This window comes from Sphaerisporangium corydalis (genome assembly GCF_025506355.1).
In the GTDB taxonomy this organism is placed as follows: domain Bacteria; phylum Actinomycetota; class Actinomycetes; order Streptosporangiales; family Streptosporangiaceae; genus Sphaerisporangium; species Sphaerisporangium corydalis.
In genome coordinates this window covers 1-57671 of record NZ_JANZYP010000034.1, presented here as the reverse complement: position 1 = coordinate 57671, position 57671 = coordinate 1, and the positions used below count along the sequence as shown (strand labels likewise).

Here is a 57671-nt window from a genome sequence, read left to right as displayed (position 1 = left end):
TCTCGTCGTGGTCGTGTCCAAACCCATCTTCGAGGACACCATCGCGGGCCAGCTCACCTCGCTGGAAACGCGGGATCTGCGCAAATTGCACGTTCACGGCAGAGATGCATGGTTGTGGGCGCCCGGGTGCGCCCTACCGGACCAGACGACCGGCGAGCACGACGCGCACGCGGACGAAGACGGCGCCGCCTCGTCTGATGGGGGCGTCGGCGACGAGAAGCAGGGCATGGCCGGCGCGGCGCCGAAGACGGACACGCCGCGGCGACCTTCCGTGTCCACGTTCACCAAGGCTCGGATCAACATGCGGGGCGGCCAGATCGCCGGCGGGGACATTCACAATCACGGAGGGGACCGATGAGCGAGCCCGCACCACCTCCCGAGAAGAAGGAACCGAAGGAGCCGGAGCAGCAGAACCAGGACGGTGAGCAGCACGAACCCGAGGAGCGTAAGGCCAGCAACCTGGGCCGTGAGTTGGCCGCGCGCGCCGCCCAGCCGGGAACCGTGCAGGACCGGCTGGACACCGAAGCCGACGCCATCTCCAGTTTCGCCTCCGCTAAGGTCCGCGCAGAGAACGTGGCCGGCGGGGACATGCACATCTACTACCAGGCAGTGTCCGAGACCGAGGATGCGCCTCGGCTGATGCGGCTGCAACCGGCCGATCTTGCGGAGGCCGAAGAGCTGTTCGTGGCCCCGACCGGCTTCGCCGCGCTGCGGGAGGCCATGGCCACCGGCAGGGTTGTGTTCGTCAGGGCGGACGCCGATCGCGGGAAGTTCATGACGGCCAGGCGCTTATTGCTCGGCTGCCCGGCAGTCTTCCGGCTGGACCCTCAGACGAGACCGGCGGCGCTCACCGCCGACACCCTTATTAAGGGGGGCGGGTACATACTCGCGGACCTCCCCGGGGCCACTGCTCGCGAGCTCACCGCCTATGAGGTGGCCAAGCTCACGGCCGTCCTGGAGGAATGCGACGCCCGGCTCGTGGTGACCCTGGTCACCGGCCGGCGGCTCACCGATCCGGAGGTGGCCGCGCTGGTCATGGATCTGGGAGAGGTCACCGATCGCGTCGAGGTCATATACCGGCATCTGCGCAAAAGCCTCGACGGCGAGGCCATAGACCGGATCTTCGACAACGCCGAGCTGATGGCCTTGGTGCAGGAGGAGCTGTCCAGGGACGCCAGCCCCAGGCACGCCGCGATTCTCGCCCAGTTCGCTGCCGAGGCGTCGCAGGCCGGCGGGTCGCTCTTCGACGCTGTGCGGGAGCGGCTCGGGCTGCGAAGCGACTCCGATTTCCAGGACTGGGCCGAGGGCCTGCCCGACCTGCCCACGCAGAGTATGGCGCTGGCCGTGGCCGTGCTCGGCGGCGAGCCGTACGAGACCGTCGCGGCCGCCGCTTACCGGCTGCAACGAGGGCTGGAACCCGAGACGCCGCTGGAAAGCGCGGAACGTCCCCGGCTGGCCCCCCTGGCCGGTGGCAAGAGCCAGAGGTTGCGGAAGCTTCGCGCACATGTGACGCCCTCCACCGTGCAGACCTGGCACGGCGGCGCCCCGACACAGGCGGTGCGCTATCGGGACGAGGGCTTCCAGAGGAAGTACTTACTCTACTTTTGGAACGAGTACGACGAGGCCCGTCCCCGGTTGCTGAACTGGCTGCGACTGTGCGCGACACACGAGCTGGAATCGGTGCGTGTTCGTGCCGCCGTGGCGACCGGGGTGCTGGCCGTGCAGTCCTTCGACAATGTCAGGGCCACTGTCATCAGACCGTGGGCGGAGAGCGACGAGCCGGATCTGCGGGACGCCGCGGCGAGGGCCTTGCGCACCGCGGGGGAGACGGACCCAGATCTGCGCGCCCCGATCAGGAACCTGGTGCACGCCTGGTCTGCCGACGCGTCCCCTGCACTACAGGCGACCGCGGCTCGGTCATGGCGCATCGAGTACGCCGCCGCCGGCGCTGGTGCCGCTCTCAAGGCGCTGGAGAAGCTCAGCTCGTCGGAGGACCTGGACGTGACGATGGCCGTCTGCAACAGCATCACCGAGATGTGGGAGATCGAGGGCGAGCGGCTGGAGGCCCCCGCGACACTGCTCGCCTGGCTCGACGACCGCGGGCGCAAGCCGGCCGCCCGCCTGGCGTTCCTGCTCACCGCGGCCGATCTGGTGCGCAAAGTGGACGGAGTCATCTGGCCCGCCCTGCTCTATATAGCCACCTGCGACCCCGTGCGGCATCGGGAGATCGCCGCACTTTGGCGGGATGCGGTCACCGCCCCCCGGCTCCACCCGTACGCCAAGACCGTCCTCGCCGAGTGGGCGCACGCCGTAAATGATCGACCGCACGCCTGCCGGTCCCTCGCTCTGCTTTTGGCGACCGTCGCGGAGGAACCGCGCAGCGCCACGATCGTCGCTCACGAGGCCGCCAAATGGGCCAAGGGGACGCGCCGCGCGCCGACCGCGTCCGTTGAAGTGCTCCGCCTGATCTCACCAGAAAGCCGAAGGCCATGAATCAGCCGATGCCTCCCAACCCGCCCATGAACGCGCAACACCCACTGCCACCCGGCGGTCCCGTCCCACCGGGGCACTCCTCGAACGTCAACCAGCCCCTACCAAAGCGTCCGGACCCCCCGCTCAACCCGGTACAGAGGCAGCGTTTCCGGCAGGTCGTCGACGACAACTGGACGAAGTACGCGCCACCGCAGGTACCGCTGATCCTCGTCGAGCAGTCCGTGGCCACGGCCGGCCGTCTGCCCATCCAGCCGGGCCGGGCGCTTCTCTACTCCGACGACACCGGCGAGGTCTTCCACCTGCAGAAGCCGCCGAGGGTCTTCGCCATGCGTCGCTATCGCTGGCGTTATGAGGTCGATCTCTCCGACCACTACACCTCCTTCCACCTGGAGGTGCCCAGTAGGTCCAAGGCCGCCCGGTTCCGCCTGACGATCGACGTCGGATGGCGGGTGACACACCCGGCCCAGATCGTTCGGGCGCGCATCCGTGACGGCAACGCGATCGTCCAGTCCTGGGTCACCGAGGCCGTCCTGCCGATCTCGCGCAGCTACGAAATCGAACAGGACGGCGAACTGGAGCAGCATCTGACCGAGTCGCTCGGGCACGGCCGGGTACACGATTACCCGGGGGGCATCTCGATGTTCCGCTTCTCGGCACGCGCCGATCACGACAGGGGGGCGGCCGAAAGGATCGCCGCCGTGGTGGAGGCGAGGCACGAGGCCGACCTTGCCGAGGCCGGTCTGTCTCGGCTCAAGGGCCGGATCCACACCGAGGAAGACCTCATTCTGATGCTGCTCCAGCGCGCCCCGGACCAGGTCGGCGACGTCATCACCGACATCCGCAAGCGCAGGGAGATGAGCATGCAGAACCGGATCGACCTGTTCAACAAGATGGTGGACAACGATCTGATCCAGGAAGCCGAGATGGAGACGATCCGGCAATTGATCATCCAGCCGATCGCGGGCATCGTCGGCTCGACCCCCACCGGCACTTTCGGCATTCAACAACTTGCGCCGCCGGAGAAGCCTCAGGCAATCAGTCGGCATCGCGCCGATTCGGGGGACGACGAGGAAGACGTACTGCCGTCCCAGGTCACGGACGGGTCGGTGGACCACGTAACTGGCTGGAACCCCACCCCCTGGCAACGCGGTCAGGGCGAGGAGGACCTCTGATGCGGCGTCCGGCTACTAGCTCCGACCGGGCCGCGCCGGAGAGCGCGGCCGGCTTCCCTCGTCCCCTCGGTCACCCCCCTGAAGCCGCCCGTCTGCCATGGCGATTGCCGGACGAGCCGGCTCTGGCGGGCATCGCCGCCGACGCCGCCACCGTCGGCGAGCTCATTGTGCGGGCGGCGTCGCTCGTAGGACCCGGGCACAGGTGTGAAGAGCCCGCAGTCCCCCGTCAGGACGCTTACCGGCTCGGCCGGAACACCCTCAAAAGCCACCTCATCGTGGCCGTGGCCGACGGCATGTCCGACAGCAAGCGATCGCACCTGGGAGCCAACGTCGCCGTAACCGCCCTGGTCGGCCGCATCCGATCCGACTTGGACAGCGGGACGCCGCTGTGCGCACCGGAGGTGTTCCTGGACGCGGCCAGGCAGATGGCGGGCTCGGCTCGGCAGCACGGCGCGGAGGAGGACGACGTCCGGGCCGCGGCCTTGGTGGCGGTCATCCCCGTGCAACCGGATGCCCGCGGCGGGCGCACCGTCTGGCTCGCGGCACTGGCCGACGTCGGCGGCTGGCTGAGGACGGCCGAAGGGTGGCGTAGGCTCATCGGCGCGCGGAAGGACGGACTCGACGCCGGCAGGCTGGCGGAGTTCCTGCCTTTCCATCCCGACCGGGTCACGAGCATTACCACCGAACTGCCCCCGGGCGCGGTTCTGGCACTGGCGACCGATGGGCTGGGAGACGCCCTGGAGCCAGGCGACGCACTCGCCTCATGGTTCGCGCGGAGGTGGGAGGCACCGCCCCCCGTCGCCGACTTCTTGCGGGACGTCGGTTTCGAAGCGGCCGGACGACTCGACGATCGAACCGCCGTCGTCGTCTGGTGCCCGTGATGACTCCGCGTACCCGGTTGAAGACGTGGTCGGACAGCCCGTTCGAGGCCGTCACCCCGCTCGCCGAAGTTGCGGCGCGCGGTGTGGTGATCGCGGAGGAGAACGGCGAATCGCAGGTTCTCTACGAGAGCGCCGAGCATCCTGGCTGGCTGGTCAAGTTGTACCGACCCGGTCTGGCGACCGAACCCGTTCAGGTCTTGGACCGCCTGATCGCCCTACCGGCTGAGATGCCACCCGCCGACCTGGCCCTGGTCGACCGGAGCCTCTGCTGGCCCGTCAGCCGGGTGATGGATGGCGAGCGTGCCGCCGGAGTCGTGCTGGCCAAGGCCCCACCGGAGTTCCGTGTGGAAATGCGGATGATTTCCGGGGCCAGCGTGCATCGGCTGATGGACATCGACCAACTTGTCCAGACAGATCTGGACTTCTACGCCAAACGGGGATGGGCGACGCCGACGCCGCAGGAGCGACTCGCAGTGGCGCGGAACCTCGCGGCCGTCGGCGTACTGTTGGAACGCTATGACATCGTCTATGGCGACTGGTCGTACGCGAACGCGTTGTGGGCCCGGGGCACCGGCGAGATCTTCCTCATCGACATGGATTCATGTGGCCTGACCGATCGGCTCTGGGTCGAGTCGAAGTTCTGGAACGACCCGGCTGTCCCCTCGGGGAGCCGGCTGAGCGTTCACACCGACCGCTACAAGCTCGCCGTCCTCGTGCTTCGGTGCCTTACCGGGCTGCGCGGGCCCGAGCCGGCCGCCGCGCACGCGGCGCTCCCCGCGGACGTCCGAGGAGGTCCGCTGGGCGAGATACTTTGGACGGCGGTGACAACCGGCGACCCTAGCCGGCGTCCACCCATGTCGGAGCTGCACGCCCTGCTGGCATCGACTCCCGGCTTCGAACCGGCCCAACCGGCCCAACCGGCCACTGCCGCTGCGCCCTCCCTCGATACCCGGCCTCCCTCCGTCATCTCCGTGGCCGCGTCGCTCGGACCTGCGCCCTACGGCTCCTCTTCACCTTCCTCGCTCGGCCGGGCCTCGGTTCCCGAGAATCCGCACCCCTCGACGGGTGAGCCGGCTCGCGCCCGCCCGTCCGCTCGCCCGGACCAGGGGCGAGCGGGGATCGACGCCGAGCACGCACCGGCGGGAAGCCTGCTGCCACTGGTGATCGCGCTTTTCGTCGCGGCCCTGGCACTGCTCGCGGTGGCTGGACTCGCGACGTCCCTCTTCTCATGAAATGACGTGTTGGAGTCACCATGAACATGATGAATAGTTCGCCCGCGCCCCACGCGCAGGGTCTGCCCACCTATCTCGTGGTCGACGTGTCCAAATCGATGAGGCCTTACGAGGCGCTTTTGAACCGCACGCTGGAGGACATCATCAACACCCTCTACTCCAGCCCACGCATCTCAGAGTTCATCCACCTGTCCATTCTGACCTTCAGCAACCGTCCGCACCTGGTGTTGGCGATGACCGAGATCGCCGAACTCACCAGATTGCCGACGGTCGAGTGCCGGGGGTCTACGTATTTCGCACCACTGTTCGAGAGCCTGCGTGACCGCATCGAGTTCGACCTCCCCCGGCTCCTCGCCCGCAATGTGCGTCCCTTGCGGCCCGTGGTCTTCCTGCTGACCGACGGGGCGCCCGCCGACCCGGAAGAGCGGTGGGCGAGCGCCTTCGACGCCCTGACCAGCCGTGAATGGCGTCCGCATCCGCACGTCATCACGTACGGTTTTGGCGAGGCGGTGGAGTCTGTGCTCAAACGTATGGCGACCGCCGCCGCGTTCATCGCCGATCCGCATGCGGGAACCGACACGCAGGCCATCACGGCCGCGTTGGGCACCATGCTCAACTCGCTGGTGGCGACGGCGAGGGCTGAAGCCCTCCAGGTGCCCGAACGGGTCAAGGGCTTCCGGAGCATTCCACTGGACCATGTCGAGTTCTGATGGACATCGCCGACGTCCGCCGGCTGTGCCTGACCAGCGACGCTGACGGCTGGTACGGCCGGCATATTCCCGATCGCATTCACCTGCAGAGCGCATTGGCCGACACGTTCGAGACCGCATGCCTGCGCAGCGGCTTCACCATGAACTCCCCGTGGTCGGCCTTCGCCCACGGTGTCCGCATGGACCTGCGCGGCGGAGACGACCCAGCGGCCGACGTACCCGCGCTGATTCGCGAGTTGCGCATCGCCCTTATCGAAACGAACCCGCATCGGCCCGGTCTCCCCCGGCTACGTGTGCGACTCGCGCTCACCATGGGGCCGGCCCTGCCCCCTGGCATTCCGGGCCGCGCGCTCGCCGAGGGTTTGCGTCTTCTGTACAGCGAACAGGTCAGGGTGGCGCTGAGCCGTCTGCCGCAGTGCGACCTGACAGTGATCGTGTCGGACGCTTTCTACCATGACGTGGTCAACAGGGGCTTCCTCGGGCACCGTCCCGTGGACTATCACCGGATCAGGCTTGGCGCCGGCTTCCCGTCGTCGGCCTGGGTGTACGTCCCGGGCTGGACCACCAATGGCCCGCCAGCGCGCCCGCGCGCGCCCCTGGCCTCGGCCCCGCACGTCGAAACGCTGATGTCGTACGCCGGGCGGCTCCTGCGGGAGGGGGAGTACAGCGGAGCGGCCGAGAAGCTGGAGGAGGCGCTGCGTTTTTCGCACGATCTAGACGAGCCAGCCGTGGAGGAGGCGTTGTTGTCCCTCGGTGAGTGCCGGCGACTCCTCGGCGACGCGGAAGCGGCGGCTCAAACCTGGCTGTCCCTCCTGGCTTGCCGGCCGACGAGTTGGCCGGCGCTTCAGCGTCTGGGACGCCTCGAACTCCTGCGGGGACGTGCGGACCTGGCGAGGGTTTACCTGGCCGAGGGTCTGCGTGTCCTCAAGATGCGGCCGGAGCCGGGGGTGGACCGCTTCGCGTGTGCGCTCCTTCTCGACCTTGCCTCGGCCTTCCGGACGCTGAACGAACACGGCACGTCCGACGCCTGCCTCAACGCGGCGGCCGAGGCCGACCCGCCCAGCCCGCTTCCTTTCGTCTCACTGGCTTACCGGGCGGCCGAGCGAGGAGACACGAGGGCGGCGCGCAGGCTCCTGTTCACGGCCCTTTTACGGGTATCGGGCGACATTCAGGATTTTGTTCACACGCATTTCGCAAGTGCCGCATCACAGAAGGGGGGTGACGTCATAATTGAATTGCTGCTGGAGAACGACCTCGATCCGGTGGCGCCTCACCGGACGACAAATAGCGCCCCTGCCGTGGGCGTGATCCGAGGTGATCTTCATGCCCCCTGAGCCGTGGCCCAAGAACTGCTACCTAGGCGCTCTGCCGCATCCCTCCCGAGATGCTCTGCTGAGACTCGGCCGGGTACGAGCCTACGACCATGGCGAGTTTCTGATCCTTCAGGGTGACCCGGGGGGAGTGGTCTATCTTCTGCTCACCGGCCGCGTCAATGTGATCGCCACGGTGGAGAACGGCTCGGAATCCCTTCTCGCGATCCGCTACGCGGGGGACGTTGTCGGAGAGATGGCCATGGTCGGTGTGATGCCGCGCACGGCGAGCGTGGCCGCGCGGGTGATGACCGACGCCTTGGTCGTCTCGGACGATGTCTTCCTGCGGTTCATCGAAGGGCACCCGGAGGCCGCGAGGGCTCTCACCGCCACCTCCGCCGAACGGCTCAGGCAGGCCAACGTCTTCCGGGCGGACCTGGCGGGCTACGAAGTGGATCGGCGGCTCGCCCGCGCCCTGCTGTACCAGCTGCAACGGTGCCCGACGAGGAGCAACGGATGCTGGACCACTGATCTGCTGCAAGCCGAACTGGCGATGCTCATCGGAGCAAAGGAAGGTACCGTCCAGAAGGCCATAAGCGCCATGAAGGGGTTGATCGCGAGCCGGCGCGGACGGGTGGTGATCACGGATGTGGTCGGGCTTGCTCGTTTCGCGGAGATCGACCCACCCGAAGCCGTCCTTCTCGACGCGCCGGAATGCTAGCGAGCCGCCTGCCTTGCCGCGCCCAGTGCGCATGCCACCTGTGGATGGCCGGGGGCGGATCGCTCGGTCAGCCTGGGGCCGGGATGCTTCTCAGGAACGCCCCTGTCGTGTCCCGGCTCCCCGCACCAGTAGGGGTAACTCCTGCCAGGTGACCAGCACAATGACGTCATCTCGGGAACGAAACCACCTTGTATGTCCCACCCGACCGGCCGAAACGGGGATGTCGCATGCCGCTGCCACGAAGAGCGCTCTGCGGAGCCATCGATATCAAGGACTGGAGCGGACGCCCAGTGCCCGAACAGATACGCGCCCAACAGAGTCTCATCACGGTCGTGCACGCCGCGTGCCGCGAGGCCGACCTGCCCGAGGAAATCGTGCAGACTAGTGGTGACGGGGTGCTCATCATGCCGCCGAGCGACATCGACGAGACGGCGGTGCTCCCGAACTTGGTGCGGGGGTTGTCGACCGCGCTGCGCCAGGAGAACCGGCTGCTGGCCGAGCCGGCGCGTATCCGGCTGCGCCTCGCACTGACCAATGGCGTGGTCTCCACCGGCCCCACGGGATTCAGCGGCCCCGCCGTCATCGAGTGCTTCCGGCTGCTGGACAGCCCGCCGGTGAAGGAGGCGCTGGTCGATCACCCTGCGGCGGAACTCGCGGTGATCGTCTCCGATCACCTCTATAACGATGTCGTCAGGCATGGCTTCCGCGACATGCGTCCGGAGGACTTCTGGAACGTGCGGAGCTCCATGCCAGAGCGTAACTTCTCGGCCAACGCCTGGTTGTGGGTGTCCGACCGCACAGGCGGCGCCTCCCGCCGGCTCTCCGGGACCGCAGAGCGAAAGCGGGTCGAGGCGGCACGCCCACCCGAGGAGGTCGCGCAGGCCCGAGCGTTGGCGAACGAAGGCAAGCACCGGGAGGCTCTTCGCACGCTGGAAACGATGACCCCGAGCGGCGACGCCGACAGGCTCGCTCTACTGGACGTTATGGCGGACTGCCTGATAGCGCTAGGTGCCTATCAGGAGGCCGCGAACGTCCTGGACGAGATGCTCCGTATTCAGCATGACCCGGTGCCTTCCACCCTGTTGCGGCTCGGACGCGTGCACCTGCGGCTCGGCAGCGTCAAGATCGCGCGGCATACCTTCACTTATTTGGTCGGTTCCGTGCCGCTGGCCCCGGAGGGGTATCTGGAGCTGGGCCGCCTTGAGCGGCTGGCCGGCAACCCCGAGGCCGCTCGCCGTCACCTGGCCGAGGCCGCCCGTCTACTGAAGGCGGACGGCCTCGTAGGGACGCTGGTGGAGGAGTTGCTGGAGCTCTCGACGCCCAGCGCCTGACAGTCCCGTTCGCCATCGTCTATCCGCACCAGCTGGACATCGCCGGCGGCGACCTTTTCCAGGCCCCGCCGGTGAACGGCGACCGGATCCCAGAGCGCGATCCGGTCGCCTGATAGTTCCAGGTAGAGCAGGGGGCGCGGCCGCACGAGAAGCATCGACCCTCTGCTCGCGATCCGCGTTTTCAACGGAAAGGCGCAGGCCCGGGCCGGGAGAAGCACGCCGAATCCGTGTCCTGGACGCGCGGCCGCGTCCGCTCCGCGTCCGGCGGCCGTCGCGGCGCCGGACACCAGATAGATTCCGATCACCATGAGCGCCGCGGCGACGGGCAGCCGTATGTGCAGGTATCTGAGCCACCCGACACATCCGAGTAGGGTCAGTGCGACGCCGAAGGCTACTCCCACCGGAACAGCTGCAGCGCCCAACCGGTCCCACAATCCTAGGGCGATGTCCTCCCGTGACAGGCCGAGTGCGCCGAGGTAGCGGCCGTAGGCCAGGTCCCCGATCGCCGCAGTGAGGGGCACGAGGACCGGCAGGGCAGCAGGGAAGGCCCAAGACGCCTTCTCTGCCAGGGACAGATCACGGGCGAGATGCCGCAGGCCTATACCCATCAGGACGGCCAGGGCCACGGCCGGCCAGACGTACCACATGCCGGTCAGCGATCCGAGCCATACGCCGCCCCCCATGGCGGTCAGTGGTACCAGCCCCCACGCTGGCCTGCGTCGTAGGCGGATCATCGACGCAGCCGACAGCGGGGCGAGCACAGCGCCGACGACGATCGGCACAAGACCTCCGCCGAGCGATCCCAGGATGATTCCCAGCGACAGCGCGGAGACGGCGAGAGCGCGCGTCCAGCCGACGGCTTTGGGACGCTCGGCCCCCGGTACGGCGGGGAGGAGTGGCTGCCCGAACCTGGTACGCCACTTCAGGTCGCGGTCCTCTCCATGCGCGCTCACGAGTAACATCAACTGGCGCTGAGCGTCCTGCCCGTCCACCGCCTGGATGCAGGCACCGATGTCACGCGCCCCGCACGCGACCAAGAATCGCTCCAGTCTGGTCCGGCGCGAGACGCGCACCTCGTGGACGGGCAATCGGTCGCCCGACTGCATCGGCACATCCAGCAGTCGCACCCAGCGAAGCCTGGCTCGTAGGCCGTGCCTATGCAACTCGGTGATCAGCAAGCCGCGCGCCCTGCGGCTTGCCCCCCACATACCGCCGCGCACTTCCACGTCCGCTTGGTAGGTCTGGGGTGCGACCTTGTCCCAGCGCCATCCGCAAACACTCAAGACCTCCTCGGCCTCGCCCGGCCGATCAACCTCGAACTCGCACCTGACCTTACGGTCGAACCTGTTAGCCACCATGCCGGCGATCGTGGCATGCGCTTTCGGCCGGCTCCCCGGATCAGTGAGGGTACAGGCGCGCCCACGGTCGCCGGTCATGATGGCTCAACGAATCGGGCAATCGGCCGATCGTCCACCAGTTGCCGTACAGCGCCGAACGCGAATCCCGCGCCCTGCGGGCTGTACGGTCGATCTTCACATTAGTGATAATGACGACAAAAAGGGTGCCGCCACTCGGCTTGCACTGGATGCCATCGTAGGTAGCCACCGCTTCAGGTCCATGATCTCGGGGTTGACGACGGCGAAGATCAGTGTCATCGACGGGCCGGTTCGTCGGCTCAGCTCATGGCCTCATCACTGGCCGACGCCGATTTCACGGCACCTCGGCCGGGTTCCACCGGTTGCCGGGAACCGATGTGCGATACGGGCCGGGCGGAGCAGGTGCTGTGGATTCAGGGCCACTTCCGGTCAGCGGAAGTGGCCCTTTCGCCATGCCCGCGGTGGCGAGGCGCGGAGACACCGGCGGTACCGTCACACGCGGAGGGTCGTTTGCGGGCTCACGGCCCCGCGCCGACGCTCGCCGCCGTCGGGGCTCACGCGGTGCCGTACACCTCCATCTCGTAGAGGGAGTAGCCCCACTGGCCGGACTTCTCCAGTCCCTGCATTCGCACGTAACGGCCCGACGCGCTCACGGTGACCTTCTCTGTGCCGCCGGTCGAGGCGGATTGGGTGTAGATGTCCCGCCAGGTCGTGCCGTCCGCCGACACCTGGAGCTTGTAGCGCTTCGCGTAGGAGGCCTCCCAGCGCAGGTCGACCTCGTTGAGGTTGTAGGTGGCGCCCAGGTCCACCTGGAGCCAGTTGTCGGCGCTCTCGCTGGCGCTCCAGCGCGAGGCCGGGTCGCCGTCGAACGCCTTGGCGGCGGTCTGGTCGGCGTTGGACTCCGAGGAGGCGCGCGCGGTCTTGCCCAGGGCCAGGTTGGCCCGTGACGTGGCGCCCTTGAGCGTCAGGTTGAGCGTCACGGCCTTGCCCTGCTTGAGCGGCAGGACGCGGGCGATGTCGCCGAGCGGCGAGCTCTGGACCGTGATGTCGGGGCTGGTGATCGTCGCGATGCCCGCGCGCTGGATCAGCGTGAGGTTCTGGTCGATGTCGGAGGTGAGCGTCACCTTGACCGTGCGGGCGTCGGTGTCCCAGGTGAGGTTGTTGATGGTGAACCGGCTCTTGCCCCGCGTGCCGGAGATGGTGCCCTTCTTCAGGTCCCTCGGAAGCGCGGGAAGCAGTTCCAGCGTGCCGGGGTCGGTCGTGGCCAGCATCTCCATCATGATCGTCGGCACGGAGTTGACGACGTCGGTGGCGAAGGTGTTGTGGCCGTTGTAGTGCGACGTCGCCAGGCTCGTGTAGTAGTAGTCCTCCTTCGCGAACCGCAGCAACTTCGCGGTGACCGAGGCGGCGTCGTTCAGGTCGGCGGCGATCAGCGCGCCGTGCAGCAGGCCGTGGCCGGCGTTCTCGTAGCTGCCACCGTCCTTCTTCTGCAGGAACACCTTGGCCGCGTCGTACAGCTGCTTGTTCTTCTCCGGCGTGACCTGGCGGTAGGGCCAGACGGGCATCAGGCCGCTGGCGTGCCGGTGCTGGTACTGGTTCTTGTTCGCCAGGTCCGGCCACGCCCACTCGGCCAGCGCGCCGTCGTTGTTGACCAGGTACGGGGGCAGGTGGTCGAGCAGCTCCTGCCAGATCGAGATCTTGTCCGCGTCCTTGCCGAGCGTCTTGCTCGTCTCGATCAGCGTCGACAGCGCGAACCGGGCGCCGGAGATGTCGTAGACCGAGTTGACGGTGAGTGGCACGCCGCCGGGCGGCCGGTTCTCCGGGGAGATGGATCCGGCGAAGATGTACTTGCCGTTGGCGTCCTTCTTGACCAGGAAGTCCTGGTAGAAGTCCCCCATGTCGCGGATCAGCGGGTAGTACTGGTTCTGGAGGAACGTCTTGTCGCCGGTGATCTGGTAGTACTCCCAGAACGGGTACAGCAGCCAGGACTCCCCGCCGGTGACGTACTGGTACGGGTAGTCGAAGTTGATGTTGGAGATGAGGCCTTCCCCGTTGGGCGTGTTACCGCCCGTCAGCATGCCTCGCGTCCCGAGCAGTTTCTTGGCGTTGGTCCGGAAGTCGGTCTGCCACTGCTTGTTGAGCCAGAAGTAGCCCGCCATCGCCTCCGGCATGTTGCCGATGTTGCCACCGGAGATCTGCAGGTTGAGGTTGGCGTCCAGGTGGTAGTAGCCGTCCCAACCGACGTTGCTGTCGCCGGTCCAGTTGCCGAGCAGGTCGGGGGCCGCCGTCTCGTTGCTGGAGGCCAGCAGGTGGTAGCGGCCGGAGTAGAACATCCGCTCCATCAGCGCCGGGTTCGGGGTCGACGACGACTTCTGCTGGGCGAGCAGCTCCTCGTTGGACTTCGCGCGGTCGGCCGTGCTCGCCCCGAGGTCGAGGGAGACGCGGTTGAAGATCTCGCTGTGCTTGGCCACGTGCCGGTTGAGCAACGTCTGGTAGTCGCCGGGGAGCGCCGCCAGCCTCGTCTGGAGCAACTGCTTGTTCCAGTCCTGCTCGGCGGTGACGCCGCCCTGGTAGGTGCCGTTGTAGCGCTGGGTCAGCGACAGCAGCAGCACGTACGACGCGTTCGAGACCTGCACGTCGGTGCCGGACATGGTCTTGGTCCCGTCCGTCACGATCCGCGTGACGCCCTCGTACCCGGCGTTGTAGCTGCCGTTCGGGTACTTGGCCCGGAGGTTGAGGAAGGTGGTGTTGGAGTTGTTGGCGTAGGTGACGCCCTTGTTGAGCAGGTTCATGCCAGTGTCGATGGACAGGCCGAGCTTGACGTCGAGCCGCTGCCCGGACGGGGCCGGCAGGTACTGGACGGTGGCGCCGTCCGTCCGCGACACGAAGGAGTCGCGCCGCCAGGCGCCCTTGGAGTCGTTCCAGTTCACCCCGACGACGCCCGAGGAGTAGTCGGTGGACCGCACGTAGTTGGTGACCGTGCCGCTGGCGGGCATCGTGAGCGTCATCTTGAAGCCGGGGTGCTTGCTGCCCTCGCCGCCGCCCTGGTAGCCCTGCACGTCGGCCGCGAGCTGGTTCGCCTGCTGGTAGTTGCCGGCGATCAGCAGGTCCCTGATCCTGTTGATGTTGTCCTGGCTGACGGTGTTGAACGTGCGGTGCGGACGGCCCTCCGACCGCGCCATGAAGAAGTCCTTGTCGTCGAAGACGACCGTCTCGGCGCGCGGGTTGCCGAAGACGATGATGCCCTGCTTGCCGTTGCCGGCGAGCAGGCCGTTCGCCCAGTCGGTGTAGGTGCTCGGGTAGGTGGTGGAGGGCGCCTTGGTCCCGGGGGCGGCGGCGGCCGCCGCGAGCGCCGCCGTCTTCGTGGTGCCGAGTGCCGTCGCCGACGAGACGCCGGTCCGGGCGGTGCCGAGTGCCGTCACCGAGGCGGTACCGGCCTCGGCGGCGGCGGGTGTCGTCACCGCTGCGGTGGTGACCGGTTGCGGTTTGCCGTACACCTCGAACTCGTACAGGGAGTATCCCCACTGCGTGTTCGGTGTGACGCCCTGCATGCGGACGTACCGGGCGTTCCTCCCGATCGTCACGGATTCCACGCCGCCACCGCCGGTCGTGGTCGAGAAGACGTCGGACCACTGCTGGGCGTTGTCGGAGACCTGGACCTTGTACGCCTTCGCGTAGGCCGTCTCCCACGACAGGGCCACCCTGGACACGCTGTACCTGTTACCGAGGTCGACCTGGATCCAGGCGTTGGGGTCGTTGCTGTGGTCGCTGGACCAGCGCGACGAGGCGTTGCCGTCGATCGCCTTGTCGGCGGTCAGGGTGCCGTCCTGGTAGGAGGCGGTGGCCCTGGCCTGCGAGTTGAGCGACAGGTTGACCGGCACGTCCGCCGGCGGCGCGGGCGGTGTCGGCACCGTCTGGCCCGCCGGCGGCCACAGCGTGAACGAGTTGGCGCCGCCCTTCGCGGCGGCGAATGGGCCCGCCATGACGTTGCCGGTGTTGATCGGGCTACCGAAGAAGTCGGTGGTCACGTCGGCGGCGATGCTCTCGTTGGCACGCGGGATGATGCCGACCCTGGCCTTGGTGACGGGCGTCAGGCCCCTGATGCCGGAGGCGTCGAGGGTGAAGCCGAGCTTCATCTCCCTGTTGGTCGACGTGACCTGGACGTTGGACAGGACGCCGGTGGAGTTGCCCTCCTTGACGTGCGTCTTGTTGGTCGCGTTCTCGGGCAGCGTCGAGCCCTGGACCAGGTTGTTGTACCAGTTGAACTTCTGGACCGAGGTGGGCGCGGTCGTTTCGTTCATCGTGCCCGGCTGGAAGTAGTAGGCGTCCCTGCCGCCGCCGTCGATGTTGATCCGGCCGTTGTCGAGGAACAGGTTGTTGGCGAACACGATGCCGGTCGCGTCCAGCGTCCGGATGTCGCTGTTGCCGATGAAGATGTTGTTGTCCACGAGGATGGGCCCGTGGACGGCCTCCGCGTAGTAGCCCCACGGGCTGTTCATGACGATGTTGCCGGTGATGCGGACGTTCTGGTTCCCCCAGTCCGTCCAGATGCCGGCGGAGTTGCCGCCCTTGGAGTTCTTGATGTAGTTGCCCTTGATGAGCCCCTCGTTCATGTAGTGAACCTTGATCGGGGCCGTCTCCGCGCCGCTGAACTCGCCGCGGTAGTTCGTGTCCTCGATCATGTTGTACAGAATGTCGGAGTTCCAGGAGAACACGCCTGCGATGCCCGACTGGCCGGACTTCGCGATGTAGTTGTTGCGGACGATGTGCGAGCCGTACTTGGCGGTGTCGTGGAAGTTCGTCCGCGTCTGGCCGGGCCGGTTGCCGGCCCATTCGTCATTGCCGAGGCCGATGTCGATGCCGATCGTGCGCGCGTTGACGACGATGTTGTTCTGGATGATCCACTTCAGCCCGCCGTAGACGCTGATGGCGCCCGCCTGCCGCCTGGTGGGACTGCTCGGGAAGTCGGAGTAGGTGCCGGCCGCGTGCTTGACGGTGAACCCGTTGATGGTGATGTACCCGAGACCCCAGACGTCCGGCGCGAACACCTGGCGGCGCACGTTGATCTCCGCGAGCTTGGCGTTCGGGTCGGCGCCGGCGAAGTTGGCGTAGATGGTGGTGTTGCCGCCGGACACCTCCGTGTACCAGGTGTTGGCCGCCGACTGGACGTTGCTCAGCGACGCCTTCTCGTAGTAGGCCTGCTCGTCCAGGTAGACGTCGCCCGCGGTGTAGCCGGCGAAGACGCCGCCCTCTCCGCCCTGCGGCTGCCCGGTCGCGTACGGGTTGAAGTCGCCGAAGTACGTGCTCGGCAGCGTGACCTTCCAGACGTCGCCGCTGTGCCTGGCCCAGGTGTTGATCTCCTCGGAGCCCTTGACGACCACCTCGCCGTCACCGGCGTTGGTGTAGGTGATGCGATGGGTCTCGTCGGTGCCGCCGCGCGCGGGCTTGACCGTCTCGCGGTACAGACCGGCGTGCACGACCACCGTGTCACCGGGCTGCGCTTCCTGTGCCGCGCGGTTGATCGTCCGGTACGGCTGGGCCTGGGTGCCGGCGTTGGCGTCGTTGCCGGTCTTGGCCACATGGATGAGGCGAGCGGCCAGGGCGGCCCGCGCCTCCGCGATCGACGGCACCGCCATCGACGCGGCCAGGACGGCGCTCAGCATCGCGCCGAGCAGGATCCTGAGGGTTCTTCGGTGTCTCATTGTGCTCCTTCGTCGCAGAGCGGGTTGCCAGTCGAACCGGTGACCTCGCCGAAGGACCGGACCGATGTATCGAGCAGCGCGCCGGACAGGGCGGCGGCGCGATCCGTGGGGATCGCGCGGCCGTCCCGGCGCGTTATCCGAAAAACGTGGCTCTCGCCTGGCAGGAGCGTGACGAGGGCGTCGTCCACTGCGAGCGAGGGCGGTTCCAGGCCGAGCGGCGCGGCGAGCCGGTCGGCGGCCACGCACACGTCGCGGAGCAGGGTCACGGCGGTGACCGTCACGTGCAGCGCGCCGCCGACGACGGCGACGTCCACGGCCCGCTCGGGCGGCGGGGCCACCAGATCCCGCTCCGGGCGGTAGGTCCAGGTGGTCCGCACCCCGTCGGCCTCGACGACGAGCATCTCGGCGCGCGGGTCGGCGGGCCGGCCGACCGCGGGATCGACGGCCAGCCGGACGATCCCCCCGGCCGGGCATTCGGGCCGCACAAGCATGCGCGCGTGCTCCCGGCCGTCCAGCCCGACCCTGCGCAGGAGGACGCCGGGACGCCAGCCGGCGCCCGAGTCGTTCACGAGCACGAGCACGAGGCCGTCGCCGCCGGTGGGGTCGTGGGTCGGTCCTGGGCTGACCGGCTGGACCGTGACCAGCCGGGGGGCGAACGAGCGGCGCAGGGCGTGCCACAGGGGCTTCTCGATGCCCGCGCCGTCGACGGCCGACCAGCTGATCACCGGCCAGCAGTCGTTGAGCTGCCAGACGACGACCCCGCCGCAGCGCTCGCGGGAACGCAGCCACTCCACGCCGGCCGAAACGGCGCGGGCCTGGACCACCTGTGTCGCGAAGTGCCAGTCGGCGTCGTCGCGGGGGGTGGGCACGTGCGGTTGCAGGCCGCGGGTCAGCTTGTGCATGCCGTCGATCGCGCGCAGGTGGTGGCGGGTCAGCGGCGAGCCCGGCCCGGGGGTCTCACCCGGGACGACGCGCTGGAGCGTGGTCCACGCGGGGGGCCCGCACCAGCCCATCTCCGCGACGAACGCGGGGTCGTGGTCGCGGTAGTGGACGTAGTCGCGCTCGTTCCAGGCGTCCCACAGGTGGCTGAGGCCATGCGTGTCGGCCACCGGATCGCGGTCGTCGCCCGACCACGGCGAGTTGGGCACGTAGGGCCGCGTCGGGTCGAGGCGGGCCAGGACGCCCGGCAGCACGTCCAGGTAGTAGCGCTCGCCCCACCCGCGTGTGCCGATCTGGTCGGCCCACCCCCAGTGGTGCCGGCCGAGCACGGTCTCGTTGCCGCCGCACCACAGCACGAGGCTCGGATGGGACGACATCCGCGCGACGGCCTGCTCCGCCTCGGCGGTCACCAGCCCGACCATCTCGTCGTCCTCGCAGTACGCGGCGCACGCGAAGAGGAAGTCGTGCCAGACCAGGACGCCGCGCTCGTCGCAGGCGTCCAGGAACTCCTCGGTCGCGAAGTGGCCGCCGCCCCAGACGCGCAGGAGGTTGGCGTTGCCGGCCACGGCCTGGTCGATCCGCCGGGCCACGCGTTCGGGCGTGGCGCGGCTGGCGAAGGTGTCGTCGGGGATCCAGTTGTAGCCGCGCACCCGCACCGCACGCCCGTTGACGACGAGCGTCCAGCGCGTCCCGAGCGGGTCCGGGCTCTCGTCGACCGCGACGCTGCGCAGGCCCACGCGGACGGCGGCCGAGTCGAGCACCACCCCGGCGTGCGCGAGCTCCACCTGGAGGCGGTACAGCGGCTGCGCGCCGAGCCCGACCGGCCACCACAGGTCGGGGTCCTCGACCCGCAGGACGATGGCCACCTCATCACCCGCGACGGTGCCCGCGGCCGACCCGGCGGGCCGTCCGGCCGGGTCGGTCAGGCGGACGCGCACCTCCGCGCCCTCGGGCGCGTCCACGCGTACATGCGCGGTCACGTGGGCGGCGGTGTGGCCGGGGTCGAGCCGGACGAGCGGCCGGACGTGGCCGATCCGGCCGGCGTAGGTCTCCAGCCGGATGTCCCGCCAGATGCCAGCGGTGACGTAGTGGGGTCCCCAGTCCCAGCCGAAGTTGGCCGCGGCCTTGCGCACGTGCGGGTAGGGCTCGTCGTACGGGCTCGGCAGCGGCCCGTGCGCGCGTTCGTGCTCGTGGGCGGCGTCCCACACCGAGCCGAAACGCACCTCCACGAGGTTGTCGCCCGGCAGCAGGACCTCCTCCACGCTCCAGCGGTACGCCAGGTGCTGGTCACGCGCGGACCCGATCCGGCGGCCGTTGACGTAGACGTCGGCGATCGTGTCGAGGCCGTCGGCCACCAGGTCGGTGCGGGTCCCCGGCACCGGAGCCCACTGGACGTGGCGCCGGTACACCCATTGGGAGTGGCCGACCCACCGTTGCGCCAGCTCGCCCCATCCGACGTCGGGATCGGCGATGAGACCGGCCGCGATGAGGGCCGTGTGCACCTCGCCGGGCACCTGGGCGGGGATGGCCGCCGTGCGGACGGCCTCGGGGACGTCGTCGGGCCCCGCCGACCAGATCAGCTCCCACTCGCCGCCGAGGTCGAGCCGGGTGGTGACGGAGACGTTCGCCTGTGTGGTCTGTGTCATTCCTTGACCGCCCCTGCGGTGAGTGCTTCCTGCATACGACGGTTCATGAGCGAGTACGCGATGTAGACCGGCAGGACGGTGAGCACGGTGCCCGCGGCGAGCACGCCGAGGTTGGTCGCGTCGGAGACCAGCGTCGGCAGGGCCACCTGGACCGTCCGCACGTCCGGCCCGGTGCCGGTGATGGTCAGCGAGAACAGGTACTCGTTCCAGAACGTGAGGAGCTGGAGGATCACCACGCTGACGATGCCGGGCATCGCGATGGGCACGAAGACCCCGGTCAGCAGGCGCCAGTGCCCGGCGCCGTCGAGGGCGGCCGACTCCACCAGCGCGTGCGGCACGGTGCGCATGAACTGGGTCAGGAGGAGCACCGACAGCGGGAGCGCGCTCGCGGGCAGGAAGAGCATCTGGAACTCGCGGGTGCCGAACAGCCCCAGCTTGATCGCCAGGACGACCGTGGGGATCAGCGCGGCGAACGGCGGGATGAGGAAGCCCGCGGAGAAGGTCCCGGTGATCACGCGGGCGAGGCCGTTGTCCTGCCGCGCCAGCGCGTACGCCGCCGGGACGGCGAGGCACAGCGTCAGCACGATGGCCACGACCGAGATGAGCAGGGAGTTGAGCAGGGCGCGCCCGAGGTCGGCGGTCTGCCACGCGGTGCCGAAGTTCTCCCACAGCCACCGCGCCGGCAGCGAGAACGGCCGGGTGAAGATCTCGATGTTGGACTTCAGCGCGCTGACCACGAGGTAGTACAGCGGCACGGCCAGCACCAGCGCGTACACCCAGGACAGGACCGTCGCCACCGGGCCCGCGTTGCGGCGCCGGGGGCTCATCGGGACCGCTCCTCGGGGCCGCGCAGCAGCGCGCGGATGAGCAGCATGCCGGCGATGCCGAGAAGCAGGAGCACGACGCCGACCACCTGGCTGTAGCCGAGATCCCGCTGGGAGAACGCCTTGGCGTAGACCAGGTAGGACAGCGTGGTGGACGAGGTGCCAGGCCCGCCCTTGGTGAGCAGGAGGATCAGTGCGGCCGAGGTGAACAGCGTCCAGAGGAACTGCAGCATCGTCAGCGTGCGGACATAGTCCTTGATCATCGGGAAGGCGACCCGCCACATGATGCGCCGCCGCCCGGCGCCGTCGATCTGGGCCGCCTCGATCACCTCGGCGGGCAGGCTCGCCAGGCGGGCGGCGAACAGCACCGCGGTCCAGCCGACGCCGCGCCACAGGTCGATGGCGATGAGGCTCGCCAGCGCGGTGTTCGGGTCGGCGAGCCACGAGGTGGTCAGGGAGTCGAGGCCGAGGGTGCGCATCAGGCCGTTGACCCCGCCGTTGGGGGACAGCACCCCGTAGAAGACCATCCCCGTCATGGAGATCGAGATGAGGCCCGGAGAGAAGTAGAGCACCGAAAGGACGCGGTAGCCGCGGGGCTTGGTGTTGAGGTGGTAGCCGAGCATGAAGGCCAGCGGGATCATCAGCGGGATGGCGACGGCCACCTGGATCGCGCTGTTGCGCACCGCGGCGTGGAACGTCGGGTCGGCGAGGACGCGCCAGATGTTGTCGGTGCCGATGTACGTCGGTTCGTACAGCAGCCCCTTCCACCGCATGGTGGCGATGACGAACATGGCGGCGAGGGGGCCGACGGAGAAGACGGCGAACCACACCAGGGACGGAGCGGTCAGCCAGAGGATGCGGCGCGATCCGAGGCCGCTTCCACGCCTCCGCCCGCTGAGGCGGATGCTGGTCGATGACATTCGTACGCTTTCCTTCGGGCAAGGGGTGGGGCCGCCGGACGCGGCGGCCCCACTCGTCGGGCGGGTCTCAGCCCTTGGTGGCGGTGTCGAGGCCCGCGCAGATCTCCTGCGGAGTCGCCTTGCCGTAGGCCCCGGTCAGGACCTGGGTGATCGGGTCGGACGCGGAGCCGATCCAGACGTCGGGCAGGACCGCGTAGTCGACGGCCGCGTCGAGGCCGAGCGACTTGGCGAGCAGCGGGTCGGTCGCGTACGAGGCGAAGTCGCCGGTGGTCGGGGGCAGGATGCCGGCGTCCTTGACGAAGTCGCCGACCGCCGGGTCGGCGTAGAACTTGGTCACCAGCTTGCGGACCTTGTCGATCTGGCCGGACTCGGCGCCGTGCTTGGTGATCATGAACCCGACGCCGGTGAAGCCCCGGTAGGACGTCGGCCGCTTGAAGGCCGAGCCGCCCGGCAGCGGGAAGCCGTCGAGGGTCGTGCGCTTCTCGATCCCGGTGCCCGAGGCGGCGGACTCGGTGTAGGCCCACGAGCCGGCCGACATGATCGCGGCCTTGCCGGAGTAGTAGGACGCGTACATGTCGTCGGAGCTGAGGCCGGCGGCGTTGTCGACGAAGACGCCGGCGTCGCGGAGCTGGGTGAAGAGCTTGACGCCGTTGAGTACGGACGGCGTCGCGCAGTAGCCGCCGCCCTGCATGACCTTCTCCATCGTCGCGGCGTCGGTGAACGACTGCGCGATCTGGTAGAAGAGCTTCTGCCCGCTCCAGTCGTTGCCGCCGACGGTGAGGGGGCCGATCTTCGCGGCGCGCAGCTTCTTGGCGGCGGCGATGAGGTCGTCGGTGGTCTTCGGGATCTCCGTGACCCCGGCCTTGGTCAGCAGGTCGGTGTTGTACCACACCGGCCAGCTGAACCCGGAGAACGGCAGGCCCTGGAGCTTGCCGTCGGGGGCGCCACCGGCGCGCCACTCGTCGAGGGCCTCGGGCTTCATTTTGCCGGCGAGGCCCCAGTCCTTGACGTACTGGTCGACGGGGACGGTGACGCCCGCGTCCAGCCAGCCCACCGTCTTGTCGAACAGGTTGACGATCACCAGGTCGGGGGACTTGCCCGCGGCCACGGCGTTCTCCACCTGGTCGTCGATGGCTTCGAGGCCCTCGGTGACGTTGATCTTGATGCCGGTCTCCGCGGTGAACGCGTCGAATATGCGCTTCTGGGCCTTGGCTGCGGAGTTGCCCGACGACCAGCGGGTGACGATGTCGAGCGTGCCGCCGCCGGCCGCCGGTTCGGCCGGATCGTCGGAGCCGCAGGCGGCGAGGGTGAGAACCATGGCGCAGGCGGCGAGTGCGGCCACGGTGCGTACGGCCCGCGGCGTGGTGCGGTGCATGGGGGGCTTCCTTTGCTTGGTGGTCCGGGGGGTGGTCGGAAGTCGTGTGTCCCATGAGTTACTCAGGGATTACATGGACGTTGCCGAGGCGTGTTCGAATCACAGCGTGCAGGACGGGGAGCCCGGCCGTCAATAAGAAAGATTAGTAATCTATTAAATGCTGGAGCCGCGGTCGACCAACGTCGCCGGCGCGGTCATGATCACACGCGGCGGCGCCCCCGACAGCACCTCGGCCAAAGTGGCGCCGGCCAGCTCGCCCAGCGCCTGGACGTCATGGCTCACGGCGCTGAGCGGCGGATCGGCGAGCTGGCACAGCGCCGAGTCGTCCCACGCCACCAGCGAGAGATCCGCCGGGACCGCCAGGCCGAGGCGGCGCGCCTCGTGGAGCGCGCCAAGGGCCATGACGTCGTTGTCGAAGACCAGCGCCGTCGGGCGGTCGTCGATCCCCGCCAGGGTGGTGACGGCGCGCACCCCGGCCGCCTCGGAGTAGTCCCCCTCGAACGTCGTCGTGCGCACGCCGAGCCCCGCCGCGGCGGCGTTGAACGTGCGGCGGCGGATGATCGTGTGCGCCATCTCGGCCGGCCCCGCGACATGCCCGAGATGGGTGTGCCCGCCCGCGACCAGCGCGGCGACGACGTCGTTCATGGCGACCTCGTCCTGCGTCCACACCGCGGGCAGCCCGCCGGCGGTGACCGGGTCGCCGATGACCACCGTCGGCATGCCCAGCTCGCCGACCAGCGCGACCCGCTCGTCACCGGGGAGCAGGTCGATGAGGATCATCCCCTGCACCTGCCCCTGGGCCGCCCACGCGCGCATCCGGTCGCTCGCCTGCCGGATCGTGGCCACCACCTGGAGCAGCACGGGCACCCCCAGCGGGACCAGGACCCGCTCCATGCCCGCGATGAACTCGTGGAAGAACGGCTCCGCACCGAGGACCTCGGCGTCGCGTACGAGGGCCAGACCCACCGGCGTACCCGCCCGAGGGCGCGTCGCCGTACCCGTCGATGCCGCCGCCATCGGTGCCCCTTCCTCGCGCACTGTCCTCGTGAACTAACCTCGTGCCACGTAACGTAGTCGTGCCGAACCTACGGCCGGGACGAGAGGCGGTTGAGCGTGGCCCGACGGGAGTCCGCGGCCGCGGGGCCGGGGAGCCGGGCGCTCGTCGTCGACCTCATCCGGTCCTCGGGGCCGATCAGCAGGGTGGAGCTGGTCAAGGCCACCGGGCTCACCCAGCCGACGATCTCCAACATCGTCCGCCGCCTGATCGACGATGGCGTCGTGCGCGAGACCGGCGCCACGGTCGCGACCGGTGGAAAGCCACGGACCCTGCTCATGATCAACTCCCGATCGGCGTACGGCGTCGGGATCCGCGTCGAAGCCGACACGCTCACATGCGTGGTGACCGACACCCGCGGCGGCACGATCGGACGCGAGCTCGTCTCCGGGGCGTCGTCCCCCGAAAAGCCGGAGGACATCGTAGCCCAGCTCGCCGCCCTCTACCGCGACGTCACACAGGGCCTCGGCCTGTCGCCGCAGAGCGTGGCGGGCCTGGCCGTCGTCGGCCCCGGCCCGGTCGACGTCGCACGGGGCAGGTTCCTCGCGCTTCCGGGACTGGAACGCTGGGCCGACCTCGACCTCGGCCGGGACCTCACCGCCCGGCTCGGCGTGCCGGTGCTCGTCGACAGCGAGGCCGCCGCGGCCGCCGTGGGCGAGTTCTGGGGGCGGCAGGTCTCGCGGGAGCGGACCTTCGGCTGCCTGTACATGAACTCGGGAATCGGCTCGGGCGTCGTCCTGGACGGAGCGCTCCATCGCGGCGCCAGCTCCAACGCGGGCGAGATCGGGCACGTCTCGGTGGTCCGCGACGGTGCGCGGTGCGGCTGCGGCAACCGGGGCTGTCTGGAGCTGTACGCCGCGCCCGCCGTGCTCGTCGAACGCGCCCGGGCCACCCCCGGCCTCGCGGGCCGCCTGGAGATCCGCCCGGACGACCCGGACGCGCGGGCGTTCGACGTCCTGGCCCGCGCGGCGATCTACGGCGACGAGCAGGCGCGTGCGCTGATCGACGAGTCGGCCCTGCTCCTCGCCGACGGCGCCCTGACGCTCGCCAACCTCTGGGACCTCGACACGCTCGTGCTCGCCGGGCCCGGCTTCGCCGTCGCCGGTTCGCTCTACGTCAGCGAGATCCGCCGCCGCCTCGCGGAGCGCGCGTTCTCGCGCGGGGTCCACGCGGTGCGCGTGGACCTGTCGAGCAACCCCCGCGACTCCGCGGCCATCGGCGGGGCGGCCCTCGTCCTTCAGGGATCCGTCGCCCCCGGACACGGTCCCGAGGTCACCGCGACACGCTCGTAAGCAGAGGGTACGGCCGCCGGTGCCGGCGACCGAGGTCGAGCCGTCCGGCGACCGGGGCCGCTCGGTCCGGGACGGCGAGGTCGAGCCGTTCAGCGACCGGGCCCGCTCAATCCAGGACGGCGAGGTCGAGCAGGCGGAGGCGGCCGGGGTCGGCGATCACGTCGATCTCGGTGATCCTGTCGCCGGCGAACGTGAAGGCGAGGGCCAGGAACAGGCGCCCGCGGGGGGCCATCACCAGTCCCACATCTCCGTTCACCAGCGCCGGCCGGGTGGACCGCATCCGTTCGGCGGCGGCGAGCGCGCCCTTGGTCACGGCCCGGTGACCGCGGAACATGAGGGGCTCGGGGGTGGGACCGGCGGCCCGGTCGGCCCGCAGCAGCACATCGGGATCGAGCAGCGCGATCAGCGCGTCGAAGTCACCGCCACGGGAGGCGGCCTGGAACGCCTCGACGACCCGGCGCCGGCGGGTCAGATCGGCGTCGCGCTCCGGGGTGACCCCCTTGATCCGGCGCCGGGCGCGGCTCGCGAGCTGCCGGGCCGCGGCCGGGGAACGCTCGATCATCGGGCCGATGTCGTCGAACGGCACGGCGAACATGTCATGCAGCACGAACGCGAGCCGCTCGGCCGGCGTGAGCGTGTCCAGCACCACCAGCAACGCCAGCCCGACCGAGTCGGCCAGCAACGCCTCGCCCTCGGGGTCGCCCGCGTCCCGGTCGCCGGCGACCGGACCGGGAGCCCCCGCGTCAAGGGGCTCCTCGCGCCGGGTCGCGCGCGTGCGCAGCATGTTCAGGCACACCCGCGCCACCACCGTGGTCAACCACCCGCCGAGGTTCTCGACGCCGTCGGCGCCGGCCCGGCTGAGGCGCAGCCAGCCCTCCTGGACGGCGTCGTCGGCCTCGCTCGCCGAGCCGAGCATCCGGTAGGCCACCGCTCGCAGCCGGGGCCGGTGCTCCTCGAAACGCTCCAGCAGCCACATGCTCTCGTCCATCAGGTCACATTCCCCCCGCGCGAAGTGTCACAGAGGCTGACCCCCGAAACCCTGCTGGTGTGACGGGGACTGGTCTGGACGATTTCGGAGAAAAGCATGACACCATCCATCCTGCTCACCGGCGGCACGGGCACGCTCGGGCGCCACGTCACCCCGCTCCTGCGCGACGCCGGCCACGAAGTACGGATCCTCAGCCGGCGCGCCCACGCGTCCGGGGACGGCATCGAGTACGTGCCCGGTGACCTGCTCAAGAACGAGGGGATCGAGCCCGCGATCGCCGGGGCCGAGATCATCGTGCATCTCGCGGGCGCCGCCAAGGGCGACCAGGAGGCGACCCAGAACCTGGTCCGGGCCGCCTCGCACACCGGCGCGCGGCACCTGGTGTACATCTCGGTCATCGGGGCGGACCGGGTACCGCTGTCCTACTTCACCGCCAAACTCGGCGCGGAGCAGGCCGTGGCCGGCTCCGGCCTGCCGTGGACGACGCTGCGCGCCGCCCAGTTCCACGACCTGGTCCTGACCGTGGTGCGGAACCTGGCGCGGTCGCCGGTGATACCGGTCCCTGGCGGGCTGCGGTTCCAGCCGGTCGACGCGCGCGACGTGGCGGCCCGGCTCGTGGAACTGACGCTCGCCGAGCCGGCCGGCCTGGTACCCGACCTGGCCGGGCCGAAGGTGTACGGGATGGCCGACCTGGCCCGGGGGTACCTGCGGGCGCGCGGGGGGCGCCGGTTGATGGTGCCGATCCGGATGCCAGGCAAGGCCGGGCGCGCCTACCGGGCCGGCGAGAACCTGTCCGTCACGGGGGCCGTGCCGGGCAGCCGGACCTGGGAGGACTTCCTGGCGGAGCGGGTCGGGCGCTGATCCACGGCGGCGAGCACGCCCTTGCGTACCCGCCTCAAGATCTTCTCGCCTCTACCGGTCCCAGCTGAGCGAGTCGAGGTTCACCACGATCGCCTCCTGGGAGCTTCGCGCGATCACTACGACCGCCTCCTCCTCGGGGTCCGGATTCTCCTCGCGGTGGGGCACGAACGGAGGCACGAAGACGAAGTCGCCCGGCCGGGCGTCGATCCGGACCTCGCGCGGCTCGTCGCCCTCGACGTCGAGGAACACGAACGACGGCCTGCCGCTGACCACGTAGATCGCGGTCTCAGAGTCGCCGTGGTGGTGGTTGGCCGAGACGGTGGCGGGGGACATGCGCGTCTGTCCCATCCACTGCCGCTTCGACCCCACGGTGGCCCCGCTGATCGCCGCGCGGCGGAGCATCCCGGCCGACTGCGCGGTCTCCCGCGTCAGCCCGTCCGGCGCCACGTGGTGCAACCGCCGGTGCGACGGCTCCTCAGGCAGCTCGCTCATCGCCATCAACTCCAGTCGTGATCGGTCGTGCCGCTTGGATTGGAAGATACCCATCGTGGTCGCGTCGGGCTCGGGGCGGCGCCGTCAACGCGGGTCGCACGGCGTCCCGGCCAGCGCGGAGACGAGATCGTCGGCAAGCCGCTGATCGAGGGGTTCGCGGGTGGCGAGCAGCCGGTACCACAGAGTGCCGAACACGATGTCGGCGACGGTCGCGGGAGGCAGGCCCGGCGGAAGATCCCCGCGAGCCTGGGCACGATCGAGAATGACCCCGAGCGCGTCCCGGCGGTTCCGCAGGAACGAGGCACGGAACCGCTTCCCGAACTCGGGGTTGATCTGTGCCTCGGCCATCAGGGCGCACAGCACCTCGGCGACCTGCGGGTCGCGGCCGAGGGCGAAACTCGCGGTCAGAAAGGCGCTGAGGTCGGCGGGGTAGCTGCCCTCATCCGATACCGGCACGTACAGGTCCGCCTTGGTCGCCAGCGCGTCGAGGAGGACGTCGGCCTTGGACGGCCACCAGCGGTAGATCGTGGTCTTGCCGGCCCCGGACCGGGCGGCGATCCCTTCGATCGTCAGACCGGCGTAGCCGACCTCGGCGGTGAGCTCGCTCGCCGCGGCCAGGATCGCCATCCTGCTGTCTTCGCTGCGCTTGCGGCCCGGGCGCTCGGGGGCGGGTTGGTCGGTCACGGGAGTCATGCTAGCTTCATTCAAAACGATACGTAACGAATCGAATTGAGGAGCAGGGAATGACACAGCACGTAGCCCTCGTCGTCGGCGGAACCTCCGGCATCGGGCTGGCCACCGCCCGCCGGCTCCAGGCCCTGGGCGCGACCGTCCACGTCGCCGGGCGCGGCAAGGAGCGTCTCGACGACATCGCCACCACCGACCCGGAGATCATCGGCCACCGGGCGGACGGCGGCGACCGAGGGGAGATCACCGCCGTCGTCGAGGCGATCGGCAGGATCGACTGGCTCGTCATCAGCCTCAGCGGCAGCGAAGGCCCGGGACCCTTCGCCGACCTGGACCTCGGCATGCTCCGCCGGGCCTTCGACGCCAAATTCTGGGGCCACGTCACCACCATCCAGGCGGCCCTGCCGCACCTGGCGCCCACGGGCTCGATCACACTGCTCGGCGCGATCACCGCCCGGGCGGGCATGCCCGGCACCGCCGGTATCGCGGCCGTCAACGGAGCCGTCGAAGCCCTCGTCAAGCCACTCGCCGCCGAACTGGCTCCCATCCGGGTCAACGGCGTCTCTCCCGGCCTGGTCGACACCCCTTGGTGGAACGGCCTCCCCGACCAGGCAAAACAGGCGTACTTCACTCAAGCCGCCCAGCTGCTGCCGGCACGGCGCATCGCGACCGCCGAAGACGTCGCCGAGGCCGTGGTACTGGCGGCGACCAACGCGAACATCACCGGCACAATCCTCGAAACCGACGGCGGCGCCCGCCTCGTCTCCATGGCCTAGGACGCCGCGGACGGCCCATCACGGGGGCCGGGGGATCCCCCGTGCGGTGCGGCGAGCGTGCGGTCAGAGCAGCAGGGGCGGGTGCGGGCCGGTCAGAGGAGCAGGGGCGGGCGCGGGCCGGTCGGAGGAGCAGGGCGGGTGCGCGTCGGTCAGAGGAGCAGAGTGGCCAGTTCGTCCAAGAGGGCGGCGACGCGGCGTGCCTCGGCCGGGGTGGGGACGGCGCGGGCGATGGCGTCGCCGGTGTCGCGGGCGGCGCGGCGGGTGATCGCCTGGAGGGCCTCGCCGGTGACCCGGACGCGGGTGCGGCGCCCGTCGGCCCGGTCGGCGGTGGTCTCGACCAGCCCGCGCTCCCTGAGCCGGGACACCGACACCGACACGTGGCTCTGCGCGAAGCCGGTGCGCTGATGGATCTCGCCGACGGAGCCGTCAGGGTGCTTGATCGCGTCCTCCAGCACGGCCAGTTCCCCCGGCGTCAGCCGAAGGTCCCCCGCCTCGCCGGTCGCCGCCGCCGACAACTCGATCAGTCGCCTGCCCAGCCGGTGCAGTTGGCCGCCGTCCATGCCCGCCAGACTACATCGGCGCTGAAGCATCGCTGAAGATGTATCGTTGGCGATGAAGTTTCATCCAGGGCATACAAAGAAGGGGCGGGGGAGGCGTGATGGGGCCGCAGGAACCGCCGTTGGAAGGCGTGGGCAGGACCGCCCTCGGCATGGCGGTGGTACGGGCCATGGAGAACCGCCGCCGCGACCGCCTGTTCACCGACCCGTACGCCCAGGCGTTCGTGGACGCGGCCCCCGCGATGTTCCCCCAACCGACCGGGACCCCACCGAGGACACGAGCGGGCGGCACCGAGGGAGCCGCAGCGGGGATGGAGGCGGTTGACAGCAGGGAGGCGGTGCCGAGGACGGAGGTGGGCGGGAGTGAGGAAGGGATGCCGTGGTCGGCGGCATCGCTGGGTGGGGTGCTGTACGCGCATGCGGTGATGCGCACCCGCTTCTACGACGACTACCTGACCGAGGCCGCGCGCGCCTGCCGCCAGGTCGTGCTGCTCGCGGCGGGCCTGGACACCCGGGCCTTCCGGCTGGCCTGGCCCGAGCGCACCCGGGTGTTCGAGCTGGACCTTCCCGAGGTGCTGGCCTTCAAGGACGCCGTGCTCGCGGGGAAGGCGGCGCCGCGCCGCCACGAGCGCACGGCGCTGCCGCGCTGCCACGAGCGCATCGCGCTGCCGGTCGATCTTCGCGACGATTGGCCGGCCGCGCTGCTCGCCGCCGGGTTCGACCGCGCCGCCCGTACGGCATGGCTGGCCGAGGGCCTGCTGATCTACCTGACGGCCGGGGAGTCCGCCCGCCTGCTCGCGGCCGTCGGAACGCTGTCCGCCCCGGGCAGCCGGCTCTCGTTCGAGCACTTCCCCGGCGGCGACTCCACGCTCGTGTCACGGGCCGGGGACATGCCGGCCATGGAGCCGTACACGGCGATGTGGAAGGGCGGTCCTGGCGGGGACGTGGCCGGACGGCTCGCCCGGGACGGCTGGCGTCCCCGGTTCCACGACCTGGCCACCCTGGCCGGCTCCTACGGCCGGGATCTGCCCGGCCCGGCCACCGGAGGTTTCCTCACCGCCGTACGCACCCTGCCCTGAAGCCGGGCCCCATCGGCTCAGGCGGTCGTGTCGAGGACCACGCGGAAGCGGGCATTCCCGGACATCATGTGCTCGTACGCCTTCGGGGCGTCGGCGAGCGGCATGACCTCGACCATCGGGCGGACGTCCCGGTGCAGGGCGAAGGCGAGGTTGTCCTCGTTGTCGACGGGCTTGCCGGTGATGCTGCCGATGACCTCGCGGCCGCCGAACGTCAGGGTCACGGTGTCCACCGCGATCGGGTCCTGGACGTCGACGCCGAGGACGACGAGCCGGCCGCGCGGGCTCAGGCCCGCGATGAGCGGCGACATCGAGGGGGCGTTGGACGCGGTCGCGATGACGGCGGCGGCGCCGCCGAGGGCCTGGAGCGCCTCGCCCGGGTCTTCGCTCGCGCTGTCGATGTAATGGTCGGCGCCGAGCCTCAGCGCGAGTTCCGCCTTGCCGGCGCCGCGAGCGATGGCGGCGACACGGTAGCCCTGCCGCGCCGCGTACTGGACGGCGAGGTGGCCGAGGCCGCCGATGCCCTGAACGGCGACGAGCCGGCCCGGCGCCGCGTCCACGAGACGCAGGCCCATGAACGTGGTGAGCCCGGCGCACAGCAGCGGCGCCGCCTCGATCGCGGAAAGGCCGTCGGGGACGCGGACGAGGCCGCTCGCCAGCGCGATCACGGACTCGGCGTACCCTCCGTCGAGGTCGGAACCCATGGCGGGCTGCCGGGAGCAGGTGACGAAGTCGCCGCGCCGGCACCGCTCGCACGTGCCGCAGTAGCCCGCGAGGTAGCCCACTCCGACGCGGTCGCCGGCCCGCCAGTCCTCGATCCCCTCACCCACGGCGTCGATGACGCCGACGATCTCGTGCCCGGGGACGACCGGGGCCGAGGGGTCGGGGCGCATGCCCTCGACGCCGACCGCGTCGGAGTGGCAGACGCCGCAGGCCTCGACGCGGATCCGCACCTGGCCGCGGCCAGGTTCCACCAGCTCACGCTCGACCAGGGAGAAGTTCCGCGCCCCGGTCACCTGGATCGCTCGATACGTGGACATGCTGCCCCTTTCGCGGTCAGATCGGTTCATCGTCTGGTTTCATAATGACCGGTCGTCTTAAAAGAAGTCAAACACTCCTTGCGTGAGGTGTGGTCGCCTACCGGCCTGGGGTTTCTTCGCTTGGGGTGGTAATCTTCCACGGGTCGAGACGATCGGTCGTTTTGCTCGGAGGTGGCGACGCATGGCCCGGCACAGTCTGCGCGGAGAGCTGGTCGAGGCCGCGTTCGAGCAGTTCCACGCCCACGGCTTCAACGGCGCGGGGGTGAAGGACATCACCGACGCGGCGGGCGCGCCGAAGGGCTCGTTCTACAACCACTTCCCGTCCAAGGAGGCCCTGGCCGTCGTCGCGCTGGAGCGGTACGGCTCGACGCTGCGGCTCGCGGACCTCAAGGACTCCTCGGTGGACCCGCTCACCCGGCTCCGCAGGCACTTCGAGTTCCTCCGGGACGGCCAGCTCGACCAGCGGTTCCTGCGAGGCTGCCTGTTCGGCGACTTCGCCAACGAGATAAGCGACCACAGCGAGATCATCCGCGAGGCGATCCGGCAGGGCTTCGCCTACTGGGCCGAGTGCCTGACCTGCGCCGTCGCCGACGCCCAGACGGCGGGCCAGGTGTCGGCCGGGCAGGACGCGGAGACGCTCGCCGCGTTCCTGCTCAACGCCTGGGAGGGGACGCTGATCTCCTCCCGTACCGAACGGTCCGCCAAGGCCTTCAAGCCGTTCTTCGACACCGTCTTCGGCGTCCTGCTCCGCTGATCACACCGCCGGACCGCCGCCGCCCGGCAGGCGGTGGCGTACGTAGAGAGCGGCGGGAACGGCCATGGCCAGCAGGACGATCCCGCCGATGAGCAGGCCCAGGTGGACCGCGTCGGTGAAGGCCTGCGCGACCGCGATGTTCACCGTCCTCGCCAGCGAGGCGGGGAGCCCGGTGGTGCCGCCTCCGTGCGCGGCGCCCGTGACGACCTGGTCGGCGCCGGGGCCGGGAAGCCCGGCGTCCACGAGCCGCTCACGGAGGTCGCGGGGGAAGCGGCTCGTGACGATGGTGCCCAGCACGCTGGGTCCGAGGACGCCGCCGAGCTGGCGGGCCATGTTGACGGCCGAGGCGGCCATGCCGGCCTGAAGCGGGGGGACGCTGCTGACGGCGGCGGATGAGGAGGGCGCGACGAGCAGGCCCGAGCCGACGCCGGCCAGGAGGAGGCCGGGCCATATGGCGTCGAATCCGTCGAAGGGGCCGACGGCCAGCAGGGCCAGGGCCCCGGCTCCCATGAGCACAAGGCCCCCGGTGAGCATGACGGTGAAGCCGACCCTGCGGACCAGGCGCGAAGCGACGGCGCTGACGGCCACGTACGTCGCGAACATGGCCAGCAGCCGCACGCCCGTGCCCAGGGCGCTGACCTGGTGGACCCGTTCCAGGTAGAGGACGGTGAGCAGGGAGATGCCGACGAACCCGAACATCGTCGTGGCGGCCACACCCATCACGGCCGTGAACGAGAGGCTGCGGAACAGGCGCAGGTCGAGCATCGGGTCGTGGTGGCGCAGTTCCACCCGGACGAACAGGGCCAGCGAGAGGGCGAAGACCGCGTACGCGGCGATGATGGGCGCGCTGGTGTATCCGGTCGCGCCGCCCTGGATGATCGCGTACGTCGCCGAGGCGATCGTCACGGTGCCGAGCAGGACCCCCGCCGGGTCCAGGCGGCGTGACGGGTGCTTGCTCTCGTGGACGAACAGCGGCGACAGGAGCGCGGCCGTCGCGCCGATGACGAGGTTGATGAGATAGACGGGATGCCAGGAGAAGCGCTCCAGCAGGGCTCCGGCGACCAGCGGTCCCACCGCCAGGCCCAGGCCCGAGCACGCGGCCCAGACGCTGATCGCGGTGGTGCGCTCGTGCGGGTCGGTGAACGCGACGCTGACGATGGTGAGGCTCGTGGGCAGCACGGCGGCGCCGCCCACGCCCATGACGGCCTGCGCGGCGATCAGCGTGCCGGAGCCGTCGGCGAGGAAGGCGGCCAGGCTGCCGGCGGAGAACAGGACGGCGCCGGAGACGAACACCAGCCGCCGCCCGACCAGGTCGCCCAGCGTCCCGGCCGACATGACCAGGCTCACCACCGCGAGGCTGTAGGCGCTGGTGATCCACACGAGCGTGCCGGCCGAGGCGCGCAGGTCGTCCTGGATGGCGCCGAGGGAGGAGATGGTCGAGGACACGTTGACGAAGGCCATCATCACGCCCAGGCACACGACGAACAGGCCGAGCCAGCGCCGGCGACCCCCGGGGCCGGGGCGCCCGTCGTCGCGCCGGATGACGGCCGGTCTGGGGACTTCTCCCACCTGGCTATGCATTTCCATAGTGAGGACGATAACACCTGACTATTGCCACTCATAGCCAGGGCGTAGGATGGCGGGCATGACGGAGAGTGCGCACAGCGCCCAAGGCGGCGACGACGTGATCACCCTCGTCGGTCCGTTCGCCGACCGCGACGCCTGGACGGCGCAGGGCTGGTGCTCCATCGAACGCGCCCTGGAGGTCGTCGGCACCCGGTCGGCCATGATCCTGCTCCGCGAGGTGTACTACGGCGCGAACCGCTTCGAGGACCTGGTCCGGCGCACGGGCCTGAGCGAGGCGGTCACGGCCGGCCGGCTGAAGCAGATGGTCGCCGACGAACTGCTCACCCGGCGCCCCTACCGCGAGCCGGGGGCCCGGACGCGATCCGAATACGTCCTCACACCGCGCGGCCGCGCGCTCTTCCCGGTGCTCGTGGCGCTGATGGAGTGGGGCGAGAGCCTCCAGTCGAAGACGGGCGTGGAGTTCGTCCACGCGGAGTGCGGCGGTCACCTCACGGCCGAGGTGCACTGCGAGCGGGGGCACCACGTCACCCTCACGCAGACGCAGGCACGACTCGCGCGCTTCCACGACGACGCACGGCCCGGCGAACCCGGGACACGAGCCCCGTAGGACTGCCGAGACGGCGGTCGTGCCCCTGAGTCCACTGTCGGCTTGCCTAGTGACTGAACACACGTTTAGTATACTGAAAATGAGTTCAGCGCAGCCGCCTCCAGAGGATCTGACCGCCCGGGCGAAGATCCGCAACATCGCCGTCGCCCACTTCGCCCGCGACGGCTTCCAGAGGGCGAACCTGCGGGCCATCGCCGCCGAGGCCGGTGTCAGCATCGGCCTGATCTCCCATCACTTCGGCAGCAAGGACGGGCTGCGCGCCACCTGCGACGAGCACGTGCTGCACGTGCTCACCACCAGGGCGCGCACCGCGGGCCGTCCCGACGGGGTGCGGGACCTGGCCACCGTGTACCTGTCGAACCCCGAGGAGTACCAGGTGCTCGTGCGGTACATGGCCCGCGCGATCCAGGAGGACGTGCCCGCCGCGGGCACGTTCGTGAACACGCTGGTGGAGGAGTCCGAGGCCGTCTTCAGGGCCGGGGCGCGGGACGGCACGATGCGGCCGTCCTCGGACCCGCGGGCGCTGGCGGTGCTGAGCGTCATGGTCAGCATGGCGACGCTGACCATGGCCCCTCCTCTGGCGCGCGCGCTGGGCCACGAGCGCGTCGGCCCCGAGGTGATGGCCAGGCTGGCGCTGCCGGCGCTGGAGCTGTACACCCACGGGCTCTACCTCGACGACACGCCGCTCAAGACCGCGCAGGAGGCCTGGGACGCCACGCGCCCATCCGAACCCCAGGGGGAAGCATCCGAACCACGACGCGAAGCATCCGAACCACGACTCGAAGCGCCCGAACCACGACGGCAAGCGCCCGAACCACGACGCGAAGCATCCGAACCACGACGGGAAGAGAACTGACCACCATGGGCATCGCCCTTCCGGCACTGACGCCGGCGCAGGAGAGCCTGTTCCTGACCCTGGGCGGCAGGGCGCTCGACAGCCGCCTGCCGCACCCCTTCCTCGGCGACGCCATGGCCGACGAGATCCTCGGCCGGACCGGATACGACCTCTCCCGCTTCCCCGCGCTCGCCAGCCGGCTCATGGACGAGCGCACCAGGGTCTTCGACATCGCCGTGCGGGCCAAGCGGCTGGACGAGGTGGTGGGTGGGTTCGTCGCCCGTCACCCCGGCGCGCTCGTGCTGGACCTGGGCGCCGGCCTGGACGGCAGGGTCTTCCGGGTGGATCCGCCCGACGGTGTCGAGTGGTACGACGTCGACTTCCCCGAGATCGTGGCCCTGCGGCGGCACCTGCTGCCCGAGCGCGCCGGCGCCCACCACCTCGCCGCGGACCTGACCGATCCCCACTGGCTGGACGCCGTTCCCGCCGACCGGCCGACCGTGATCGTGGCCGACGGCCTGATCGGGTTCCTCTCCCAGGACGACCTCGTGGCGCTGCTCAACCGGCTCACTCACCACTTCTCCGGCGGCGACCTGGCCTTCAACGCCTACACCACGTACGCCGTCTGGGCGCTCAAGCACCTGCGCGGCTTCGCCGCCATCACCGGGGGCGTCGCCAACCCCGGCTTCAACGACCCCCACGCGCCCGAACGATGGGCCCCCAGGCTGCGGCTGGTCGAGGAGATCTTCCTGACGCGGGCGCCCGAGCTGGCCCACATGTCGCTGGGCGGACGGCTGGCCGCCCGCCTGGTCGCACCCAGCCCCACCCTGTCGCGGATGGTCGGCACCACGATCCTGCACTACCGCTTCTGACCGGCCATCGCACGGGGCCCGACGCCGAAATCAGCACCGCGGTCCATCAGGCAGGTTCGACGGGTAACCACAGCTCGCATGTCGCCGTGCTGAAGTCATCCGCGCGCTCGAGGACCGTGACGATCGACGGACCTGGCCGCATACGCCAGGGGTTGGAGGGGAACCACTCGGTCACGGTCGCCGCCCAGGTCGTCTGCAGCGCCTGCGGATGCGGTCCGGCGGTACGGAAGACCGCCCACATGCCGGCCGGCACCTCGATGGCGTCGAGGTCGTCGGGGGCCGGCGTGTCCCGGGAGACGGCGACCCCGTGCAGGTAGGTCAGTTCGCTACCCTCTGTGCCGTCCGGGTCGAGGTCGGCGCAGACTTGCAGCAGGCCCCCTGGTTCTGTGTCGCCGAGGGCCTTCAGCCGGAGATGCTCCTCCTGCGGCAGCGCGGTGATGTGCCGCTGGATGTGCGGGTTGACGCCCTGGTGGATGAGCGGAACCCGGGCCGCGTGTCCGACCAGCCGGAACGCGGGGCGGTCGATGATGCGGGTGTCCATGGGGATGCTCCCTTCGACGGTCAGGCGGAACCTGAGCTGCGGTTGTGCACGCAGGGGGCCTCCGTCGCGGCGCACGTCCCCGGGGCCGGAACCGTGGACCGCGCGGAACGCACGTCCGAACGCCTCGGCCGAGCCGTATCCGTGCCGGACGGCGATGCTCAGCAGATCGTCCTCGCCCCGGACGACGTCGGCGGCGGCGACGGTCATGCGGCGGCGGCGCACGTACTCCGACAGCGGCATGCCGGCCAACGACGAGAACATCCGGCGCAGGTGGTACTCGGTCGTGCCGACTTCCCTGGCCAGCAGGTGGACGTCGATCTCCTCGCCGAGGTGCTCCTCGACGAGATCGACAAGCTTGTTGAGCGCCGAGATCATCGGACCTCCCTCCGACGTCAACCCTGCCGGAACAGCCCCGGCCCTACCCGACCGCAGCGATCCGATCCGATCAGCCGGCCGAACGAACGCGACGGTACGGCGCTGAGCTGTGCATGCGCTACATGGGTGCCGTGCGGGCCAGGACCACCGGCTGGGCGGCCGCGGCCGGGAGCTCGATCGGGGGAGAAGTCCGCTGCGCTATTGTGGGCGCGCCCATTTCTCATGAGCGCGGTGCCTGATCGCGGAAGGAGCTGAGATGGTGTCCACCGGACGCGCTTCGATGAGCATTCAGGTTCGACGGTCCCAGCCAGGTGCCGAGGCCGAGTTCGTGACGGGGCTGGAGTGGCTCTTCGCCCCGCCCGGCAGCCGTCCCCCGGATTGGGACCGCGACCGCGCCATCGAGCGCACCACGCGGGTCCTCGCCTCCAAGGACGCCGCGCTGTTCGAAGCCCGCTCGGACCAGGATCAGCTGGTCGGCGTGGCCAGCGTCTACCTGGACATCCTGTCGGTGCGCTTCGGCCGCCGGGCCTCGATCGAGGACCTGGCGGTGCACCCCGAATGGCGCTCCCAAGGCGTTGGCACCGCCCTGCTGACGGCCGCCAGAGCATGGGCCCTCGACCATGGCGCCGACTACGTCTTCCTGGAGTCTGGCGTCTCCCGAACCGAGGCACACCGCTTCTACCTCCGCGAAGGCGCGACCCACATGGCAGCGGCCTTCAGGTGGACCACAGAACACCCCAGCTGACGGACTCGGCGGCAGGTGGTAGGCGATGCTCGCCGCCTACGATCTCCGCCGCCACGTTACCCAAACACTGATCGGCACAACTTCACCGATCCCTACCTCACCTGCACAAATGGCTGCGACCGTCGTGTGAACGTCGCGATCATCACTACCGGTGCCGGTCCCCGCAGGAGTTCACGGTCACCAACAAGGTCGTGCAGCCCCGTGACGTCTGCGTACGCGAGACCGCCGTCCTGTTCATCTGAACCATTGGCCGACCGGAGAAACTCACCCTAATCGCCCTCGCTCGACCGTCGAGCCGACAAGGCCATGGGCCTGCGTGTCATCTTCGCCCCTGAATCCAAGAAACTGCGGGGGAGCAGTGGCCCCTCAGCTACTCAGCATGTCCCGTTGGTAAACTGAGTCAACGAAGACGAGGGCGAGGCGAACATGGCGGAGCCATCGAGAGAACCGTTCACCATCACACTGGCGGAGACCGCGAGGATGGCTGGAGTCGGACGTGCGGCGGTCAGCAACTGGCGACGGCGTTTCGACGACTTTCCGAAGATGAACGGCGGGACGGACAGCAGTCCGGTCTTTTCTCTCGATGAGATTGAGCGATGGCTCCTCCGGCACGAGAAGATCAAACGGGCGACCGGTGGCCTCAAGAGCTTGTGGCCCAGGATCGAGGCTCTCGGTGACCGGGACCTGATTGGTGCGGTCATCATCGCCGTGGGCACCGAGCTCGCTGGCGTCGAGCCGCCAGCCTCATCCGAGGTGCGAAACGATCCCGAACTCAGAGCGCTCGTCAGCCAAGCCGTTGATCTGGCGGGGAATGAGGACATATCTGGCTTTCTTGAGGCGCTCTTCGCCCGTTTCCTGAAGGCGTTCGTCAGGCAGATCCCCGCCACCCCTGCGCCGTTGGCGGACCTGATGACCGCTATCGCCGCCTTGTGGCATAACAGTGCCGTCACGTCGGTGCTGGATCCCTCCTGCGGTACGGGAAATGTTCTGATCGCAGCGCAGCGGTCATGGCCTGCCGCGAAGCTGGCTGGGCAAGACCATGATCCTCTCCTCGGCAGGATCGCCGAGTTGCGGCTGCAGCTCGTAGGTGCTTCCGATGCCGTGATTTTTGCGGCCGACAGCCTCCTGACCGGCAGTTTTCAAGACGAGGTCTTCGACGTGGTCCTCTCCGTCCCGCCGTCGAACGAACGTGAATGGGGCCAAGCCGAACTGGCCACCGATGCGAGATGGGTCTATGGGCAACCGCTGCGGACGGAACCGGAACTTGCCTGGGTGCAGAATGCGGTCTCTGCTCTCGCTCCCGGTGGAGTGGCGGTCCTGCTGTTGCCGCCGGCCGTGGCTACGCGTCGCGCCGGACGAAGTATTAGAGGTGCGCTCCTTCGGACGGGAACTCTGCGTGCGGTCATCTCGCTTCCGCCGGGAGCGGCTCCGCCTTTCGGCATCGCTCTGCAACTCTGGGTGCTGTGCAAGACCGCCCAGGCGGCACCTGTCGAAGACCCTCTTTTCATCGACGGGAGCGGCCATCGTTCCCTCGATTCACTCGGCCGGACAATGATCGGATGGGAAGGCCTCAGCCTGCAGATCGCCGGAGCGCGTAACAACTCGCCCCAGCAAGGCTCGGTCCGCGTCCCTGTGATCGAGCTGCTCGATGAACATGTAGATCTCACGCCCAGCCGCCGGATCCCCGCGTCAACGTCGTCGGCGGCGATGCTGTCAGCGTCATGGGCGACCTTCGACACCAAACTGACCGAGATCACCAAGCTTGGCCGTGAACTGTCCCGGTTCCGTCCGTCAGCCGCACCTGAGAAGCCCTCCTTCGTGACGGTCGCCGAGCTAGAGCGGTCCGGGGCGCTGGAGATCATCACAGGCCGCGCGGTACCAGAGCCTCTGCTACGTCTCGGTGAACGGGGGCAAGGGGGAGTCCCTGTCTTGCTTCTCTCCGATCTCGGTGCCGACGGTGGCCGATGGATCAGCCGCGAGGATGCCCTGGAGCACGGCGGGCAACTGACGGCCTCGACGATGGATGACCTGATCGTGGTTGCCATGTCGAAAGCGTTCGATCTCTGGGTGGAGGACGCGGCGCCCGTAATCTTCGGACCACATTTCCAACTGATCCGACCGGACCGTTCAGTGATAGACCCCTGGTTCCTGGCGGCCTGCCTGCGCGCTCCAGACAATGTCCGGCAGGCGGGACACCGGGCTTCCTCGTTGTCCCGAGTGGATGTGCGTCGACTCCGAGTCCTCCGCCTGCCATTCGAGCAGCAGCGGGCGCAAGGCGAGATCTACCAGAAGGCGGTCTCTCTGAAGGGAGCCATCGCCGCTCTCACTGCAGAGGGCGCACACATCCAACGTGCCGTGGAAGAGACGATCACTACCGGTCGGCTGATCGTCCCGCCGGGGTGAAACCAGTCTCGGCCAATTCCTCCGCGATTCTGTCCCGTCTGGTGAAGAGTTCTGCCGGATCGGAGGGACGGAGGATCAATCGTGCCTGGTTCCAGAACTGGAACGCCTCCTCCACATACTGCGCCGCGAGCTCACATTCCGCCCTGCCGAACAGTGCCGCGATGTAGACGTCCCGTAGCGGTCCAGTGGCGTGGTCCTCGCTCAACCGGGTCACCATCCGATAAACGTCACCCGCTTCCAACCAGTTCTCGTCCTCCAGCTCCGAGTCGGCCAGGCAGAGCTCCGCTCGTAACACATCGGCGTCTGAATGCCCCCAGGCCTTCCGCGCATCGAGCATTGCATCGGCGAGCGCAGTGGTCGCGGGTCCTTTGCCGGTGCCGACCTCTTGCCGTGCCGCTTCCACCATCCCCCGGAACTGGATGCGACCCGGACGCGAGGCCGTTCTACGTCGTGTCTGCGGCTCGGGTACGGGAGCCGGTTGGACTGCTTCCTCCCCGCGGTGCCATGCGGTCGGGTCCGGCTCCAATACCGGATCGGGCGCCAGGGCTCCCGCAACGGGGAGGTACCGTCGCAATATCCGCAGGGCCTCCGCGACCTCTGGCCGCATTTTCGGGTCCTTCTCCAGCATGCGCGCCAGCAGATCGGCGAGCGGTTCGGGGACATCCGGCCTGAGACGCTCGTTGATGCGTCGCGGCACGACCTCCGCGTGGTTCCGCTCGAGGTCCCCTTGATGGGTGGGGAAGGGCGGCTGTCGGGCCAACAGGAAGTACAACAGGCAACCGCAGCTGTAAGTGTCTGCGGCGGCGGTCACCTCTCGGATCCCTTTGATCGCCTCGGGCGCCGTGTAGCCGGGAGTGCCCGGAGTCGAACCGAGCTTGGTCAGGCGAGTCTCCTCCGAACCCTCACGGTAGGCGATGCCGAAATCGAGCAGATAGATCCGGCCCGTAAGGTCGATCGCCACATTGAAGGGTTTGATGTCCCGATGCACAGCCTTGGCGGCGTGTACGACCCGGAGGATCTCGAGCAGATCCACCATGATCGCGGCCGCGACGTCGACCGGGAGCGCTCGATGTCTCATGACGTACGCGTCGAGATTCGGCCCGTCCGCATAATCCATGACGAACCACGGGTCGTTCGGCCAGCCGCCATCGGCGCGCAGGCGGGTGACGCCACGGCACTTGATCTTCTTCAGCAGCCGGACCTCCCTGTCGAACCGCCGGATCAGCTCACCCCGTGTCTCATCGTCGAGCATCCGGTCCGGACGTGGCCGCTTGGCGACGACCTTCTCGCCGGTGGCGACGACCAGGGCGACCCACACGTCGGCCATCCCGCCTTTGGAGAGCCGCTCGACGGCCCGGAAGCGCTCGTCCGGGATCTCCCACGTGTTCACAGCGGCGAGATTAGCATCATGTGCATTGACTATGCTCACAAATAGTGTTCTTCTAAAGCCATGCATGTGCCTACGGTCGGTGATCCTGGAGCCCTGATCCGGGTCGGCCTTCCCTTGCTGGCGGACGATCCCCGTACCTGCCCGCGTGGAAAGGCGCTGCGAGCCCGGCCACTAATACGGCTTGATCCGACGCGCTCTCGGCGGTCCCCGTTCGAGGACTTCGCCCTTGCCCCCGTGATGCGCGGCCTCGATCTTCAGGAGACTCAGGCGGATTCCCGCCACAAAGTGTGCCATCCCGTTCACATTGCGTGGGCGAAATTCGCGATTCGGAACTATTTCAATGCGCGTCGGGACTTCGAGGCCTGGCTCGGCGAGACCGGCCAGCAGCCTACCCACCCAGTGTCTGGGGACTGGGTGGCCATCAACCAGCTGGCCGAACCGGACGCGCGCGGCGCTCGCCGCTACGAGCGCACCGCCTGGGGCCGCCGCTACGCCTCGGCGGACGGCTCAATCCGCGAACTGTGGCTGCTGTCTGTCAACGGTTTGAAGGAGAGCCGATCCGAGGCCCAGATCGTCGCAGCCGCCTACGTCGCCGCTTTCGGGGTCGCCGCCACTTCCTCTTACGGCTCTGCGTTCGTCCCGGTCCAAGGCGCCCACCCACCTGCCGAAACGGTGCGGGTCGTCGCCGTGGGTTGCGGAGACGGTAAATGGAGCACCCTCGGCGAGTGGGACACCGCGACAGTCGCTCGCCGCTATAAGGAACTGGTTCGTCCCGCTCTCGCGCAAATGATCAGCGATGAGGAGACCGTGCCGGGCTCGGACTGCGTGGATTGTGACGGTCTGATCGGCTGCGTCCAACCTCCCCGGACCCCGCATCTGCTCGGCGTCGCCCGCCGCCAGAATCGCAAGCGCCGCAGCGTGTCCGCCTCCGACCTGCGCATCCATGCTGCCTGTCCGGCTCAGTTCCACGCTTGCAGGGTGCTCCATCTGCGTAGTCCTGATCCCGAACCGCTTCCGATTCGCCGGGGGCGTGCAGTCGATGACTGGTTGAACCTGCAGCACAAGGCGCGCCCTATCGGTGGCTGCCGTTCGGTGCCCCTCCCCGAAATGTTCCCCGATCTCGGTGCCGAGGAGCCCGCGGCACTCGCCATGGTGAAAGCCCATCGCGCAGTTTGCCCGCTGGACGGCCTCCGCGACCAGGAGACCGTACTCACCCAGCACACCGTGACCGCCTATGACGAGGACGCCGACGTCGTCGTCATCGCGTTGCCCGATCTGCTGTACACCGATGGTGGCGGCTGGGTCTGGCGTGAGACGAAGACATTGAGCACACGGCTCTGGGAGGGCCGCCCCCTGCTTGAAGCGTTTCCCCAACTCGCCTTGGCAGTGCTGCTGATGAGCGCAGGCGTTTTGGATGGCGACCCGCGACGCTCCCGGATCGAGCTCGAGGTGCTCTACCCCGACCGGCCGGCCGGCTGCGAGGAGATCGACCCGTTCGACGAGACCACTCAGGCCCAGGCCCGCGAAGTCGTCAGCGCTCTGGCCGCCCCGTGGGCTGAGGACACCGTCTATCAGGCCCGCCCCTGCGAGCGGACCTGTGGCACCTGCGATGTTCGTGCCTGGTGTGAGGAGGGGGTGTGATGTCGATCTCCGCGCCGCACGAGACGATTTTGCTCCTGCATACCTTGGCCACGGCCTTGGTGAACGCCGACAGGAGGACCGGCCTCGACTCCTTCCACCTCCCCTATGACGATGAGGCACAGCGCGCCCTGGACCGGACGGTCCTGGCCTGCCTGCTGCGCGGTGCCGAACCGCCGGCGAGCCTGGCGGAGCTGTTCTCCTGGTGCCGGGAGCGCCCTTTGTCGGATTGGCCGCTCGACTCCCTACCCGACACCATCGGCCCGGACGACCACCTGCTCGACCCGGGCGTCGGCCGTCCGACCGAGCTGTGCTTCGAGTGGAAGACTCGCAGCCAGGACAGTGCGGCTGAGCATCGTGACCGTGAGGTGATTCGTAAGGCGTTGCGCCTCTGTCTCGACGCCGGTGAACCGGAGGCATATACGGCGTTCCGCGGGCTTCTCATCGAGCAGCCGGTGCTCACCTCCACCGAGGCGTTCGCCGTGATGAGCGATCTGATGCTCGAACCGGTCCGCTCCATTCTCGCGGTCATCTACCAGGAGGTCAGCGATGGTCTCGTCCGAGATCACGTCTACGCGACCTGTGCCCGCTGCCTCACCCTGCTCACTCCCGTCCAGGACGGTCAGTGGTGGTGCGAACGCGACCGCTGCCGCCGCGTCGGCCCTCCTCCGGTGGGTCGGGAGATCGACTCGGGTGAGGATCTGCGGCAGCTGGAACGTCCGCTGCGGCAGTTCGTCACGGGCCCCGGTCAGGCCGAAGTCTCCCTGGAGCGGCGGCTGCGGCTGCCCCGCCTCGTCCTGGAGATGTGGCCGAACTTCGACAGCTATGACCTGCGTCTGACCTTCCCAGACGGTCAGGTCTGGGCTATCGACGTCAAGGACTGGGCTCATCCGTACTTCCTCGGCCGCGCAGCCAAGCCGGTCCCGCCCACGCCCCCATACGACGAGGCGTTCTGGGTGGTGCCGGCACAGCGTGTGCAGGAGCGTCCGGGCTACCTCGAGATATTTGCCCGGAACCGCCCCGCATCGGCTGCGGACCTCATCCTGATAACCGATGACGCCCTCATCCGGAAGGCCAAAGCCCGGCTGAAGGAGAACCGCCGTGCGTGATCGTGAGACCTGGTGCCAAAAGATCGTTCACGATCTGCGGCCGTACTGGTCGGAGCTGCGGTCCGAGCCATCTCTGCTGGGACGCTCGGCTTTCTGCGAGGTGGAGTTGCTCCTCGGCCTGCTGGTTCGGATCTGCCCGGACGAGCCGGTGGGCAGCGCCCATATGCTGCTCAGCGGCTATCGGTTCGCGGATGTCAGGGGCGTGGTCCACGGGGCAGCCGAGGCGACCGCCCTCGCCGCTGCCCGCCATCTGCTTCCCGCCCTGCGTCGCCGCCGGTCATGGCACCAAGCCGTCGAGGCCTACCAACGCGTCCCCGAACGGCTGCGCGCCTTCGAGGCTGCGGAGTTGTCCGCGCCGGTCCGGCCGCTGACGCCGACCGTAGTGGAAGACCGCCTCTCCGCGTACGACCTCGCACTGTCGGCGCTGCCCCCGTTCGCGGTCAAGCAGGTGCCGGTCGCTCCCGCCGGCCGGAGTACCTTTCTGGAGCACAGACGCATCGCCTCCGTCACAATCCCTGAGACGCTCTGCTTCGAGCCCGTTTCCGGTCACAATCTTGCTGCGGGCCGGCCCGGAGACGGTTCGCCGCTTCACCTAGACCGGGTGCAGCTAGCCGAGACCGCCGTATGGATGGACGAGCAAGAGCGTCTGGCTGCGGCGCCAGCGGGTCGCTGGCATTCCCGGCTCAGTCAGGTGCGGTTCGCGGTTCGACCTAGTCCCATCGGCGCGTTCACCGAAAGCGACACCCTCACTCTGAACGGCCTGCTGCACCTGGTCGGCATGGTCGGCGCGGGCAAGAGTACGCTGATGCTGATCACCGCGGTCTGGGCGGCTCGTCGAGGCCTGCGTACGACACTTGTCGTCGGCGATGTCGCGGAGCAACTGCGGATCACCAAAGCCCTGCGTGTCTTCCAAGAAGCCCTTGGCTTCACGGCTCCTGTCCTCGGGGCCAGCACCCGCGAGACCCATGTGCAGCGGCTTCATCGGCGGCTGGCCTCTCGCGGCGAGACCAATCTCCTAGATCACCTGGACGAAGCGTTCGACGACCTCAGTACAGCGTGCCCGCTCGATGCTCTGCGCGGTTTCGAGCCCGCTCGCCCGCTGCGATTCGCTGACGCCCCCTGCGTCACTCTGCATCCGCGCCCCTCGCGCAGGGCCGCTCCCTCGACCGTGACCCTGCGTCCTTACGACGGCACTACGGCGGCGCAGCCCGAACGGCCCGCCGATGACGTGTCCGGCACCCCGCACAGTTGCCCGATGTGGAGCGTCTGTCCGCGGCATCGCACGGCCCGATCACTCGTCGATTCTCTGATTTGGGTGGCGAATCCGGCCAGCCTGGTCCAAGCGGCCGTCCCGCACCCGCTCAACGAGGAACGAATCCGCCATCTCGAGCTGGCCTGCCTGCTGAGCGACATCGTGATCGTCGATGAGGCCGACGCCGTTCAGATGCGCTTCGATCAGATCTTCTCGCCGTCCGCGACGCTCGTGCAGCCCGGCCCGGACTCCTGGTTGGACCTCCTGCACTCCCACAAGATCAACGAGATGTCGCTTCGAGGTCGGCTCCCTCTCACCGACCCGGAGATCGAACGCTGGAACAGTGCTCTCACCACCGTGAGCGCCGCGACCGACCGGCTCTACCGCCCGTTGCTATCTGACGGGGAACTTCGGGACTGGATCGACATCGAATACTTCAGTCCGTGGACCCTCCAGGACAAACTTCTCGCCGACTGGTTCGGCGTCTCCGACACAGACTCGGACGAACCCACTGACGCTGACCTTTTCGAGGACGATAACCTTCCGGAGCCCGAGAAGGACCCGTTCCGTACGGCGCTCCAAGCGTCTTTCGACACCTTCCGCGACGACCCGCTCGGCGAACACGGACCCCATGACGAGATCACCACTCGGCTGATCGCGGTCGCCTCCGATCTGCTTCATGCCTTGGCCACGGCCGACGTCCGGCCGCGTGTTCAAGAGCTCTTGGACGCCCTGATCGAGAACACCCCGGCCGTGGTCACCAACCGGAACTGGCGCGAGACAACGTGCCGCAGGCTGGAATTCACTCTGATGCTGACCGTACTCGACCACAGGCTGGAGCGGCTGACGTTCCTGTGGCCAGTCGTCGAAGCGGCGCTGCGCCTCGACCCGTCCGGCAACGAACTGGGTCGGCGCCCCCCGCTGGACTATGCGCCGTTCGTGCCGGAGTCGCCTATGGGCAACGTGCTCGGCTACCAGTTCCTGCCCAACGAGCACACCCGCGACGACGTCGGTCGGCTCAGCGGAACCCTCCGGTTCTTCCGGTGCGCCGGCGTTGGCAGAGAGCTGCTGCTCAACCTCGATCGGCTCGGCACCGCGCCGGGAACACCGGGACCGCACGTCGTGCTCATGTCCGGGACGAGCTGGGCGGGCTCATCCAGTCGAGCTCACGTGCTCGCCCCGGTCACGGCGGTGCTCATGCCGTCTTCCGAGTCGATGGAAGCCGTCGCCAGGACGACCTTCACGACGCGTTTCCTGTACACCGACGACGACAAGCCCATCAGTGTGTCCGGTTTGCCGCAGAAGGTGCGTCCCGCCGTCGTGAACACGCTCGTCGAGCGGCTGGCGGGGCCGGGCCGTGGTGGCCTGTCCAACGTGATCGACCAGGAGTTGGCGAGAGTCTCGGACGGCTCGCGCAAGCGGGCTCTGCTGCTGGTCGGCAGCTACCGAGAGGCCGCGGCCGTCGCTGAGACCATGAGGAAGATGGACCGCTGGAAGAACGGAGTGCGGGTGCTGGCGTCCGACGACGCCGAGCTCGATCCCGCTGGTCTGGACGCGGCCGGAGTGCTGCGTCGCGGCGATCTGGCGACGTTCGCAGAGGATGGCTTGGCTGAGATCCTGGTGGCGCCGCTGATGGCGGTCGAACGCGGCCACAACATCCTCAACACGCAGCGGAACGCGGCGTTCGGTACGGCATTCTTCCTGGTCCGCCCGCATCCCCGCCCGGACGACCTGACGCTCGCCATCTTCGCGATCAACGACTGGGCGACCCGCTTCGTCCGTGACCAACCCCGGCGGGACGGCCGAGCGCAGGGTCCGCTGACCTTCTCCGAGCTTGTCTCCGACGCGCCGACCCTTGAACATGCCGGGCTGGCGTTCCGCCATCTCGCCCGAGTCGAATGGCGGCGACTGCTGTCCCGGCGCTATGTTCACTCGCTGCTCCCAATGTGGGAGAAGGAGGTCTTCGCCTGGGATCAGCTCGTCACTCTGTGGCAAGTGATCGGTCGGCTCGTCCGAGGCGGTGTCCCGGCTCGCGTCGTCTTCATTGACGCCCGGTTCGCCCCGCGGCTTGCGGCGGCGAACGCCCCCGGCCTTGGCTCCGCCGATACGCTCGTCGGACAGCCGGACGGCTTGCTCTCGTCACTTCGCCACGTACTGAGCAATCCCGACGACCCGGAGCTCGCGCACCTACTGTACGAGCCGCTCTACAACGCGATCCGCAATCTGACCGTCGGCTCATAGTCCTTCCTCGCGCCTTCCTCCCGAGGAGTCCGCCATGCCCGTCCGCTATCGCCAGGTCGGCACAGCCGCCTGGATTCCGTCCTCGCCTGACGCCTCGCTTGTCGTCGGCTACTGCATGCTGCCGTTTCCCGAGCACTGGCAGGAAGCGATTCTCGCCCTGTGCAGCGTCGGTCGATCCGAACCGGTCATGACCGTTCCAACGGCCCGGCTGGAGTACGCCATGCAGGCGCTGCTGCCCGATTTGCGAGTGCTTCCCCGACCTCGGCAGGGGCGTTCCGAGCCCGGCACGCCGTGGCTGCTGGTCCCGACGGACCAAGAGCCGCCACCCGATACCGTCTTCTGGAAGCTGATCAACGACTGGTTGGCCGAGCTCTCCCCGGACGGTGCCCGACAGGAGCTCAAAGTCGCGCGGACGGCGCTGGCCGCCGCTCCACCCCGCTGGACGAGGATTGACCTGGAGCTCTTGCGTTGTGGGCTGAGTGACGGTGGCACCGCCGTGCCCACCGAACACCAGTACCCGTTGCTGACCGACTGGGTGGCCCGCCGAATCCTGGCCCACGGCTCTTACCCCTACGAGGGCGGCTCGCTGGAGTTTCGGGCGGTCCCGCGCGGGCCACGTGACCAAGGCGCCGAGCTGGTCTCACAGCCGCTGCGGTTCGAGGGGCGCACTCGGCCCTCGTGGTTCTCGGTGGTCCTGAACGTGACCGTGCAAACGGTCCCCTTCCAACCTCTGCCGCGGGTCCATCTGCACTGCTCCATCCGTCGGTGGGCGACCCGGACGGGCAGGGACGGCCGAGTACGGATCCCAGCCCGCCGCAAGGTCACGGTGCTTCTTCGCCCAACTGTTCCGTGGCTGGCCGGTGCCCCACTCAGTGAGCGATTCGCCGTGGCCCGGTTGAGCCGCCGCTGGGATGAGGACACCAGGACCTACGTGACGGACTGGACGAATGGCGGCCCCACCAGGATCCTGAGCGGTGGTTCACTTGGCAGTCCGTTCCCGTCTGCGGATCAGCTGGTGTCTGCTCCGGACCGCTGGCTGACCGACGCCATGCATGCCGCGATCGTCCACAGCACTGCAATGGGCTCCCACGATGTCGGGACGGGTCTCATGCCGCATCAGCGGTCGCAGATCATCGACTGGGCGGCCGGAGCGTTTCCGCCGGAGCTGGTTCCGGTGGCGCCCCTTACGGAGACCACCCTTGCCAAGAGCACTCCGGCCAACGCCGTAAAGCGACGGTCCGAGGCCGAAGCCGCCGCTGAAGCGGAGCGTGCCGCTGCGCGTCGCCGCTCAGGTACCGCCTACGCGTTGTCATGCTTGGCGGCCGGCGATGCCGTCCCCGTCCTGGAGGCACGGCTCCTCTGGCAGACGCCACTCATGCGCGACACCGCGATCGCGCAGCTCGCTGCCCACCTCGGGTTGTCCGGCGACGGCGGGAGCCCTGCCCTTTTCGACGACGCCGAGACCCTCACGTGGACCACCCCCGAGCTGATCGTCCGGCTGCGCTGTATCAAGCTGACCGCCGGCCTCGCCGACAAACTCGCCTACGCGGAGGGCACCCGCCGTACTGACGCCGTGGTCGCGGCGGCGATCAGGACCCGCCGCATCGCGGCCGAGCAGTTCCTCAAGGCCGACGCCCCCGGGCTGCTGCCGACGATCGCCCTGATCGAGCTGGACCGTCGTGAGCACTTCGCGACTGACGAGGACCCGAAGTTCGCACTGCGGCTCGGCTGCGCGGACGCCCGTGTCCTCAGCCAGTTCGTCACCGTCCCCATGAGGGAGGGGCGCTACGACTCGGTGAAGACCGCACCGCACCGCGCGGGGAAGGCATGGTCAGACGCGCTCCGCCAGCTCGGTGTCCGGGTTCATCCCGAACATACCCTGACGGAAGGCGTCCCCGATGATCTGCGCTACGTCGCCCTGTGGATCGTCCGGAAGAACAAGACGACCGCCAACCGCTGGGCGGGCCACGTGCCGGTCGCCGTCCGAGTGATCTCCGTGGGCGGAGGCCTGGCCAAGGTCGAAGGTTGGGATCCAGACGGTGATGACGGGGCCGGATCCTGGGTCTCCTACCCGGAGATGCTGATCGGCCTGGCACGCAGGGCCGAGCTCGCTCCCGCCGAGGACGGGACTCGCCCGTCCTTTCGGCGGGACATGGACGAGCAGCGCCGCAGCACCGAGGAATGGCTCCAGCGGCTGTTGCGCACACTCCGCCGTACGCCGACGCTGCTGCTGGCGCATGCTCAGAACGCCCGCTCACACTGGACCTGGCTACAAGATGGCCGGATCGAGCCCGACCGCATCCGCACCGGCCACGCCATGCCCCGCCCCCTCGACCCGGATCTGCGGCTGGCGCGCGTACGCTCGACCTTGAACCGGGAGACCCCACAGTGGTGGGGCATTCACCCGGACGCCGGCGTCAATGGCCTGCCGTCCCAGCTGTGGACGCTGCCAGGCGCTACCCGCGTGTTCTGGAGCACCACCCCGAAGGCGAGCCAGTTCTCCGCCTCGGCCGTAGAAGCCGACAAGTTGGCACCGCGGGTGCTTCAACTGGGAAAAAACAAGGGTGGCTTCACGATCGACACCGATAAACAGGCATGGAACCCTGGCCTGGTCGAGATCTCCATACTGGGTTGCCACGAGGCAGACGGCGACATGCCGGAGGCTTTCGCCGCCGCTCTCCATCAAATGCGCCGTCCGCCGGACTATCCCGACGCCCTGGCACTCCCGCTGCCTATGCATCTCGCCAGGCTGGCGCAGGAGTACGTCCTTCCCACCCTCGCCGATGATGAGGAGGAATAAACCTACAATTGAAGAAGGGGCGCGGGAAAGCGATGTCCAGCTCGGACCGGCACGATGAGGTGCAGGTCAGTGGTGAGTCAGACCAGGCCGACGTGCTCAACGTTCTTAACGGGCTCGCTACACCGGGAGCGGAAGTGGCTCAGGCGCCAAGCAGAAGGGGTGGCCGACAGGGTCGGTTTAGACGCGCCAGCCATCGCCGTCGGAGCCAATGGAATCCGGTGCAGGGACGCGCCGAGAGTCAGGACGCGGCTTTGTTCGGCCTCGATGTCGTCGACTTCGAAGTCGAGGTGGAACTGCTTGGGGTGCTCGCTGTCGGGCCACTGCGGGGGATGGTAGTTCTTCACCGGGTTGAAGGCCAGCTCGATCTCGCCGAACTGATTTCGGCCCAGTTCTCGTGGCTGCCCTCCTTGATCAGGCGACCTGTCACCTCAGAGTAGAAGGCCACCAGTTTCATCGTGTCCGGGCAGTCGATGACGGAGTCGCAGCATCCCGCGATCTCGTCACAAGATCAAATCAGCCGGCTTTAAGACTGGCCCCTAGCTCGGGCAGGTGATCGGCGATGATCTGCCCGAGGTGACGCATGTCCACCAGGTGGTGGCGGATCTCGTGGGTGAGGTTGCGGCGGTCATCGGTGACTTGGCCGCCGAATCTTTCCATCTCATCTAGTAACCGCTGTTTGACGCCACAACGTGCTCGGATGTCTGGGACACGTTCGGGAGCGGGAGGCATCCAAAGAGACATCCGGCCGTATCGATCGGACGATGTGAAGCGCCGCGCGCGCGGCGACGATGCTCCGCGTGACGAGAGAAAAACGAGCCACGTCCGGCACCGTGCACCGTAACGTGTGGTTTCCGGGTCGCCTGGTCGGAGGGGTGACGCTCGTCATCGGGCCGGTCGGCTGGTTCGCGGGGCTGCTGCTGCGCTACCTGGTCCTTCATTCGGGGACCTTCACCTCCGAGCAGCTCGCCTGGTTTCGTGAGCAGCCGTTCGCCGCCCCCTCGCAGCTGGCCGCGTACGCGCGTGAGCCGGCGCTGGTCACGGCCGGTTACGCCGTGTTCTGCGCGGGGGCCGTGCTGCTGTGTCCCGCGATCGTCACGCTCGCGCGCGTCATCGCCACCCGGTGTCCCCGGCTTGCGTTCTGGGGTGCCGGGCTCTTCGTCCTCGGCCTGTTCTCGCGGCTGTACTTCACCGGTGTCGAGCAGACCCTGTTCCAGCTGACGGGGCGGCTGGGCCTCGACCGGACGACGGGGCTGGCGATGGACGCCTACGTGGACATCTCCTACGGGCCGTGGCTGGTTCCCGTCCTCTGCTCCGCCGGGGCGTACCCGGGAACGCTGCTCCTGGCCGTGGGCGCCTACCGGTCGGGGACGTTCGGGCCGGTCCGGTGTCTTCTGCTGCTCGGGTGGGGGACGCTGTGGGGAGGAGTGCTCAAGGAGAGCCTTCTCTCCGACGTCGTTGTGGCCGGCCTCGCCTGGCTCGCGTTCGTCCCTCTGGGCGTCCAGGTGCTGCGCGGCCGCCTTCCGGACGTCCGGACGTGGACGGAACGGCCGACCGCGTACCGCCGCGGATCCTCGGCTGGTGACGGGCCCGCCTACGCTGGGCTCCGTGGTGGATACGTCATGGGTGTGGTCGCTACGCGATCGCCTGGCTCCGCGCACGCTGCCCGCTTTCGCCTTCTGCGCCGCGTTCTTCCCCGTCGTCAGCGGGTCGCGATCGTATCTCCAGAATTTTCTGCACCTGTCCCTGGTCCATGACTACGCGCAGGCCACGCTGGTCGGGCTGCTGGCCGCGTCCGGGGTCGCGGTGGCGCCGAGGCGGGTGTGGCCGCTGCTGACGGTCACGGCCGTGGACGCGCTGGCGCGGTCGCCGGGTCTGCTGGTGGCGGTCACCTCCTACGTCGTGGCGACGACCTGCCGGCGCCGGTCCCATCTGGCGACCTACGCGATGTCGGCGAGCCTGCTCTTCGTGCTGCCGCCGCCCGGGGCGGCCCTGGCCTCCTCCCTCGGCGGCGTGGCCCTGTTCGTCTGGCTCCCGATGGCGCTCGGGTTGTGGACCACCGCGCGCGGGCAGGTGCTGGAAGGACTGTGCGAGCGGGCCGACCGGCTGGAGGGCGAGCAGCTCGCCCGTACCGAGCGGGCCCGCGCGCAGGAGCGGGCCCGGATAGCCCGGGACATGCACGACGTGGTGGCGCACCGCGTCTCGCTGATGGTCCTGCACGCGGGAGCGTTGGAGATCAACGCGGTGGAGCGGGACACCGCGGCGCGGGCCGAGCTCATCCGCACCACGGGCGTGGACGCCTCGCCGGCCTGAGGGAGCGCGTCGAGCTGCTGGACGGGGAGTTCACGGCCCGGCGCGAGGCGGACGGGGGCTTCACGGTGCGGGCATGGCTCCCGACGTGATCCGGGTTCTGGTCGTCGACGACGAGGCCCTCGTACGGGCCGGGCTCCGCTTCATCCTGCAGGCGGCCGACGACATCGACGTCGTCGCCGAGGCGGAGGGCGGGCGCCAGGCGGTGACCGCCGTCCTTGAGCACCGGCCCCAGGTCGTGCTCATGGACGTCCGGATGCCCGGCATGGATGGCCTGTCCGCGCTGAAGGAGATCAACCGGTCGCCGGGCGCGCCGAAGGTGGTGATGCTGACCACCTTCGACCTCGACGACTACGTCCACACCGCCCTGCGCCTCGGAGCGGCCGGATTCCTGCTGAAGGACACCGCGGCCCCGCGACCTGATCACGGCCGTCCGCACGGTGGCCGAGGGCAACGCCATGCTCGCCCCGACGGTCACCAGACGGCTGATCGACGCGTTCGCCGACCTGCGATCACCGGACGCCCACGCCGCCCGGGAGCGGCTGGCCGTCCTCACCGGCAAGGAGCGGCAGGTCGCCGGTGCCGTCGCCCGGGGGCTGGCCAACAACGAGATCGCCCGCGAACTCGACATGAGCGAGACCACGGTCAAGGCCCACGTCAGCCGCTCGCTCGCCAAGCTCGGGCTGACCAACCGCGTCCAGATCGCCCTCCTCGTCCGCGACTCCGGCTCTCGGTGATCCCCTGAGCCCCTGCCCGGAACACCGGGCGCCGCCCGGCGGGTGCTCATCCCGTACACGGCGCGCAGGGCCGGATCATTCGGCACGCGCACCGTGTACGTCTCGCGTGGGAGCTACGCCTTGGTCCAGTTTTGGCCGGCGCGGCCGTCGCAGGTTCTCACGATCACGGCCGCGGTGTTGGAGGTGCCGTTGACGTCCAGGCACAGCCCGCCGGCGGCGCTGGTGACGGTCCCGGAGGAGTTGAAGATCCACTGCTGGTTGGTGTTGCCGTGGCAGTCCCACAGTTGCACCCGGGTGCCGGATCCGGCGTTGGTGGGGGAGTCGACGCAGCGGCCGGCCGACTGATTGCGCAGCCGGAACGTGGAGCCGGGCGTGGGGGTGGGAGTGGGGGTCGGGGTGACGGTGGGCGTCGGGGTCGGCGTGCCGCCGCCTTCGAGGCTGGCGGGCACGGCGCGCAGAGCGTCGTACCAGGCGGTGGCCATCTTGGCGTAGCCGCCGGCGTTGGGGTGGACGCCGTCGGCCAGGTCGGCGGTGGTCAGTTTGCTGTACATGTCGACCAGGAAGATCCGGCGGCCGGCGGCGGCCCGGGTCTGCACCAGGCCGGGGATGGACGCGTTGAAGGCGCGCACGGTGGCGTCGGCGCCGTTCAGCGGGATGATCGTCGCGACGAACACGTAGGTGTCGGGTGCGGTGCTGAAGATGCGGTCGAGCAGGGTGCCGAGCCGGCCCGCCGCCCCGCTCGGGTTCTGGTACATGTCGTTGGTGCCGATGTGCAGCAGCACCGTGCGCGGCGTGTAGGTGCGCGACCAGTTCACGATGTTGGCGTCGACCTGGTCGATCCGCCAGCCCGAGTGCCCCTCGTGGTCGTGGTCGCCCAGACCGCTCGGCCCGTTGAACAGCGAGCCCACGAAGTCGACCCGGCGGCCGTCGGCCACCATCTTCTGCCACAGGTTGATCCGGTAGCCGCCCGGGACGGTCAGCCCATCGGTAATCGAGTCACCCAGCGGCATCACCCGCACCCCGCCGTTGGACTCGGCACCGGCCACACCGGTGGCGTACACGACCGTCGCGATCAGGGTCAATCCAGCGGCCAGGACGGCCAGCAGGCGCGTGAACATCGCCATGGAGTTCCCGTTCCCTTCCCCGCGCCGGGAGCACGGACAATCGACGCGCCACTGATGACGATCACGCTTCACGGGAATCGACGAACAGTGCGGGCCGGTGCAATGTGAACGCTAACACTTCATCTTTCTGGCAATTTCTCTGGCGGCCGGCGGTACGTGCCGGTGCGGCGGAGCCAACCTGACGGGGCGAGCCGGAGTCAAGAGGTGGGCATTCCCGCCTACCGGTGCCTGTGCGCGAATGTCGGCCCCAACTGTGACATCGACGCCATGCGTCCGCTTTTGAAGCGTCGTGGCCGCTGAAACATTCATCTGAACCGGCCCGGAAAGTTTCCGAAATATTTCGAGGAGGGCTCCTCCAGGGGGTCTAACTCATGAACCTTACGGCAGCCGGCCCGATAGTTGTGGAAATTCGGGTGTGATACATGCAGGTCAAGACCATCTACGGGCGATCATCTTGTGAAACATATCGGCCATACGCTTGACACATTTCGTAGCCTTTCTCACACTGAGTCCCCAGACGGCCCGACGCGCCCGCTTCGCCGGTGAGCGCCCGGCCGCCGGCTCATCGCAGGTGGTGGCCTGCCATGACGTCCGCGCACCGCGGACGTCATCGTTCCCGTCACCGAGGCTCCAGTGGAGGAACAGGCATGCGGAGGAAGGAAGTCACTCCAGCGGGCGAACACACCATCGCCACCTGCGACGGCCGAACCACCCGGAGACGGCCCAAGGCATAACCCCGACCACCGACGATTCCGCGCCGGTCCAAGCGATCCCCATCTGCGCCGGCGGGCGTTCCGACCTGTCACAGACCGCTGTTCGCACAGGCCCGTAGCCCGGTTCGGGCGGCGGCCAGGAGCGGACGTATCGCCCCTAGGGGCAGAGGGGATCGGGTTCAACAGATGATCGATCCATTCTGGAAGGCTCTCGGCACGGTCGCCCCCGGCCACGGAGAGCGACCGAAGGGTTCCACATCCGTGAGGTCGCGGCGCCGGACGGCCTTCGGCTCGGTCGCGGGCGCGGCGATGCTCGTCGCCGGCGGCACCATCACCAACGGTGCCGGCGGGCTGTGCCTGGACGCCAACGGCACGGCCAACACCGCGGGCGTGATCATCAGAACCTGCGACGGCCGCGCCACCCAACGCTGGACCAGAAGCTAGCCCACATTCCAGCCAGACTCCGGCATCCGGTCGCGGCGAGGGCGGATGCCGGACGAAGGACTGCAAGCTCCCACCCCCCAATCTGGAAGGAGAGCCCCTAGTGATCATCAGCTTGGGACGCTCTAAGATCCGTTCGACGGTCGTCGCGCTCGCGGTCGCGACGGCGCTGTCGGCCGCTGGAGCGGTGACGGTCGTGTCGGCCGCCGCCTCGGTGCCCGCCGGGACCGGCGCGGTGAGCGGCGCCGCCGTGCTGGCCGCCGGTGTCGAGGACGAGGGCGCCGACTGCGCGGTGCCCACCCTGCCCGACCAGGGGTCGTTGCCCACCAACGCGATGCTCCCCGACCCGTTCAGGAAACTGGACGGCACCCGGATCACCACCAATGGGGAGTGGCGGTGCCGGCGGGAGGAGATCAAGAAGCTGTCGGAGAAGTTCGTCTACGGCGAGAAGCCCGGCAAGCCCTCCAGCGTCACCGGGACGGTCTCCAGCAGCAACATCACGGTGAACGTGTCCCACAACGGGCGCAGCTCCAGCTTCTCGGCCAGCGTGCAACTGCCCAGCGGCACCGGGCCGTTCCCGGCCGTGGTGGTGCTCGGCGGGTTCGGCGCCGACACCGCCGCCATCCGGGCCGCCGGCGCCGCGACCATCAACTACGACCCCTACGCCGTCGGGCGGGAGGGCACCCCGCGTAACAACAAGCAGGGCGCGTTCTACAGCATCTACGGCAACACCAGCCCGACCGGGCTGCTGGCGGCCTGGGGATGGGGCGTCAGCCGCATCATCGACGTCATCGAGCAGTCCGGCGGCAGCGTCCTGCGGCCCGACATCGGCGTCACCGGGTGCTCCCGCTTCGGCAAGGGCGCCTTCGTGATCGGGGTGTTCGACCAGCGCATCGCACTGACCATGCCCATCGAGTCCGGCAGCGCCGGGGTGCCCATCTTCCGCGGCATCCCCGGTGAGGGCGCCCAGAGCCTGTCCAGCGCCTACGGCGAGCAGCCCTGGCTCGGCGACGCCTTCGGGTCCTTCACCGGCAGCCCCAACCGGCTCCCGGTCGACACCCACGAAGCCGTCGCCATGATCGCCCCCCGCGGGCTGTTCATCATGGACAACCCCCACATCGCCAACCTCGGCCCACGATCCGCCAGCGTCGCCGCCCTGGGCGGCGCCGAGGTCTACAAGGCGCTCGGCGCGGGCAGCAACATCACCTACTGGTCCGACGTCACCGACGGCAACCACTGCGCCAACCGGTCCGAATGGCGCACCCCCCTGCAGCAGAACATCCAGAAGTTCCTGCTGAAGACCGGTAACGCCGCTGGCACCATGCGGATCGCCTCCAAGGCCCAGGGCAACCTGGCCCAGTGGCGCGACTGGCAGACCCCCACCCTGACCGGCACCACCCCCACCCCCGACCCCACCCCCACCGTCACCCCGACCGTCACGCCCACGCCGACCCCGACCCCGACCCCGACCCCGACGCCCGGGAACACCTTCCGGCTGCGTAACGAGGGGGCGGGCCGGTGCGTGGACTCGCCGAACAGTGCCTCCGCCAACGGCACGCTGCTGCAGATCTATGACTGCCATACCAACCCCAACCAGCAGTTCACCTACAGCAGCGGCAAGCAGCTGCAGATCCTGGGCAAGTGCCTGGACGCCCCGACCAACGCCGGATCCGGCACCCGCGTCCAGCTGTGGGACTGCCACGGCAACACCAACCAGCAGTGGACCCTCACCTCCACCGGCACCG

Annotated in this window: 44 protein-coding genes and 2 pseudogenes (1 of these 46 running past the window's edge); 28 read left to right on the top strand and 18 right to left on the bottom strand. The window is 69.1% G+C overall.

The genetic code is table 11. The annotated features are described in order from the left end of the window. From NYZ98_RS22790 to NYZ98_RS22750, 9 genes are all read left to right on the top strand, one after another. Positions 1–358, top strand: the end of a protein-coding gene (locus NYZ98_RS22790) for a hypothetical protein (RefSeq protein WP_262844896.1). It extends 431 nt beyond the left edge of the window; 358 of the gene's 789 nt are visible here — the last part of the coding sequence; its start codon lies off the left edge, out of view; its stop codon occupies positions 356–358. Continuing rightward, positions 355–2493 carry a hypothetical protein gene (locus NYZ98_RS22785; protein WP_262844895.1) on the top strand — a complete coding sequence of 713 codons (2139 nt, stop codon included), beginning with the start codon at positions 355–357 and terminating at the stop codon, positions 2491–2493. The genes NYZ98_RS22790 and NYZ98_RS22785 overlap by 4 nt, the downstream gene beginning before the upstream one ends. A gap of 26 nt (positions 2494–2519) precedes the next feature. Further along, the gene (locus NYZ98_RS22780; RefSeq protein WP_262844894.1) at positions 2520–3665 is read left to right on the top strand and encodes a hypothetical protein; all 1146 of its coding nucleotides are present in this window, start codon (positions 2520–2522) and stop codon (positions 3663–3665) included. Positions 3666–3769: 104 nt separating this feature from the next. Next, positions 3770–4546: a protein phosphatase 2C domain-containing protein gene (locus NYZ98_RS22775; RefSeq protein ID WP_262844893.1), complete on the top strand. Its 777-nt coding sequence runs from the start codon at positions 3770–3772 to the stop codon at positions 4544–4546. Then, positions 4546–5778, top strand: coding sequence for a hypothetical protein (locus NYZ98_RS22770; RefSeq protein WP_262844892.1), 1233 nt, complete (start codon positions 4546–4548; stop codon positions 5776–5778). Before NYZ98_RS22775 ends, NYZ98_RS22770 begins: the two co-directional genes overlap by 1 nt. Positions 5779–5798: 20 nt before the next feature. Beyond that, on the top strand, positions 5799–6488 hold the full coding sequence (locus tag NYZ98_RS22765) for a vWA domain-containing protein (RefSeq protein WP_262844891.1): 690 nt from the start codon (positions 5799–5801) through the stop codon (positions 6486–6488). After that, on the top strand, positions 6488–7822 hold the full coding sequence (locus NYZ98_RS22760) for a tetratricopeptide repeat protein (RefSeq protein ID WP_262844890.1): 1335 nt from the start codon (positions 6488–6490) through the stop codon (positions 7820–7822). Before NYZ98_RS22765 ends, NYZ98_RS22760 begins: the two co-directional genes overlap by 1 nt. After that, the gene (locus NYZ98_RS22755; protein WP_262844889.1) at positions 7812–8519 is read left to right on the top strand and encodes a Crp/Fnr family transcriptional regulator; all 708 of its coding nucleotides are present in this window, start codon (positions 7812–7814) and stop codon (positions 8517–8519) included. Before NYZ98_RS22760 ends, NYZ98_RS22755 begins: the two co-directional genes overlap by 11 nt. Positions 8520–8746: 227 nt before the next feature. After that, positions 8747–9850 carry a tetratricopeptide repeat protein gene (locus tag NYZ98_RS22750; protein ID WP_262844888.1) on the top strand — a complete coding sequence of 368 codons (1104 nt, stop codon included), beginning with the start codon at positions 8747–8749 and terminating at the stop codon, positions 9848–9850. Here NYZ98_RS22750 and NYZ98_RS22745 read toward each other — a convergent pair. The 7 genes from NYZ98_RS22745 to NYZ98_RS22715 form a co-directional block, all read right to left on the bottom strand. Next, entirely contained in the window at positions 9757–11208 is a 1452-nt protein-coding gene (locus NYZ98_RS22745) for a hypothetical protein (protein WP_262844887.1), read from the bottom strand. The genes NYZ98_RS22750 and NYZ98_RS22745 overlap by 94 nt on opposite strands. Positions 11209–11780: 572 nt before the next feature. Continuing rightward, positions 11781–16928, bottom strand: coding sequence for a glycosyl hydrolase family 95 catalytic domain-containing protein (locus tag NYZ98_RS22740; RefSeq protein WP_262844886.1), 5148 nt, complete (start codon positions 16926–16928; stop codon positions 11781–11783). Then, positions 16925–19513 (bottom strand): glycoside hydrolase family 2 protein, encoded by a 2589-nt coding sequence (locus tag NYZ98_RS22735; protein ID WP_262844885.1) that lies wholly within the window; start codon positions 19511–19513, stop codon positions 16925–16927. Before NYZ98_RS22735 ends, NYZ98_RS22740 begins: the two co-directional genes overlap by 4 nt. Continuing rightward, a complete protein-coding gene (locus tag NYZ98_RS22730) occupies positions 19510–20340 on the bottom strand; it encodes a carbohydrate ABC transporter permease (protein WP_262844884.1) in 831 nt (276 codons plus the stop codon). Before NYZ98_RS22730 ends, NYZ98_RS22735 begins: the two co-directional genes overlap by 4 nt. Continuing rightward, positions 20337–21257, bottom strand: coding sequence for a carbohydrate ABC transporter permease (locus tag NYZ98_RS22725; RefSeq protein ID WP_262844883.1), 921 nt, complete (start codon positions 21255–21257; stop codon positions 20337–20339). Before NYZ98_RS22725 ends, NYZ98_RS22730 begins: the two co-directional genes overlap by 4 nt. A gap of 67 nt (positions 21258–21324) precedes the next feature. Next, positions 21325–22632 (bottom strand): ABC transporter substrate-binding protein, encoded by a 1308-nt coding sequence (locus NYZ98_RS22720; protein ID WP_262844882.1) that lies wholly within the window; start codon positions 22630–22632, stop codon positions 21325–21327. 153 nt (positions 22633–22785) lie between these two features. Then, positions 22786–23598, bottom strand: a complete 813-nt coding sequence (locus NYZ98_RS22715) for a LacI family DNA-binding transcriptional regulator (RefSeq protein ID WP_262844881.1) — start codon at positions 23596–23598, stop codon at positions 22786–22788. 147 nt (positions 23599–23745) lie between these two features. On the opposite strand from NYZ98_RS22715, the gene NYZ98_RS22710 reads away from it, so the two are divergent. Continuing rightward, positions 23746–24978: an ROK family transcriptional regulator gene (locus NYZ98_RS22710; protein WP_262844880.1), complete on the top strand. Its 1233-nt coding sequence runs from the start codon at positions 23746–23748 to the stop codon at positions 24976–24978. 106 nt (positions 24979–25084) lie between these two features. On the opposite strand, the gene NYZ98_RS22705 is transcribed toward NYZ98_RS22710, so the two are convergent. Beyond that, on the bottom strand, positions 25085–25966 hold the full coding sequence (locus tag NYZ98_RS22705) for a sigma-70 family RNA polymerase sigma factor (protein ID WP_262844879.1): 882 nt from the start codon (positions 25964–25966) through the stop codon (positions 25085–25087). Between the two features lie 96 nt (positions 25967–26062). Here NYZ98_RS22705 and NYZ98_RS22700 point away from each other — a divergent pair, with 96 nt between their 5' ends. Further along, positions 26063–26827: an SDR family oxidoreductase gene (locus NYZ98_RS22700; RefSeq protein ID WP_262844878.1), complete on the top strand. Its 765-nt coding sequence runs from the start codon at positions 26063–26065 to the stop codon at positions 26825–26827. A gap of 51 nt (positions 26828–26878) precedes the next feature. Here the strand turns inward: NYZ98_RS22700 and NYZ98_RS22695 are convergent, their stop codons facing one another. Both NYZ98_RS22695 and NYZ98_RS22690 read right to left on the bottom strand, forming a co-directional pair. Continuing rightward, complete coding sequence (locus NYZ98_RS22695; protein WP_262844877.1) at positions 26879–27319, bottom strand: cupin domain-containing protein; 441 nt, start codon at positions 27317–27319, stop codon at positions 26879–26881. 84 nt (positions 27320–27403) lie between these two features. Then, complete coding sequence (locus tag NYZ98_RS22690) at positions 27404–28003, bottom strand: TetR/AcrR family transcriptional regulator (RefSeq protein ID WP_262844876.1); 600 nt, start codon at positions 28001–28003, stop codon at positions 27404–27406. A 59-nt stretch (positions 28004–28062) separates the two neighbouring features. Here NYZ98_RS22690 and NYZ98_RS22685 point away from each other — a divergent pair, with 59 nt between their 5' ends. Continuing rightward, on the top strand, positions 28063–28782 hold the full coding sequence (locus NYZ98_RS22685) for an SDR family oxidoreductase (RefSeq protein ID WP_262844875.1): 720 nt from the start codon (positions 28063–28065) through the stop codon (positions 28780–28782). A gap of 149 nt (positions 28783–28931) precedes the next feature. On the opposite strand, the gene NYZ98_RS22680 is transcribed toward NYZ98_RS22685, so the two are convergent. After that, positions 28932–29342 carry a MarR family winged helix-turn-helix transcriptional regulator gene (locus NYZ98_RS22680; protein ID WP_262844874.1) on the bottom strand — a complete coding sequence of 137 codons (411 nt, stop codon included), beginning with the start codon at positions 29340–29342 and terminating at the stop codon, positions 28932–28934. A 98-nt stretch (positions 29343–29440) separates the two neighbouring features. Between NYZ98_RS22680 and NYZ98_RS22675 the strand changes: the two genes are divergently transcribed. Further along, positions 29441–30418: an SAM-dependent methyltransferase gene (locus NYZ98_RS22675; RefSeq protein WP_262844873.1), complete on the top strand. Its 978-nt coding sequence runs from the start codon at positions 29441–29443 to the stop codon at positions 30416–30418. Positions 30419–30435: 17 nt separating this feature from the next. On the opposite strand, the gene NYZ98_RS22670 is transcribed toward NYZ98_RS22675, so the two are convergent. Then, positions 30436–31455, bottom strand: coding sequence for an alcohol dehydrogenase catalytic domain-containing protein (locus tag NYZ98_RS22670; RefSeq protein ID WP_262844872.1), 1020 nt, complete (start codon positions 31453–31455; stop codon positions 30436–30438). Between the two features lie 181 nt (positions 31456–31636). Here NYZ98_RS22670 and NYZ98_RS22665 point away from each other — a divergent pair, with 181 nt between their 5' ends. Then, positions 31637–32209: a TetR/AcrR family transcriptional regulator gene (locus NYZ98_RS22665; RefSeq protein WP_262844871.1), complete on the top strand. Its 573-nt coding sequence runs from the start codon at positions 31637–31639 to the stop codon at positions 32207–32209. On the opposite strand, the gene NYZ98_RS22660 is transcribed toward NYZ98_RS22665, so the two are convergent. Beyond that, positions 32210–33796, bottom strand: coding sequence for an MFS transporter (locus tag NYZ98_RS22660; RefSeq protein WP_262844870.1), 1587 nt, complete (start codon positions 33794–33796; stop codon positions 32210–32212). It lies immediately after the preceding gene. Between the two features lie 58 nt (positions 33797–33854). Here NYZ98_RS22660 and NYZ98_RS22655 point away from each other — a divergent pair, with 58 nt between their 5' ends. From NYZ98_RS22655 to NYZ98_RS22645, 3 genes are all read left to right on the top strand, one after another. Then, entirely contained in the window at positions 33855–34403 is a 549-nt protein-coding gene (locus NYZ98_RS22655) for a winged helix-turn-helix transcriptional regulator (protein WP_262844869.1), read from the top strand. A 79-nt stretch (positions 34404–34482) separates the two neighbouring features. Continuing rightward, positions 34483–35259 (top strand): TetR/AcrR family transcriptional regulator, encoded by a 777-nt coding sequence (locus NYZ98_RS22650; RefSeq protein WP_262844868.1) that lies wholly within the window; start codon positions 34483–34485, stop codon positions 35257–35259. Positions 35260–35264: 5 nt separating this feature from the next. Continuing rightward, positions 35265–36110 (top strand): class I SAM-dependent methyltransferase, encoded by an 846-nt coding sequence (locus tag NYZ98_RS22645; protein WP_262844867.1) that lies wholly within the window; start codon positions 35265–35267, stop codon positions 36108–36110. A gap of 46 nt (positions 36111–36156) precedes the next feature. Here NYZ98_RS22645 and NYZ98_RS22640 read toward each other — a convergent pair whose 3' ends face one another. After that, the gene (locus tag NYZ98_RS22640; RefSeq protein WP_262844866.1) at positions 36157–37026 is read right to left on the bottom strand and encodes an AraC family transcriptional regulator; all 870 of its coding nucleotides are present in this window, start codon (positions 37024–37026) and stop codon (positions 36157–36159) included. A 280-nt stretch (positions 37027–37306) separates the two neighbouring features. On the opposite strand from NYZ98_RS22640, the gene NYZ98_RS22635 reads away from it, so the two are divergent. Beyond that, positions 37307–37771, top strand: coding sequence for a GNAT family N-acetyltransferase (locus tag NYZ98_RS22635; protein ID WP_262844865.1), 465 nt, complete (start codon positions 37307–37309; stop codon positions 37769–37771). Between the two features lie 426 nt (positions 37772–38197). Continuing rightward, positions 38198–40174 carry an HsdM family class I SAM-dependent methyltransferase gene (locus NYZ98_RS22630; protein WP_262844864.1) on the top strand — a complete coding sequence of 659 codons (1977 nt, stop codon included), beginning with the start codon at positions 38198–38200 and terminating at the stop codon, positions 40172–40174. Here the strand turns inward: NYZ98_RS22630 and NYZ98_RS22625 are convergent. Next, positions 40143–41564 carry a serine/threonine-protein kinase gene (locus NYZ98_RS22625; protein ID WP_262844863.1) on the bottom strand — a complete coding sequence of 474 codons (1422 nt, stop codon included), beginning with the start codon at positions 41562–41564 and terminating at the stop codon, positions 40143–40145. The genes NYZ98_RS22630 and NYZ98_RS22625 overlap by 32 nt on opposite strands. A gap of 237 nt (positions 41565–41801) precedes the next feature. On the opposite strand from NYZ98_RS22625, the gene NYZ98_RS22620 reads away from it, so the two are divergent. Genes NYZ98_RS22620 through NYZ98_RS22605 form a run of 4 tightly spaced genes read left to right on the top strand, consistent with a single transcriptional unit; the run spans position 41802 to position 50604 of the window. Beyond that, on the top strand, positions 41802–43205 hold the full coding sequence (locus NYZ98_RS22620; protein ID WP_262844924.1) for a PD-(D/E)XK nuclease family protein: 1404 nt from the start codon (positions 41802–41804) through the stop codon (positions 43203–43205). Then, positions 43205–44311 carry a pPIWI_RE_Y domain-containing protein gene (locus NYZ98_RS22615; protein ID WP_262844862.1) on the top strand — a complete coding sequence of 369 codons (1107 nt, stop codon included), beginning with the start codon at positions 43205–43207 and terminating at the stop codon, positions 44309–44311. Before NYZ98_RS22620 ends, NYZ98_RS22615 begins: the two co-directional genes overlap by 1 nt. After that, entirely contained in the window at positions 44304–47804 is a 3501-nt protein-coding gene (locus NYZ98_RS22610; protein ID WP_262844861.1) for a pPIWI_RE_Z domain-containing protein, read from the top strand. Before NYZ98_RS22615 ends, NYZ98_RS22610 begins: the two co-directional genes overlap by 8 nt. Before the next feature lie 34 nt (positions 47805–47838). Next, positions 47839–50604: a pPIWI_RE module domain-containing protein gene (locus NYZ98_RS22605; protein WP_262844860.1), complete on the top strand. Its 2766-nt coding sequence runs from the start codon at positions 47839–47841 to the stop codon at positions 50602–50604. 77 nt (positions 50605–50681) lie between these two features. On the opposite strand, the pseudogene NYZ98_RS22600 reads toward NYZ98_RS22605, so the two are convergent. Beyond that, a pseudogene (locus tag NYZ98_RS22600) lies at positions 50682–50999 on the bottom strand (VOC family protein); the annotation flags it as partial. Between the two features lie 118 nt (positions 51000–51117). After that, positions 51118–51261 carry a hypothetical protein gene (locus NYZ98_RS22595; protein ID WP_262844859.1) on the bottom strand — a complete coding sequence of 48 codons (144 nt, stop codon included), beginning with the start codon at positions 51259–51261 and terminating at the stop codon, positions 51118–51120. 215 nt (positions 51262–51476) lie between these two features. Here NYZ98_RS22595 and NYZ98_RS22590 point away from each other — a divergent pair, with 215 nt between their 5' ends. The 3 genes and pseudogenes from NYZ98_RS22590 to NYZ98_RS22580 all read left to right on the top strand — a co-directional run bounded on the left by NYZ98_RS22590 (position 51477) and on the right by NYZ98_RS22580 (position 53648). Beyond that, a complete protein-coding gene (locus NYZ98_RS22590) occupies positions 51477–52358 on the top strand; it encodes a hypothetical protein (protein ID WP_262844858.1) in 882 nt (293 codons plus the stop codon). 190 nt (positions 52359–52548) lie between these two features. After that, positions 52549–52914 (top strand): histidine kinase dimerization/phosphoacceptor domain-containing protein, encoded by a 366-nt coding sequence (locus tag NYZ98_RS22585; protein WP_316249596.1) that lies wholly within the window; start codon positions 52549–52551, stop codon positions 52912–52914. A gap of 85 nt (positions 52915–52999) precedes the next feature. Further along, positions 53000–53648: pseudogene (locus tag NYZ98_RS22580) on the top strand (response regulator). A gap of 113 nt (positions 53649–53761) precedes the next feature. Here the strand turns inward: NYZ98_RS22580 and NYZ98_RS22575 are convergent. Further along, complete coding sequence (locus NYZ98_RS22575; RefSeq protein WP_262844857.1) at positions 53762–54772, bottom strand: ricin-type beta-trefoil lectin domain protein; 1011 nt, start codon at positions 54770–54772, stop codon at positions 53762–53764. Between the two features lie 974 nt (positions 54773–55746). Here NYZ98_RS22575 and NYZ98_RS22570 point away from each other — a divergent pair. Both NYZ98_RS22570 and NYZ98_RS22565 read left to right on the top strand, forming a co-directional pair. Continuing rightward, positions 55747–55929, top strand: coding sequence for an RICIN domain-containing protein (locus NYZ98_RS22570; protein ID WP_262844856.1), 183 nt, complete (start codon positions 55747–55749; stop codon positions 55927–55929). 100 nt (positions 55930–56029) lie between these two features. After that, positions 56030–57671, top strand: a 1642-nt coding sequence (locus NYZ98_RS22565; RefSeq protein WP_262844855.1) for an RICIN domain-containing protein, incomplete at its 3' end; no start/stop codon positions are given.

Coding starts and splice junctions, on each gene's coding strand:
- NYZ98_RS22785 (WP_262844895.1), top strand. CDS start 355: ATGAGCGAGCCCGCACCACCTCCCGAGAAGAAGGAACCGAAGGAGCCG.
- NYZ98_RS22780 (WP_262844894.1), top strand. CDS start 2,520: ATGAACGCGCAACACCCACTGCCACCCGGCGGTCCCGTCCCACCGGGG.
- NYZ98_RS22770 (WP_262844892.1), top strand. CDS start 4,546: ATGACTCCGCGTACCCGGTTGAAGACGTGGTCGGACAGCCCGTTCGAG.
- NYZ98_RS22765 (WP_262844891.1), top strand. CDS start 5,799: ATGAACATGATGAATAGTTCGCCCGCGCCCCACGCGCAGGGTCTGCCC.
- NYZ98_RS22760 (WP_262844890.1), top strand. CDS start 6,488: ATGGACATCGCCGACGTCCGCCGGCTGTGCCTGACCAGCGACGCTGAC.
- NYZ98_RS22755 (WP_262844889.1), top strand. CDS start 7,812: ATGCCCCCTGAGCCGTGGCCCAAGAACTGCTACCTAGGCGCTCTGCCG.
- NYZ98_RS22750 (WP_262844888.1), top strand. CDS start 8,747: ATGCCGCTGCCACGAAGAGCGCTCTGCGGAGCCATCGATATCAAGGAC.
- NYZ98_RS22745 (WP_262844887.1), bottom strand. CDS start 11,208: ATGGTGGCTAACAGGTTCGACCGTAAGGTCAGGTGCGAGTTCGAGGTT.
- NYZ98_RS22740 (WP_262844886.1), bottom strand. CDS start 16,928: ATGAGACACCGAAGAACCCTCAGGATCCTGCTCGGCGCGATGCTGAGC.
- NYZ98_RS22735 (WP_262844885.1), bottom strand. CDS start 19,513: ATGACACAGACCACACAGGCGAACGTCTCCGTCACCACCCGGCTCGAC.
- NYZ98_RS22730 (WP_262844884.1), bottom strand. CDS start 20,340: ATGAGCCCCCGGCGCCGCAACGCGGGCCCGGTGGCGACGGTCCTGTCC.
- NYZ98_RS22725 (WP_262844883.1), bottom strand. CDS start 21,257: ATGTCATCGACCAGCATCCGCCTCAGCGGGCGGAGGCGTGGAAGCGGC.
- NYZ98_RS22720 (WP_262844882.1), bottom strand. CDS start 22,632: ATGCACCGCACCACGCCGCGGGCCGTACGCACCGTGGCCGCACTCGCC.
- NYZ98_RS22705 (WP_262844879.1), bottom strand. CDS start 25,966: ATGGACGAGAGCATGTGGCTGCTGGAGCGTTTCGAGGAGCACCGGCCC.
- NYZ98_RS22700 (WP_262844878.1), top strand. CDS start 26,063: ATGACACCATCCATCCTGCTCACCGGCGGCACGGGCACGCTCGGGCGC.
- NYZ98_RS22695 (WP_262844877.1), bottom strand. CDS start 27,319: ATGAGCGAGCTGCCTGAGGAGCCGTCGCACCGGCGGTTGCACCACGTG.
- NYZ98_RS22685 (WP_262844875.1), top strand. CDS start 28,063: ATGACACAGCACGTAGCCCTCGTCGTCGGCGGAACCTCCGGCATCGGG.
- NYZ98_RS22680 (WP_262844874.1), bottom strand. CDS start 29,342: ATGGACGGCGGCCAACTGCACCGGCTGGGCAGGCGACTGATCGAGTTG.
- NYZ98_RS22675 (WP_262844873.1), top strand. CDS start 29,441: ATGGGGCCGCAGGAACCGCCGTTGGAAGGCGTGGGCAGGACCGCCCTC.
- NYZ98_RS22670 (WP_262844872.1), bottom strand. CDS start 31,455: ATGTCCACGTATCGAGCGATCCAGGTGACCGGGGCGCGGAACTTCTCC.
- NYZ98_RS22665 (WP_262844871.1), top strand. CDS start 31,637: ATGGCCCGGCACAGTCTGCGCGGAGAGCTGGTCGAGGCCGCGTTCGAG.
- NYZ98_RS22660 (WP_262844870.1), bottom strand. CDS start 33,796: ATGGAAATGCATAGCCAGGTGGGAGAAGTCCCCAGACCGGCCGTCATC.
- NYZ98_RS22655 (WP_262844869.1), top strand. CDS start 33,855: ATGACGGAGAGTGCGCACAGCGCCCAAGGCGGCGACGACGTGATCACC.
- NYZ98_RS22650 (WP_262844868.1), top strand. CDS start 34,483: ATGAGTTCAGCGCAGCCGCCTCCAGAGGATCTGACCGCCCGGGCGAAG.
- NYZ98_RS22645 (WP_262844867.1), top strand. CDS start 35,265: ATGGGCATCGCCCTTCCGGCACTGACGCCGGCGCAGGAGAGCCTGTTC.
- NYZ98_RS22640 (WP_262844866.1), bottom strand. CDS start 37,026: ATGATCTCGGCGCTCAACAAGCTTGTCGATCTCGTCGAGGAGCACCTC.
- NYZ98_RS22635 (WP_262844865.1), top strand. CDS start 37,307: ATGAGCATTCAGGTTCGACGGTCCCAGCCAGGTGCCGAGGCCGAGTTC.
- NYZ98_RS22630 (WP_262844864.1), top strand. CDS start 38,198: ATGGCGGAGCCATCGAGAGAACCGTTCACCATCACACTGGCGGAGACC.
- NYZ98_RS22620 (WP_262844924.1), top strand. CDS start 41,802: ATGCGCGGCCTCGATCTTCAGGAGACTCAGGCGGATTCCCGCCACAAA.
- NYZ98_RS22615 (WP_262844862.1), top strand. CDS start 43,205: ATGTCGATCTCCGCGCCGCACGAGACGATTTTGCTCCTGCATACCTTG.
- NYZ98_RS22605 (WP_262844860.1), top strand. CDS start 47,839: ATGCCCGTCCGCTATCGCCAGGTCGGCACAGCCGCCTGGATTCCGTCC.
- NYZ98_RS22595 (WP_262844859.1), bottom strand. CDS start 51,261: ATGGAAAGATTCGGCGGCCAAGTCACCGATGACCGCCGCAACCTCACC.
- NYZ98_RS22585 (WP_316249596.1), top strand. CDS start 52,549: ATGTCGGCGAGCCTGCTCTTCGTGCTGCCGCCGCCCGGGGCGGCCCTG.
- NYZ98_RS22575 (WP_262844857.1), bottom strand. CDS start 54,772: ATGGCGATGTTCACGCGCCTGCTGGCCGTCCTGGCCGCTGGATTGACC.